The sequence below is a fragment of the Mycobacterium kyogaense genome, from assembly GCF_003254575.1.
In the GTDB taxonomy this organism is placed as follows: Bacteria; Actinomycetota; Actinomycetes; order Mycobacteriales; family Mycobacteriaceae; genus Mycobacterium; species Mycobacterium kyogaense.
In genome coordinates, this window is record NZ_QJUA01000018.1 from 1 (window position 1) to 57,671 (window position 57,671).

The 57,671-nt window shown below is 65.7% G+C and carries 51 protein-coding genes (1 of these 51 running past the window's edge); 21 read left to right on the forward strand and 30 right to left on the reverse strand.

Annotated features, from left to right (window positions below):
- Positions 1–36: 36 nt before the first annotated feature.
- The 5 genes from DMB80_RS14060 to DMB80_RS14080 form a co-directional block, all read right to left on the reverse strand.
- Positions 37–2,904, reverse strand: coding sequence for a cadherin-like domain-containing protein (locus DMB80_RS14060; protein ID WP_162938526.1), 2,868 nt, complete (start codon positions 2,902–2,904; stop codon positions 37–39).
- Positions 2,905–3,823: 919 nt separating this feature from the next.
- A complete protein-coding gene (locus DMB80_RS28130) occupies positions 3,824–5,158 on the reverse strand; it encodes an oligosaccharide repeat unit polymerase (RefSeq protein WP_162938527.1) in 1,335 nt (444 codons plus the stop codon).
- 224 nt (positions 5,159–5,382) lie between these two features.
- Complete coding sequence (locus DMB80_RS14070) at positions 5,383–6,855, reverse strand: tyrosine-protein kinase domain-containing protein (protein WP_111510417.1); 1,473 nt, start codon at positions 6,853–6,855, stop codon at positions 5,383–5,385.
- A gap of 195 nt (positions 6,856–7,050) precedes the next feature.
- The gene (locus DMB80_RS14075; protein WP_420812181.1) at positions 7,051–8,862 is read right to left on the reverse strand and encodes a DUF4012 domain-containing protein; all 1,812 of its coding nucleotides are present in this window, start codon (positions 8,860–8,862) and stop codon (positions 7,051–7,053) included.
- A 119-nt stretch (positions 8,863–8,981) separates the two neighbouring features.
- Positions 8,982–9,401: a hypothetical protein gene (locus DMB80_RS14080; RefSeq protein ID WP_111510419.1), complete on the reverse strand. Its 420-nt coding sequence runs from the start codon at positions 9,399–9,401 to the stop codon at positions 8,982–8,984.
- Between the two features lie 421 nt (positions 9,402–9,822).
- On the opposite strand from DMB80_RS14080, the gene DMB80_RS14085 reads away from it, so the two are divergent.
- From DMB80_RS14085 to DMB80_RS14100, 4 genes are all read left to right on the forward strand, one after another.
- Entirely contained in the window at positions 9,823–11,448 is a 1,626-nt protein-coding gene (locus DMB80_RS14085; protein WP_111510420.1) for an acyl-CoA carboxylase subunit beta, read from the forward strand.
- Between the two features lie 32 nt (positions 11,449–11,480).
- Positions 11,481–11,762 carry an acyl-CoA carboxylase subunit epsilon gene (locus tag DMB80_RS14090; RefSeq protein ID WP_111510421.1) on the forward strand — a complete coding sequence of 94 codons (282 nt, stop codon included), beginning with the start codon at positions 11,481–11,483 and terminating at the stop codon, positions 11,760–11,762.
- Between the two features lie 28 nt (positions 11,763–11,790).
- Complete coding sequence (locus DMB80_RS14095; protein WP_111510422.1) at positions 11,791–12,414, forward strand: Maf family protein; 624 nt, start codon at positions 11,791–11,793, stop codon at positions 12,412–12,414.
- Positions 12,415–12,615: 201 nt separating this feature from the next.
- A complete protein-coding gene (locus tag DMB80_RS14100; protein WP_205538683.1) occupies positions 12,616–13,944 on the forward strand; it encodes a UDP-glucose dehydrogenase family protein in 1,329 nt (442 codons plus the stop codon).
- Between the two features lie 335 nt (positions 13,945–14,279).
- Here DMB80_RS14100 and DMB80_RS14105 read toward each other — a convergent pair whose 3' ends face one another.
- Positions 14,280–14,606, reverse strand: a complete 327-nt coding sequence (locus DMB80_RS14105) for a hypothetical protein (protein ID WP_111510424.1) — start codon at positions 14,604–14,606, stop codon at positions 14,280–14,282.
- A gap of 323 nt (positions 14,607–14,929) precedes the next feature.
- Between DMB80_RS14105 and DMB80_RS14110 the strand changes: the two genes are divergently transcribed.
- Positions 14,930–16,132, forward strand: a complete 1,203-nt coding sequence (locus tag DMB80_RS14110; protein WP_240431190.1) for an acyltransferase family protein — start codon at positions 14,930–14,932, stop codon at positions 16,130–16,132.
- Here the strand turns inward: DMB80_RS14110 and DMB80_RS14115 are convergent.
- The 3 genes from DMB80_RS14115 to DMB80_RS14125 are packed head-to-tail and all read right to left on the reverse strand — an operon-like array spanning position 16,129 to position 19,294.
- Entirely contained in the window at positions 16,129–17,241 is a 1,113-nt protein-coding gene (locus tag DMB80_RS14115; RefSeq protein WP_111510426.1) for a glycosyltransferase family 4 protein, read from the reverse strand. The two genes, DMB80_RS14110 and DMB80_RS14115, sit on opposite strands and share 4 nt — an antisense overlap.
- The gene (locus DMB80_RS14120; RefSeq protein WP_046362537.1) at positions 17,238–18,191 is read right to left on the reverse strand and encodes an NAD-dependent epimerase/dehydratase family protein; all 954 of its coding nucleotides are present in this window, start codon (positions 18,189–18,191) and stop codon (positions 17,238–17,240) included. Before DMB80_RS14120 ends, DMB80_RS14115 begins: the two co-directional genes overlap by 4 nt.
- Positions 18,192–18,196: 5 nt before the next feature.
- On the reverse strand, positions 18,197–19,294 hold the full coding sequence (locus DMB80_RS14125; RefSeq protein ID WP_111510427.1) for a glycosyltransferase family 4 protein: 1,098 nt from the start codon (positions 19,292–19,294) through the stop codon (positions 18,197–18,199).
- A gap of 168 nt (positions 19,295–19,462) precedes the next feature.
- Between DMB80_RS14125 and DMB80_RS14130 the strand changes: the two genes are divergently transcribed.
- Together DMB80_RS14130 and DMB80_RS14135 are read left to right on the forward strand one after the other, a co-directional pair.
- Positions 19,463–20,350: a glycosyltransferase family 2 protein gene (locus DMB80_RS14130; protein ID WP_111510428.1), complete on the forward strand. Its 888-nt coding sequence runs from the start codon at positions 19,463–19,465 to the stop codon at positions 20,348–20,350.
- A gap of 25 nt (positions 20,351–20,375) precedes the next feature.
- On the forward strand, positions 20,376–21,374 hold the full coding sequence (locus DMB80_RS14135) for a cellulase family glycosylhydrolase (protein ID WP_111510478.1): 999 nt from the start codon (positions 20,376–20,378) through the stop codon (positions 21,372–21,374).
- Here DMB80_RS14135 and DMB80_RS14140 read toward each other — a convergent pair.
- Genes DMB80_RS14140 through DMB80_RS14155 form a run of 4 tightly spaced genes read right to left on the reverse strand, consistent with a single transcriptional unit; the run spans position 21,371 to position 26,376 of the window.
- Positions 21,371–22,885, reverse strand: a complete 1,515-nt coding sequence (locus DMB80_RS14140) for a flippase (RefSeq protein WP_111510429.1) — start codon at positions 22,883–22,885, stop codon at positions 21,371–21,373. The genes DMB80_RS14135 and DMB80_RS14140 overlap by 4 nt on opposite strands.
- Positions 22,885–23,787, reverse strand: a complete 903-nt coding sequence (locus DMB80_RS14145; RefSeq protein ID WP_111510430.1) for a glycosyltransferase family 2 protein — start codon at positions 23,785–23,787, stop codon at positions 22,885–22,887. Before DMB80_RS14145 ends, DMB80_RS14140 begins: the two co-directional genes overlap by 1 nt.
- Positions 23,784–25,058, reverse strand: coding sequence for an O-antigen ligase family protein (locus tag DMB80_RS14150; protein WP_240431191.1), 1,275 nt, complete (start codon positions 25,056–25,058; stop codon positions 23,784–23,786). The genes DMB80_RS14145 and DMB80_RS14150 overlap by 4 nt, the downstream gene beginning before the upstream one ends.
- A gap of 13 nt (positions 25,059–25,071) precedes the next feature.
- The gene (locus tag DMB80_RS14155) at positions 25,072–26,376 is read right to left on the reverse strand and encodes a tyrosine-protein kinase domain-containing protein (protein ID WP_111510431.1); all 1,305 of its coding nucleotides are present in this window, start codon (positions 26,374–26,376) and stop codon (positions 25,072–25,074) included.
- Between the two features lie 347 nt (positions 26,377–26,723).
- Between DMB80_RS14155 and DMB80_RS14160 the strand changes: the two genes are divergently transcribed.
- Together DMB80_RS14160 and DMB80_RS14165 are read left to right on the forward strand one after the other, a co-directional pair.
- Positions 26,724–28,697 (forward strand): hypothetical protein, encoded by a 1,974-nt coding sequence (locus DMB80_RS14160; protein WP_111510432.1) that lies wholly within the window; start codon positions 26,724–26,726, stop codon positions 28,695–28,697.
- A gap of 70 nt (positions 28,698–28,767) precedes the next feature.
- Positions 28,768–29,988, forward strand: a complete 1,221-nt coding sequence (locus DMB80_RS14165; RefSeq protein ID WP_111510433.1) for an EAL domain-containing protein — start codon at positions 28,768–28,770, stop codon at positions 29,986–29,988.
- Between the two features lie 24 nt (positions 29,989–30,012).
- On the opposite strand, the gene DMB80_RS14170 is transcribed toward DMB80_RS14165, so the two are convergent.
- Positions 30,013–31,635 (reverse strand): sensor domain-containing protein, encoded by a 1,623-nt coding sequence (locus tag DMB80_RS14170; protein WP_240431192.1) that lies wholly within the window; start codon positions 31,633–31,635, stop codon positions 30,013–30,015.
- 181 nt (positions 31,636–31,816) lie between these two features.
- Here DMB80_RS14170 and DMB80_RS14175 point away from each other — a divergent pair, with 181 nt between their 5' ends.
- The 4 genes from DMB80_RS14175 (at position 31,817) to DMB80_RS14190 (ending at position 35,874) form a co-directional block, all read left to right on the forward strand.
- On the forward strand, positions 31,817–32,977 hold the full coding sequence (locus DMB80_RS14175) for a beta-ketoacyl synthase N-terminal-like domain-containing protein (protein WP_111510435.1): 1,161 nt from the start codon (positions 31,817–31,819) through the stop codon (positions 32,975–32,977).
- 35 nt (positions 32,978–33,012) lie between these two features.
- Positions 33,013–33,909 carry a sulfurtransferase gene (locus DMB80_RS14180; RefSeq protein ID WP_111510480.1) on the forward strand — a complete coding sequence of 299 codons (897 nt, stop codon included), beginning with the start codon at positions 33,013–33,015 and terminating at the stop codon, positions 33,907–33,909.
- Positions 33,906–34,319, forward strand: a complete 414-nt coding sequence (locus tag DMB80_RS14185; protein WP_111510436.1) for a SufE family protein — start codon at positions 33,906–33,908, stop codon at positions 34,317–34,319. The genes DMB80_RS14180 and DMB80_RS14185 overlap by 4 nt, the downstream gene beginning before the upstream one ends.
- A 70-nt stretch (positions 34,320–34,389) precedes the next feature.
- A complete protein-coding gene (locus DMB80_RS14190; RefSeq protein WP_240431193.1) occupies positions 34,390–35,874 on the forward strand; it encodes a sensor domain-containing diguanylate cyclase in 1,485 nt (494 codons plus the stop codon).
- Here DMB80_RS14190 and DMB80_RS28135 read toward each other — a convergent pair.
- Positions 35,859–36,338, reverse strand: a complete 480-nt coding sequence (locus DMB80_RS28135) for a nitroreductase family deazaflavin-dependent oxidoreductase (RefSeq protein ID WP_162938529.1) — start codon at positions 36,336–36,338, stop codon at positions 35,859–35,861. The genes DMB80_RS14190 and DMB80_RS28135 overlap by 16 nt on opposite strands.
- Positions 36,339–36,533: 195 nt before the next feature.
- On the opposite strand from DMB80_RS28135, the gene DMB80_RS14200 reads away from it, so the two are divergent.
- Positions 36,534–36,830, forward strand: coding sequence for a hypothetical protein (locus DMB80_RS14200; RefSeq protein ID WP_162938530.1), 297 nt, complete (start codon positions 36,534–36,536; stop codon positions 36,828–36,830).
- A 6-nt stretch (positions 36,831–36,836) separates the two neighbouring features.
- Here DMB80_RS14200 and DMB80_RS14205 read toward each other — a convergent pair whose 3' ends face one another.
- Genes DMB80_RS14205 through DMB80_RS14250 form a run of 10 tightly spaced genes read right to left on the reverse strand, consistent with a single transcriptional unit; the run spans position 36,837 to position 47,610 of the window.
- Positions 36,837–37,901, reverse strand: a complete 1,065-nt coding sequence (locus DMB80_RS14205) for an ABC transporter ATP-binding protein (protein ID WP_111510439.1) — start codon at positions 37,899–37,901, stop codon at positions 36,837–36,839.
- Positions 37,902–37,905: 4 nt separating this feature from the next.
- Complete coding sequence (locus tag DMB80_RS14210) at positions 37,906–38,772, reverse strand: carbohydrate ABC transporter permease (RefSeq protein ID WP_111510440.1); 867 nt, start codon at positions 38,770–38,772, stop codon at positions 37,906–37,908.
- Positions 38,769–39,725 carry a carbohydrate ABC transporter permease gene (locus DMB80_RS14215; protein WP_111510441.1) on the reverse strand — a complete coding sequence of 319 codons (957 nt, stop codon included), beginning with the start codon at positions 39,723–39,725 and terminating at the stop codon, positions 38,769–38,771. The genes DMB80_RS14210 and DMB80_RS14215 overlap by 4 nt, the downstream gene beginning before the upstream one ends.
- A 6-nt stretch (positions 39,726–39,731) precedes the next feature.
- Complete coding sequence (locus DMB80_RS14220) at positions 39,732–41,012, reverse strand: ABC transporter substrate-binding protein (protein ID WP_111510482.1); 1,281 nt, start codon at positions 41,010–41,012, stop codon at positions 39,732–39,734.
- A gap of 12 nt (positions 41,013–41,024) precedes the next feature.
- The gene (gene melA, locus DMB80_RS14225; protein WP_111510442.1) at positions 41,025–42,329 is read right to left on the reverse strand and encodes an alpha-glucosidase/alpha-galactosidase; all 1,305 of its coding nucleotides are present in this window, start codon (positions 42,327–42,329) and stop codon (positions 41,025–41,027) included.
- Positions 42,326–43,270, reverse strand: coding sequence for a DMT family transporter (locus tag DMB80_RS14230; protein WP_111510443.1), 945 nt, complete (start codon positions 43,268–43,270; stop codon positions 42,326–42,328). Before DMB80_RS14230 ends, melA begins: the two co-directional genes overlap by 4 nt.
- The gene (locus DMB80_RS14235; RefSeq protein ID WP_111510444.1) at positions 43,267–44,292 is read right to left on the reverse strand and encodes an N-acetylglucosamine kinase; all 1,026 of its coding nucleotides are present in this window, start codon (positions 44,290–44,292) and stop codon (positions 43,267–43,269) included. The genes DMB80_RS14230 and DMB80_RS14235 overlap by 4 nt, the downstream gene beginning before the upstream one ends.
- Positions 44,292–45,425, reverse strand: coding sequence for an SIS domain-containing protein (locus DMB80_RS14240; protein WP_111510445.1), 1,134 nt, complete (start codon positions 45,423–45,425; stop codon positions 44,292–44,294). Before DMB80_RS14240 ends, DMB80_RS14235 begins: the two co-directional genes overlap by 1 nt.
- Positions 45,422–46,741 carry a D-tagatose-bisphosphate aldolase, class II, non-catalytic subunit gene (locus DMB80_RS14245; protein WP_240431194.1) on the reverse strand — a complete coding sequence of 440 codons (1,320 nt, stop codon included), beginning with the start codon at positions 46,739–46,741 and terminating at the stop codon, positions 45,422–45,424. The genes DMB80_RS14240 and DMB80_RS14245 overlap by 4 nt, the downstream gene beginning before the upstream one ends.
- Positions 46,741–47,610, reverse strand: a complete 870-nt coding sequence (locus DMB80_RS14250; RefSeq protein WP_111510446.1) for a class II fructose-bisphosphate aldolase — start codon at positions 47,608–47,610, stop codon at positions 46,741–46,743. Before DMB80_RS14250 ends, DMB80_RS14245 begins: the two co-directional genes overlap by 1 nt.
- A gap of 130 nt (positions 47,611–47,740) precedes the next feature.
- On the opposite strand from DMB80_RS14250, the gene DMB80_RS14255 reads away from it, so the two are divergent.
- The 5 genes from DMB80_RS14255 to DMB80_RS14275 all read left to right on the forward strand — a co-directional run bounded on the left by DMB80_RS14255 (position 47,741) and on the right by DMB80_RS14275 (position 52,565).
- Positions 47,741–48,520 (forward strand): DeoR/GlpR family DNA-binding transcription regulator, encoded by a 780-nt coding sequence (locus DMB80_RS14255; protein ID WP_111510447.1) that lies wholly within the window; start codon positions 47,741–47,743, stop codon positions 48,518–48,520.
- Between the two features lie 13 nt (positions 48,521–48,533).
- Positions 48,534–49,613 (forward strand): GGDEF domain-containing protein, encoded by a 1,080-nt coding sequence (locus DMB80_RS14260; RefSeq protein WP_111510448.1) that lies wholly within the window; start codon positions 48,534–48,536, stop codon positions 49,611–49,613.
- A 56-nt stretch (positions 49,614–49,669) separates the two neighbouring features.
- A complete protein-coding gene (locus DMB80_RS14265; protein WP_111510449.1) occupies positions 49,670–50,257 on the forward strand; it encodes a TetR/AcrR family transcriptional regulator in 588 nt (195 codons plus the stop codon).
- A 114-nt stretch (positions 50,258–50,371) separates the two neighbouring features.
- A complete protein-coding gene (locus DMB80_RS14270) occupies positions 50,372–52,171 on the forward strand; it encodes an acetyl/propionyl/methylcrotonyl-CoA carboxylase subunit alpha (RefSeq protein ID WP_046364308.1) in 1,800 nt (599 codons plus the stop codon).
- A gap of 76 nt (positions 52,172–52,247) precedes the next feature.
- Positions 52,248–52,565 carry a hypothetical protein gene (locus tag DMB80_RS14275; protein ID WP_111510450.1) on the forward strand — a complete coding sequence of 106 codons (318 nt, stop codon included), beginning with the start codon at positions 52,248–52,250 and terminating at the stop codon, positions 52,563–52,565.
- Here DMB80_RS14275 and DMB80_RS14280 read toward each other — a convergent pair.
- The 3 genes from DMB80_RS14280 to DMB80_RS14290 all read right to left on the reverse strand — a co-directional run bounded on the left by DMB80_RS14280 (position 52,558) and on the right by DMB80_RS14290 (position 55,311).
- Positions 52,558–54,042 carry an Ig-like domain-containing protein gene (locus tag DMB80_RS14280; RefSeq protein ID WP_162938531.1) on the reverse strand — a complete coding sequence of 495 codons (1,485 nt, stop codon included), beginning with the start codon at positions 54,040–54,042 and terminating at the stop codon, positions 52,558–52,560. The two genes, DMB80_RS14275 and DMB80_RS14280, sit on opposite strands and share 8 nt — an antisense overlap.
- 303 nt (positions 54,043–54,345) lie before the next feature.
- Positions 54,346–54,591 carry a hypothetical protein gene (locus tag DMB80_RS14285; protein ID WP_111510452.1) on the reverse strand — a complete coding sequence of 82 codons (246 nt, stop codon included), beginning with the start codon at positions 54,589–54,591 and terminating at the stop codon, positions 54,346–54,348.
- 114 nt (positions 54,592–54,705) lie between these two features.
- Positions 54,706–55,311, reverse strand: coding sequence for a nucleotidyltransferase family protein (locus DMB80_RS14290; RefSeq protein WP_111510453.1), 606 nt, complete (start codon positions 55,309–55,311; stop codon positions 54,706–54,708).
- A 209-nt stretch (positions 55,312–55,520) separates the two neighbouring features.
- Here DMB80_RS14290 and DMB80_RS14295 point away from each other — a divergent pair, with 209 nt between their 5' ends.
- Positions 55,521–55,955 carry an STAS domain-containing protein gene (locus DMB80_RS14295; RefSeq protein WP_111510454.1) on the forward strand — a complete coding sequence of 145 codons (435 nt, stop codon included), beginning with the start codon at positions 55,521–55,523 and terminating at the stop codon, positions 55,953–55,955.
- Here DMB80_RS14295 and DMB80_RS14300 read toward each other — a convergent pair.
- Both DMB80_RS14300 and DMB80_RS14305 read right to left on the reverse strand, forming a co-directional pair.
- Complete coding sequence (locus DMB80_RS14300) at positions 55,926–56,651, reverse strand: RNA polymerase sigma factor SigF (protein ID WP_420812182.1); 726 nt, start codon at positions 56,649–56,651, stop codon at positions 55,926–55,928. The genes DMB80_RS14295 and DMB80_RS14300 overlap by 30 nt on opposite strands.
- 62 nt (positions 56,652–56,713) lie before the next feature.
- A complete protein-coding gene (locus DMB80_RS14305) occupies positions 56,714–57,145 on the reverse strand; it encodes an ATP-binding protein (RefSeq protein ID WP_046364316.1) in 432 nt (143 codons plus the stop codon).
- 314 nt (positions 57,146–57,459) lie between these two features.
- Between DMB80_RS14305 and mbp1 the strand changes: the two genes are divergently transcribed.
- On the forward strand, positions 57,460–57,671 hold the 5' portion of the coding sequence (gene mbp1 / locus DMB80_RS14310; RefSeq protein WP_046364325.1) for a microaggregate-binding protein 1. 25 nt of this gene lie beyond the right edge of the window; only the first 212 of its 237 coding nucleotides appear in the window; its start codon is at positions 57,460–57,462; the stop codon falls past the right edge of the window.

Consider the following 57,671-nt stretch of genomic DNA (forward strand, 5'->3'; position numbering starts at 1 on the left):
CGATGGTGATATGCACACGGCATATGGTCGGCAGGGTCAGATGTGGATAAGATACAGGCCTACGAGTGCGGCGTCGCCGCCCCTACCACCGCGGAATCCCTTCCCACCATGGCCGATCAACGCAGCGTCGCCACCTGCGCAGCCCGTGCTGGTGATGCATGTGGTGGCGTCGTAACTGAAGCCGTTACCGAAGAGCAACCCAGCGCTGGCGTGGGCGGCGGTGCCGTTGGCGATCAGCAGGCCCGTGTGCCCGGTCGCGCTACCGATGCCGTCGAAGTCATCGATTCGTGTGCCAAGGCTGTCTGCCGATGATGCGGCATCGAGGGGCAGGACGGTAGCACTGCTGGTGTCGATCGCAGTCACGACTCCACGGGCCGAGCCGTCGGCATAGGCGATCCCACTGACGTAGAGGCGGGTCCCGTCGCGGCTGACATCAATGTTGGACACCGGACCTGGCGCCACCAACGCATCGAAGCGGATCGTGGCGGAGACCGTGTCGGTCGCAGTGTCGATCATGTGGACCGCGCCAAGCGGCGCATCGGAATTCTCGATGGCGTCGATGAGGTGAAAAGCCTCGTCGCCCGGAAGGTTTATCGCAGCGGTGTAGGCGCGCGCACCATCGCGGCTGACGGTGACACCGGTAGGCAGTTCCGGCAGCAAGACCGTGGCGGTCACGGTGCTGGTGGCGGTGTTGACAACGTAGACCACACCCTGGATTTGCGCCCCGGCCGTGGCCGTATCGGCCAGCAGGTATCCAGTGGCATAGAGCTTGTTTCCATTGGGAGTCAACGCAATTGCGGTGATGACCTCTTGCGTGGCGGGCATATCAACCGAAATGGCGGCCGCCACGGTATTGGTGGCGGTGTCAACGGCGTAGATGAGACCACGCACGGCGGTCTTGCCGGCGCTGTCGTAGGTCGCTTCGTAGGTGGCAGCGTAGACGCGGTCGCCGGCGGCGTTGATGGTCAGCGCTGTGATCACCTCCTGATCACTGTTGCCGACCGGGATAGTCGATACCACAGTGCCCGCGGTGGTATCGATGACGTGAATTGCAGTTTCGGTGCGGTAGCCGGCCGCGCTAGTGGTGTCAGGGGTGTCGACGGTGGTGCTCACATAGAGCCGCTCTCCGTCCGGGCTGACCACCAGAGAGGACAGCCCGAGCGGGGTGCTCCCCATCCCGGTCGCCGGCTGGTAGGCGGCGCCGATTGGAATGGTCCGAATAACGCTGTTGGTGGCCGTGCTGATAACGTGTACTGTGGGCCGCGTCTGCACCCCATCGTATTGGCTTGTTGCGTAGACGTATTGGCCGTCTGGGCTGACAGCGACACCGACGAAGCCGTTGTACGCCGCTTCGGGGCCAAGATTGATTCTGGAGATCACCGCGCTGGTGGCGGCGTCAATCACCACCACAGACGGACTGTCCAGGAGCCCGCTGCCTGCATAGATGCGAGTCCCGTCAGGGCTCACCCTGGTTACGGCTGTGGTTGTACCGCCTAGGTCAATGCTGTGCGAACCTGAGCCGGCATTCTCAAGGACGGTTACAGAGACTGTCGAGAGGTTTGCGCTGGTAGTTCCGCTGGAATCCTTCACACGGTAGACAAACGACGCAGACCCGACGTAGTCAGCGATCGGCGTAAAGGTGACGGTCTTGGCTGCGACGTTGTTGACGACAGTGCCCTTGGACGAGGACACCGAATTCACCGCCAGCACATCACCATTGGCCTTATCAGGGTCGATGTCGTTCCCCAGCAGCTGCGCCCACGTCAAAGTGATCGAGCCGTTTTTGGTGACCGTGAAGGGACCGTCATTGACAGCCGTCGGTGCCGTGTTCGGACTCGTCACCTGCACAGCGACGGTGGCGAGATTGCCGCTTGTGGCTCCGCTGGAATCCTTCACACGGTAGACAAACGACGCAGACCCGACGTAGTCAGCGATCGGCGTAAAGGTGACGGTCTTGGCTGCGACGTTGTTGACGACAGTGCCCTTGGACGAGGACACCGAATTCACCGCCAGCACATCACCATTGGCCTTATCAGGGTCGATGTCGTTCCCCAGCAGCTGCGCCCACGTCAAAGTGATCGAGCCGTTTTTGGTGACCGTGAAGGGACCGTCATTGACAGCCGTCGGTGCCGAATTCACCGTAGCGAGGCTCATTGCCGCCATCTGAGCGGACGGCTCAATGCCACCGACCAAGGACCGCTGCGACTCGCGGCGTCCCCACGCCAACATCGCTAACAAAAACGGCGACTCCGGCGGTAAGCCCGAGCCCGACAACGCCGACGACGACGCTTTCAGTACCGCCATCAAACGAGATGACAGCCCAACCACGGAACTGGGCGCTTTGAGTGGAGGTTCCCAGGTGAAGTCCCTTGCTCCCACCTCGGATGGAATCGAGGCACTCGTATTTGACGGTTCTTGAAGAGTCGGCGTCGGCGAAAGCTCCGATGCAACGACCATCGGCTCTTCTGTCGCGACCGCGTCTTTGAAGTCCCGTGACGTCGATATCCGCGAATGCACGGCAATTAGCGACGTGTCGTCAAGGCGGTGTCTATGTTTCCGGGGAAGTTCGGCATCGTTCGCAGCCTCGTCGTTCGTGATGTCGAATGCCGGGTCCGTCTCGGGCGACGCGCCGTCAGGCTCGTTGATCGTCTCATCGGACTCCTCCGTGTGGGTTTCGGCAGCCACTCCACCGAAGTAGTCGTCGGTTTCGGAGGTTGCCTCATCGGATTCATCGTCGCCGCCGCCGATAGATTCGCCGCCATTCACCTCCCCCGCCGGTGGCGCCGTGTTCTCGGCGGGACGATCCGTACGCTGCGAAGTCCCCGGCGCCGCAGACTCTGTGTTCTCAGACTCGTCGGCGAGCGAGATACCTGCGCCGAACGTTGTTGCCGCCGCAAATCCCACCCCTAGCGCGACAGCCAAAGCGCCGACTCGGCCAACGTATTGGGCGTGTCGCGCGCTGGGTGTGGAGTGGGCCGAAGCCCACGAGCGATTTAAGACGCGTTCAGTCACTGCCCTGGCCCCCCGATGGCAAGAGATTGGAATCTGAAAATGCAGCGTAGCGCAATACTGGCAAACAGCGGACGCATTGGGCAGATATGCTTATCAGCGGCTTTTGTAGCTATTGAAAACGCAAGGAAAGCCGGCGTGCTGGTTTAGCGAAACCAGCTTCATGTGTTTGACCGCGGCCGCGGATGCCGCTAGCGAGCAAGCATTGTGGCGCGATTGGCGCTCGATGACGGACATTCGGAAAGGGCCGCGATCTACGTTTCGTCACGAAAAGGGCGACGCCGATCCAAATAGTCGTTACTGAGACAGCTCTCAGTCCAAGCGTGGTCGATACCGTTGAATGCAAAGCCGATTCAACACCGGACGCTGTTGCTAGCCACGGCCGCCATCACCTACACACCGACCGCAACGCCCTACGAGAGGTGATCGCAGATTCGACCCGTGCAACCACTCTCATCGCCGAGGTTGTAGATCGGTTCAGAAGTCGGAATACAGACCGACTGTGCTGCAATGCCACGGGCCGGCCCGCTCCTCGGTCCCCCGGTGGGGTGTCAGCACGTCAGGCCCCGACATTGTCCGTTCGCGATTCTCGCACGGAGATTCAAGGCGCAGAGGCAGTCGATTCGTGTCGAAGCAGAACATGGAACCGGTGACCGGACCGCCATCGGGCTTCACCGATTCGCATTCGTTACCGCCGAAGTAGTTGGAACGCTGAAGGACTGCTGCCAAGACTTGGTCACCTGGATGCATCGCTCGCCTACTGCTGCAGGCCCGGTACGTGATGGAGGGCACGCTGAGAGTCCTCGAATAGGCATCAGCCCGTGGTAGTGATTGCCCTGCTCGGCCTGACCCCAGTATCGCCGCGGTGGCCCACAAGACGCCCGCCGCCAACCGCGGGCCTTTGCCTGCGACGAGCTAGCCACACCGAGCTTAAGAGCGCAACCAAGATCAGCACCTGCGCGAGAACCCGATTGCCATAACTAAATTGCCATGCGTTGACCGACCAGATGATCATGGCAACGACACCAGTGTATGTAGCTACCGCCCAGGTTCTCCCAGATCTTGCATTGGCGTAGACGATCTGGCTGAGCGCACCCAACAGAATGACAATCAAGAACGCTCCAAGAGTTCCGCCCGTCAGCACGACAGCGCGCATCATAGTCGCGGCGTTGGACGTCAAACCATTTCCGATGTACGTAAAAGTCTCACCATCGGCGGTCACACCATCCTCGACATCTAGACCGATGAAAGAAAGCACACCTGAGAACAGACGCAAGGGGTAAATGACGCTTCCGCCCCCATCGCTGTGCCACTGGGCAAAAGTCGGGATGTAGCAAGCAGCCCAGTGCTTGCCCTGGGCAATTACCGACATGTCGAACGCGGAATTGGCTCCAGCTACACGAATCGCACGCGCGAAGACGACGAATGCCACCACGACACCCGCAGTCAGCACGGCCCAACCAATCGCTTTGCCCGAGATTCGTTCATTACCTGTTGCGACGGCTGCGGCCACATAACCTGCGACGAACCAAAGTAGGGGAACCAGAAAGTACGAACGTTGTGTCGTAACGACCGACCACGACATCGCTGAAATGGCGTTCACAGCCAGAAGCAGCCAACTCCAGCGGTCGGTTTGTATTCGGATACGGGCGCCTACCGCCGCCGCACCGAACTGCACAGTGGCATAAGAAAGCGTTTGACCAGCAGACCGCGTCACCGTTCCCTGGTACAGCTCTGCCGCATTCTCCTTGCCCGCATCAAAAATCTCGGCGATCGAATCCAGGGAAAAAATTGAATGCCCAAGCTCCGCACTGAGGTCAAAAGCGCCTGCTAGTCCCACGACCGCCGTGGCCAGGAGAAGCCAACCTGGGCTTCGAACCGCTCGTTGCATCAGCTGAGCCCGCTCGCTACCCGCACCTAGCGGAACGCTGGAAGTGGTCGCGAGAAGTGGGAACAAGTTGAATGAAGCCGCGAGTAGGAACAGAAAGACAGTGCTTGATGTGTCGATGAAATAGCCGCCACCGAGGACCGCTCCAACTGCAAAAAGCATGCACCAGCAAAAATTCCACAAGGGCGCAGGCGCGAGAATGGATCGTGACCTCGCATAGGAGATCACGAACATCACGCCGAACAGGAGACCGAACGGCAACAGAAACGTAGCGTCGATTTCGAAGCTCTTTCACGGTCTAGGTCAAGGCTCAAGGGCCTTGATCCGAGTTTCTGGAGGCCTCTTCTCTCGCGAAGCCTAGTTCAGACGACTGGCGCTTGCCGGATGTTTTGACATTGGGCGGTGAGACTGGTTCAAAGCGCCGACGCAGTGTGGATAGTTCGAACTCCGCAGGGTGGTCTTGGCGATGCGAGCCACCGCTCAGATCAGTCTCCCGGGCCCGATTTTCGGCTTTTCACCGACGGTTGGAACATCGTTTGCGACGACTCCGTGATTTCTCGAGTCTGATTCCGCGTGATTTCCAGCCTGCGTGAGGGTTCGGTCCGCGCGGAATACTCTCCGTAGTAGCCGTAGCTGTAGGAACCGCCGCCACGAGCGGGCGTCATTGTGAAGACCGCGCCAAGCAAGGGCGCGCCGACACTCTCCAGAGTGCCCACGGCGTGAGAAAGCTGTTCCTTCTTCGTGTTACCAAACCGAGCGATTACGAGCACTCCATCCGCACCAGCTGCGAGAATCGCGGTGTCGGTGATGGCGAGCAGGGGCGCGGAATCGACAATTACGTAGTCGAACCTCGATCGCAGTTCGGTCAGCAATTTTCGCGCCGACTGAGATCCCAACAATTCACTCGGGTTCGGCGGAATTGTCCCGGACGTTAAGACCGTCAGTCCGGGGTAGCGAGTTTCCTGGAGCGCTTCGTCGAGCGACACCGCACCGCTCAAGACAGTACTGAACCCAACAGTGCCGATAAGGTCGAGATATTTGTTGAGCGAGGGACGTCGAAGGTCTCCGTCCACGAGCACAACTGATTTTTCATTCTCGGCCAAGGCCAACGCGACATTGATTGCAGTAGTGGATTTTCCCTCACTGGGCACGGAACTCGTCACTACGATCACGCGCGGCGGGTTATCTACAGCAAGAAATTGCAAATTCGTTCGCAATTTCCGGAATGCCTCTGCAATACCACTTGTCTCTTTGTCGAAAGAGATTGACGCCTGCCTACGACGCTCCTTATCCAAAGGTATGCTCCCGACGAGGCCCGTACCTGTTATCTCCTCGAGCTGCTCTCTGCTCTTTATTGTATTGTCTAACAAGTCTCTCAGCATTGCCAACGCCACGCCAACGACAACGCCTAGCGCCAACCCGACTCCAATATTCTGCGCAGGTTTTGGAACGACTGGACCATCTGGAATAGACGCTCGCTGCTCTACGACAACGCGCGAATCTGGAGCTGATCCGTTTTCCGGAGTCTCCAAATCACGGACCATGACCACAAACTCGTCAGATAGCGTATTCGCAATATCCCGAGCACGGATCGCAGAGCTGTCGAGCACGTTGACGCTGATCAGGACTGTATCGGGTTTTGCATCGGCTTTGATATGACCTTGAAGTTCGGCCGCCGTCATGTCCAGCTGCAGCTTGTCAATGGTGCGCTGCGCAAGAGTCTGACCTGTCAGCAACTCCGCATACGACGCCACGCGCTCTTGAGAGAACCGGTTGCCCTGGTAGGTTTCCGACAACGACGAGCCGCTTGTCGTTGAAACGAATAGCCGGGTCGATGCCTCATATAGAGGTGTCGTCAGAAGTGTGAAGGCGACGCCTCCCAGCACACCGACTACAGTCGTCACAGCTATGGTCAGCCACCGCGACCGCAGAACTTTCACAAAATCTTGCAGACTCATTGCGCAACCTCACTCCCGTGCAGTCCCAAGCGCGGTGCCAGGACCAATTTCAATCAGGGCGGCTAACTCAAACCGAGCCCCGTGAGCTCCTCGATTCAATCGCAAGTCGTCCCCGAACACGGCTAAGCCGGCATCAGTGGCTGACATTTGTTACGCCCAATAGCAAAGGCATTTTGCCTGAGATAAATTGGAAATTTACTTTGAGCATGCGGGCACCGCGACCTTCGGCACGACGGTATTCACCAGAGGCTGGCTTGGCGCCCTGGGTACGCCCGGCACGGAGGGCTCTGACAGCTGAAAGCTGATGTTGGCGGGTTGACCGGGCGGGATTATGACCTGAACCTCAAATACCGGATGTCCGCGTTCGGTGCTCACGATTGCGGGGACTCGCTCACCGTTGAGGATCGCGGCCGACAATTTCGCATCCTTGGTCGCGAAGAGTCGCACTGAGGTGATGTTGGTCCCGCGGGGAATCTCGATTGGAACCTCTGGCGATAAACCTACAGCACCGGCCACATAATCAGGCAGCGGATCGTTCGGCACAGTGTTGTCGAGTTTCACCGTCACGGTCGACGCACGTGTCTCGCCCTTGCATTCGTCTGCGGCATACTCGATTTCGGGTCGCAGGTAGTAATCAAGCTTGTTGCCTCCCAGATTGTTCAAGACAATTGCCGCATACGGAGCTGCGTCATCGGGGATGGCATGGGCGAGCGACGTCTGTTCGAGAAGCTTTTGCTCCCCTGGAACGTCACTCCAGACTGCAATGCGGCGCTCGCTGACGGCCTTCCCGAGCGCCTCAAGCAATTGCCGCGGCGACTTCACCCGCCCTGTGATCTTTGTGACCACCGCGTTGGCGATGTCCTGCAAGTACTGCTTACGCGCCGTCTGATCCGTAGGGAACCGGATGTACGCGGTCGACTCAGTCAGTTCGACCACGTTGTCTTTCGAGACCGTTTCACCGTCCGGCATTTTGATTGGCCCCACCGCACCGAGAATGTAGCTCAACGCAACGGGATCAATCGCGATCACGCCGTCGACGTTCGTCCCAGTTTCTACCGCCCACATGGACTTCCAGATCTGAGCTGTATAGGGAAAATGCGGGCTCAGATTGCTGTTGCGATAATCAGTGAACGGGTTCGCAAATCCGTACTGCTGGTCATACTCCAACCCGAGATCTACGGGGGCGACGGCATCGGCAAGGTCGGTGTTCGGGGCTAGGTTGTCCACGCTTGGGGCGCCATTGTCGAACCGAAGGACTCCGAATCCGCCCAGCAAGCCACCCGTTCCCCGCGCTTCGGCGTTCGTTTGGAAGCCCATGAAGTAAGTGCGCGGGCCGTCGGCACCCATCATCGGCGGCACCAAGCGCGCCGCCATGGCTGTGTTCTCGAGAATTGAAGTGAGATCGGCGATTTGGCTCTGCAATTGCGTGCGCGCGTCACCGATCGACGACACAAAGCGCGGGTCTTGGATGGCGCCGGCCTCAGCGTTGAGCTTCGTCGCCTTCTCGGCCAACGACGACAGTTTCGCCTCTTGGCTGCGGAGCAGGTCGACGTCCACCCGGCCGTCGTTGTACAACCGGTCGGGAGAAATCGTCACACCGACATCAGCCGCAGGCTGCAGCACGTTCGATGCGAGACCGGAAACGACGTCGGTGATCTGCTGTCCGGTCTTGAACGGGCTGCCCACCCAAGGAACGTTGGCGACAATGTTCCACGCCAAGGAGTGCGTGGCGTCACGTGCTGCCTGCGCATGGTCGGCAGCATCGCGAGCAGATGCGGCCGCACCTGCCGTATCTGCCTCCAGCAGAGAATCTTTGGCCTTCTGAGCGCTGGCCCGCGCCTGCTCAAGGTTCGACTTTGCCTCGACGGCACCGAAGGCGACCCAGCACCCCAGTCCGACCAAGACCAGGGCCAATGCGGCGGCCGTGACAACAAACCCGCGACTCCGCACCAACCGCGATGCACCACGACGATCGTCGTCCTCGCCGGTTCCTTCCTCGGGGTCCAACTCTCGATCGGAACCGCCTCGCGAAAAGAATCCCACTCAGATCTTCCTGTGAATAGAAGAGGCCTGCACGTCTCTCGACGTGCAGGCCTCAGCACGACAGATGCGAAGCAGCTTCCGGTCTAGCAGGAGCCGCTGGTGACCGTTCCGTACGGCCCGATGCCGACGGAGTTGCCGCCGACGCAGAAGTCGAACGTGATGCTGTTCGTGACTGCTTGATTAGTACGCAGCTGCGCAGCCCGTGAAGCAGCGAGCTGTCCGAAGAAGGAGTCCGGATGGGCAGCAGCGTAAGCCTCGAGTCGGTCGGCACGCCGATCCTGTGAAGCAGCGCTCTGCTTGAGGAACACCGACAGCAACTGAACCGAGGTTGCGGTGATGATGTACACCGGCCCCTTCGGCTGCAGCGGCAGGTCCGCGAAGCTCGGCGCTGCCGGCAGCTGAATCTGCGGTGCCGCGTTCGCAGCCGCCGGCACGAAGGCCGCAGCTGCTGCCACGGCGGCAGCCGCGACCGTCACCTGGAATTTGGTAGCAATGGTGGTCATTTCCCCCCACTTTCTCGAGTCCCCATCTCGGAACAAGTTGCTGGAAGCATCGCAGACGCCGGGGGTGCTGTCAAACGATCCGGCAATGTTTCGTCACCTTTCTCTGCAATTGCCGAAATACGTCATAACCAGCACGTCGGCAGTCGGCGGCTACGCCGCCTCGCAACCCCATCCGGACCGGTTCGGCCCGGGGAATAAGCCCCTCCGTAACACCGCAGAAACGTTTGCTGAGAGTGTTACGCCTGGATGTTTATGGTGGTCCAACCTTTGATCACGAATTACTGGCAGATGGCTGTCAGCGACCATTTGCGGGCGGAAGGGGTTGGGGGCTCACAGTGAGCGGGCGATTCCCAGGCGTTCTTAAGGGACTAGTAAGACCCCCGCGCGACTCGCGTGAGTCCCGCCGTTAGCATCAAGAACCATGACGAGCGTGACTGAGCCCTCCGCCGAGCACGAGATCGATATCCACACCACCGCCGGAAAGCTGGCCGATCTGCGCAAGCGCGCCGAGGAAGCCCTGCACCCGGTCGGCGAAGAGGCCGTCGAGAAGGTTCACGCGAAGGGCAAGCTCACCGCGCGCGAGCGCATCCTCGCCCTGCTCGACGAAGATTCCTTTGTCGAACTCGACGCGCTCGCCAAGCACCGCAGCAAGAACTTCGGCCTCGACAAGATCCGCCCCACCGGCGATGGCGTCGTCACGGGCTACGGCACCATCGACGGCCGCGACGTCTGCATCTTCAGCCAGGACGCCACCGTGTTCGGCGGCAGCCTCGGCGAGGTCTACGGCGAAAAGATCGTCAAGGTCCAGGAACTCGCGATCAAGACCGGTCGCCCGCTCATCGGCATCAACGACGGGGCCGGGGCCCGTATTCAAGAAGGGGTGGTCTCCCTTGGCCTCTACAGCCGGATTTTCCACAACAACATCAAGGCCTCGGGCGTCATCCCGCAGATCTCGCTGATCATGGGCGCAGCCGCCGGCGGCCACGTCTACTCCCCCGCCCTCACCGACTTCGTCATCATGGTCGACCAGACCAGCCAGATGTTCATCACCGGACCCGACGTCATCAAGACCGTCACCGGTGAGGACGTCACCATGGAGGAGCTCGGCGGCGCCCAGACCCACATGTCCAAATCGGGCACCGTGCATTACGTCGCCTCCGGCGAGCAGGACGCTCTCGACTACGTTCGCGACCTGCTGTCCTACCTGCCGCCCAACAACTACGCCGAGCCGCCGCGCTACCCCGCGCCACACCCCGGCCCCATCGAGGAGAGCCTCACCGATGAGGACCTCGAGCTCGACACCTTGATTCCGGACTCCCCGAATCAGCCGTACGACATGCACGAGGTCATCACCCGCATCCTCGACGACGACGAATTCCTCGAAGTCCAAGCGGGTTACGCGCAGAACATCATCGTCGGCTTCGGCCGCATCGACGGCCGGCCGGTCGGCATCGTCGCCAACCAACCCACCCAGTTCGCGGGCTGCCTGGACATCAACGCCTCGGAGAAGGCAGCCAGGTTCGTACGGACTTGCGACTGCTTCAACATTCCGATCGTCATGCTTGTCGACGTGCCGGGCTTCCTGCCCGGCACCGGTCAGGAATACAACGGCATCATCCGCCGCGGAGCCAAGCTGCTCTACGCCTACGGCGAGGCCACCGTCGCCAAGGTCACCGTCATCACCCGAAAGGCCTACGGCGGCGCGTACTGCGTGATGGGTTCCAAGGACATGGGCTGCGATGTCAACGTGGCCTGGCCGACCGCCCAGATCGCGGTGATGGGCGCCTCCGGCGCCGTCGGCTTCGTGAACCGCAAGGAACTCAAGGACGCCGCGCAGAACGGTGAGGACGTCGACGCGTTGCGCCTGGAACTGCAACAGCAGTACGAGGACACCCTCGTCAACCCGTACGTCGCCGCTGAACGCGGTTACGTGGACGCGGTCATTCCGCCCTCGCACACCCGCGGCTACATCGGCACCGCACTGCGACTGCTGGAGCGAAAGATCACCCAGACGCCACCGAAAAAGCACGGCAACATCCCGCTGTAGATAGAACCGGTTGCCAGACAAGGAGTTCAGCAGTGGACCATGATGCCGACATCGTCGAGGTGTCCGACCCGCGGGACATGACAATCGACAACCCGCCCGCACCCGACCCGCACTTCCAGGTCGTCAAGGGCAACCCCAGCGCCCAGGAGATCGCGGCGCTAGTCACCGTGCTGGCCGGCGCAGGCGGCGCAGGACATGCCGAGCCAGGCCCGCAAGAGCTCAACCCGTGGGGTCACCCGATCGATAAACTGCGCTACGACGTCACCAGCTGGCAACGAGTCACGCTGCTGGAGCGGATGCACATGCGGCGATGACGAGCCGCCTGCGTCAAGAAACAAGAGCGTGACGCGCTTCGTCCTCGGTTCCGCATCTGGTGGACGTTTGCGCGTCCTACGAAAGGCCGGGATCGAACCGCTTGTCGTCGTCTCCGACGTCGACGAGGATGCGCTCATCGCCTCGCTGGACTCCGAGACACCGCCCGAAGCGGTGGTCCTGAAACTGGCCAATGCCAAGGCGCTCAGCGTGGCCGCGAAGCTGCCAGCGAATATCGCTGCTGACTGCGTTGTCATTGGCTGTGATTCGATGCTGTACCTGAACGGGTCGCTGCGGGGAAAGCCCGGCAACGTCGAGGCGGCGCGCGACCAGTGGTCAGAGATGTCTGGCTCAGTCGGGCATCTCTTGACCGGGCACACACTGCTCCGCCTCTCTCGCGGCGTCATCACCCACACACAGGGCGAAACCGGTAGCACCGCAGTGCATTTCGGCGTGCCAACACCGGACGAAATCGCCACCTACCTGGCCACCGACGAACCGGTGCACGTCGCCGGCGCCTTCACGCTCGATGGATTCGGCGGGTGGTTCATCGACCGCATCGAGGGCGACCCCTCAAATGTGATCGGCGTGAGTCTCCCCCTGCTTCGGGCCATGCTGCTCCGTGTCGGTTTGTCGATCACCACGTTGTGGTGACGCCAGCGGCCAGCTCACCTCCGCACAATCTCCATAGAGGCCAGAAGAGCGCAGGCCTGGAAAGCGGTCTAGCGGTGTCGAACTAGACGAATAAGCAGATGTCAGCCGGAAATTCCTTGAGGCCGAGCAAGGAATTGCGTTTCGTCGCGAAGTGTTCCAGGCATACCCACTAGGATGCCGATAGGGAAGAGGGAGGACTTCGTGAGCTGCCGAATTGCAGTCTTTGGCACCGGTTATCTCGGTGCTACCCACGCCGCATGCATGGCCGAGATCGGCCACGAAGTTCTCGGCGTCGACATCGACGAAAGAAAGCTTGCGAAGCTCGCCGCCGGCGAACTGCCTTTCTACGAGCCCGGCCTCCCAGAGGTGCTCCGCAAGAACATCGAGAACGGCCGTTTGCGCTTCACGGCGTCCTACCAGGATGCCGCAGACTTCGCGGACATTCATTTCCTCGCTGTTGGTACGCCGCAGAAGCATGGTGAACTAGCCGCAGACCTTCGCTATGTAGACGCGGTCATAGAAACACTGGCACCGCTGCTCGTGAATCCGGCGGTCATCTTCGGCAAGTCCACAGTGCCTGCCGGCACGGCTGCGCGCCTTGGAGCACTAGCCCGTGAGCTCTCCCCGGCAGGCGATGCTATCGAAGTTGCTTGGAACCCAGAGTTTTTGCGAGAAGGATTCGCGGTCAAAGACACTTTGCATCCTGACCGCATTGTGCTGGGCGTAGATCGCGATCGTCCTGGCCGCGCCGAGGAGGTCGCGCGCGACGTCTACGCGCCGATGCTCGAAGAGCAAACACCGTTTTTGATCGCAGACCTGGCCACAGCTGAACTGGTCAAGACTTCGGCCAACGCTTTTCTGGCAACAAAGATTTCGTTCATCAACGCAATAGCCGAAGTATGTGAAACAACAGGCGCGGACGTGTCAATACTGGCCGACGCGATCGGACTCGATGCCCGTATTGGGCGGCGTTTTCTTAACGCAGGTATCGGGTTTGGTGGGGGGTGCCTACCCAAAGACATTCGAGCCTTTATAGCCATGGCCGGAGAGCTCGGCGCGGGACAGGCATTTGCTCTTCTGCGTGAGGTCGACAGCATCAACATGCGGCGACGGAATCAGATGGTTGAAGTTGCGCGCGAAGCGGCGGGGGGATCGTTCGTCGGCGTGCGGATAGCAGTGCTGGGCGCGGCATTCAAACCGGATTCGGACGACGTACGCGACTCACCGGCTCTCAACATCGCGGGCCAGATGCAGCTACAGGGTGCTGCAGTCAGTGTCTACGATCCCGAGGCCATACCAAATGCGCGTCAAATGTTTCCGACGTTGCAATACGCAGCGGACGTACCCTCGGCCTGCGCCGGGGCCGATATCGTCATGATCCTCACCGAGTGGAAACAATTCGCAGCATTGGATCCGAGCACGCTTTCGGGCGTGGTACGGAACCGCAGAATTATCGACGGGCGGAACTGCCTTGATCCGCTCATATGGCGCAAGGCCGGGTGGACCTATCGGGGCATCGGCCGGCCCTGAGACGTCCTCGACAACGGAGTCGAGAGCCGTGCAACAATTTTGAGTGACCAATTCCTCTTGCGAATACAGATTCTTACGCGCGCCCATAATGGCGCGATTCGTCTGAGGTCGCAAACCTCGACAGCGTCAATGGGATTCGAGACAGCGGTCTCGGCTGCCCGCGGTTGCCTAGCGCATCACCGAACCTGAAGCCGGACGGCGTAAATCTGCGCCCACAGCGCAAGTGCTCTGGCGGCAGGGCGCTCAAAAGCCCTGTACCGAGCCGCGACAAGACCACGAGTCAGAGGGCGCAACCACTACACAGGCCGAGCTATCAATAGCTCAGCGCAAAGCTACTAGCACTTCTCGTTGAGGCGGCGTAGCGAAAAAACAACTCGCTTGGTCTTCTTCGAGATGTTCTTGCCGACCCCTGGGTTTGTCGCGCAAACCGCCCAGTTCGAGTAGTTGTACACCTCTTGGTTGACGTGCCTAGGAACGAATCTGAGGTCGAGCTCAGCGCCACCGGCGGCGGCGCGCACATCGTTGATGGCTGTTTGCAGGACTTCGCCCCTCGTGGTGGGCATGACCCAGTCCTCAGCCGCTGCGGCCGGCACCGCGAACCCCGTCATCGCGACAACCACCGCAGCCGTCGTCGCTCCCGCCGCAATGATGCTCTTGCGCATCGTCCACCCCTTTGGTCTCGTCGAAGGCTCCTAGGACATTAGCCCATCGAGCGCGTCAGCGGTGGGCATCGCCTGTGTGGCGGTCGATTTGACTGATAGGTCCTGCCTGGACGATTTGCGGCCACCTCCGCTTTCCCCTCCGGGACACAGGTCACTCTTCCTCACGCCGTGCGCCAGAATCCAATATCAGCGATCATTGACCGTAACCGTCAAAAGTGCGCCGGGGGGCAATCATGGTTACTGCGCTGGACCGTTACCGAGAGTCGTCACTGCGTCGGCGTCGCCGTGCAGAACGAGCAAACTATCGTCTTGACGTTCAAGGTTTGCGAGCACTTGCAATCATCTCGGTGTTCGCAGGCCATCTCGTCGACTGGCCACGCGGCGGCACCGTCGGCATCGACGTCTTCTTCGTCATCTCCGGCTTCTTCGCCACCGACCTGCTCCTGCGCAGCGCCGAGCCCACCGGTTCGGTGTCTCTGGGCCGCTTCTGGCTCGACCGGGCTCGCCGCATCCTGCCCAGCGCAATCCTCGTCGTCGTCGCCACCTTCGTTGCGGCGATCATGCTGCTCCCCGACACCGCTCACCAGACCGGCGCCGACGCCCTCTTCTCCCTCGCCTTCCTTGCCAACTGGCACTTCGCTTCTCAAGGCGCCGACGCATCCGCGGCAACGGACGCCGCCTCGCCGCTCCTGCACTACTGGCCGCTCGCCATCGAGGAGCAGTTCTACCTCGTCTGGCCGCTGCTCATCCTCGCGATCACCACTATCGCCGCGCGCCGCGCCTGGAGTCGCGAACGCTGGCTCGGCACCATCGCCGCCGCCACCGGCCTCGTCACCGCCGCATCCCTCGCGTGGGCCACGTACGAGAGCGCCGCAGCACCGCACTGGGCGTTCTTCAACACGTTCGCCCGCGTCTGGGAACTCGGCGCCGGCGCCCTGCTCGCCACCGCCGTTGGCACCCTCGCCCTGATCCCGATGTGGGTGAAGCCGATCCTCTCGTGGCTCGGCGTCGCGCTCATCGTCGCCGCCATGGTCGTCATTGATCCCGAGGCCGGCGGCTTCCCCGTGCCGTGGGTGCTGCTCCCCGTCGCCGGTACCGTCCTCGTGATCGCCGCCGGCGTCGGCACCGAGCCACTGTTCCAGCCGTTACTGCGCAACCGCGTCGCCACCTACCTCGGCGACCTTTCCTACGCGCTCTACCTCGTGCACTGGCCCGTCATCGTCCTGCTCGCGACCGCGATGCACACCGACGTCTACTACTACGTGGCCGTACTGGCGCTGTCGTTCGGACTGGCCATCGCCTGCCACCACTTCATCGAAGAACCGCTGCGCCAATTCAACTGGGACGCCGTGCGCCAGGCCCGACAGGACATGAAGCACGGGCTCTTCCACGTCGAGCGCGCCACCAAGGTGGCCGGCGTCGCCGCGCTCGTACTGATCACGCTGGCCGTGATCGCCTTCGCCGCGCGCCCCGACCGTTTCGAACCGGCACAGCACGCCCTGCCGTGCTGCGGCCACGTCGGCTAAGCCAGCGCGTCCGCCACCGCCTCGGCGGCCGGCGTCAGCGACAGACCCTTCTGCCGCGCCGTCACGTGCACCCAGCCCCGCTCCGCCAACTCCGCTCGAGCCTCGCTATCACGGCACAGCGTGCGCAGCAGCTCCGCGAGCCCGGACCGATTCAACGGATCGAAGTAGTCCGCCCCGTCGCCGCACGTCTCCCGCAGCGCAGGGATATCGGCAGCGATCACCGCAGTGCGCGACGCCATCGCCTCGATCGGCGGCAACCCCGCCCCCTCGTGCAGCGAGGGCATCACCAGCAGGTCCGCACTGGCCACCAGGGCGCGCAGCACATCGAAGTCCAGCCGGCCCATCACCTCGACCCGGTCGCCCAGAGCCGCAGCCAGCGCCGGCACCCGCTCGTCTCCCCCACGCAACGCCTCACCGCTGCCCGCGATCACCAGCCGGTGCGGGATGTCGCCGACGACGTCCCCGAATGCCATCAACAGCAGCGGTAAGTTCTTGTGCCACTTGGCGTTCCCCACATAGAGCAGATACGGCTCGGCCACGGGCGAGAGCGTCCGATCCACCGGCTCGAACCACTGCTCGTCCACCGGAATCGGCGTCGCCGTCGTGCGTGCCCGCGGCGCAATCGCCGCGAACGTCGCCGACGTCGCCTCCGACGGCGTCAGCACCAGCGTCGCGAACCGGCCGTCCAGCATGAACATCGCCCGCGCATACGCCCGCCGCGCCGCACTCTGACCGCTGATCTCCTGCTCGCGCACATGCATGGTGTCGTGCACCGTGACGAACAACTTGGTGCGCCGATGGCGCGGAGACAGCGTCGCGAATGGAAACGGATAGTGCGGCACCCAGAAGCCGCGCGGCCGCACCTCGTCGAGCGCGCGGCCCCACACCCGCTGCTCCCCCACCGTGTACATCGCAGCCGGCCCCGCCGGGACGATGCGCGCGTGCCGCACCTCCGGGACCGCATGCTCGTTCACCAAGACCGCCAACGACAGCCCGCGCTCGGTGAACGTCGCCTCCAGGCTCGGCAACAACGTCGCGATGTACGTGCCGATCCCGCTCTGCCGGATGTGCCGTGCGTCGAACAGCAAGTCGACCCGGCGGTCGGTCAAGTCAACCGGCCTTCCAGTTCCGGCAGCAGATCAGGATTGGCCCACATCCGCTTCAGCGTCTCGTCGAGCTCCCACTTCGGCGACCAGCCGAACAGCTCCTCGATCCGCGAGATGTCGGCACCCAGATAAGGCCGGTCGACTGCGCGCATCCGGCTCGGATCCTGGCGCACCTCGAAGTCCAAGCCGAGCACCGAGCGCATCCTGTCGACGATGTCGTCCACCGAATACTGCTGTCCGCTGCCGAGATTGACGATCTCGACGCCACCGGGGCCGGGTGTGCTGCCCAGTGCGGCCGCCGCGAAGCCCCCCGCAGCGTCCTGGACGTCGATGTAGTCGCGCTTGGGCCAGGTGTTGCCGAGGCTGATCGCGTCCGGATTGTCGCGCAACTGCACGACGATCGCGGGTAGCAGGTGCGGATTCGTCTCGCCGGGTCCGATCACGTTGAACAGCCGCACGATCACGCCCGCGATGTCGCGGTTCGCCGCGAACATGTGGACGTAGTCCTCGCCCTGGTCCTTGGTGATGCCATAGATGTCCACCGGCTTCACCACCGACTCGAGTTCCCGATGCGGTGCCTCGTCCGGCTCGTACACCGCGCCGCTGCTGGCGAACACGAACCGCGTACCCGGGGCGAGCGCCGAGAGCACGTTCACCATGCCGGTCACATTGGTCGCGACCGCATTGGCCGGATCCGCGTCGCACTCCGGGATGTAGTGGATGGCCGCCAGATGCACGACGACCTCGGGGGCGAAGCGCTCGACGACCGCGGCGACCGCGGCCGCGTCGCGGATGTCGACCCGCTCGAACGCGAAACCGTCGGGCTCGCCGGAGAGCCAGTCCGGCGTGCCATACCGCAGCAGGTCGGCGACGAGCACCTCGTTGCCGTCCTTGAGCGTCTGTACCAGCTCCTTGCCGACGAAACCGGCTCCACCGGTGACCATGATGCGCATGCCAATTACCCCCCGAGTTGTGTCTGCTGAGCGTGCTTTTCGAGCTTTTCCGCGATGTGCGTCCAGTCCAGATCCACCGCACCGGCGCGGCCGGCCTGCGCGTAGCCCTCCCAGCCGGCCTGCGCGTCGAGCAACGCGTCGGCGAACGCGACGGGCGTCTGGCCGCACACGATTCCCGCGCCGTACTGCTTGACGACGTCCTTGCCGCCGTTCTCCGTGAAGTCTGCCGTCACCACGGGCAGCCCGCTGGCCATGGCCTCGGCGATCACCCGGGGAAAGCCCTCGCGCTTGCTCGGCATGCCCAACACCGAAGACGTCGCGAGCAGGTCCAGCTTGCGCGCCTCGTCGACCGACCCCAGCACCTGCACCCGATCGGCCACGGGACTCTGTCTGACGGTTGCCTTCACATCGTCCAGCGACGGACCTGCCCCGGCGATCACGAGGTCGCCGACGAAGCCGCGCTCAGCCGCCAGCCCGAAAGCATCGATGAGTAGCGGCAGGTTCTTGTGCGGAGCCAGCCGACCGACGTACAGCACGCCCGAGCGTTCGGCACCCGCAGCCGCGCGGTACCGGGTGGCCTCGATGCCGCTGGGCAGCACCCCACACTCCCGCCCGGACTGCTCGGTGATGGCGGCCGCAACAGCCTCGCCGACCGCGAAGTTCGAGCCGACCAGCTTGGGGAACTGCGCCTGCAATGTACGCAGCAGTAGATCTTCGCGAATCTCGCACCAATGCAACGCACTTCGCGGGCGCGCCGAGCCCGGCAGCGCCAGCACGTGCATCAACGGCCACTCGTTGAGCAGATAGAAATCGTGCTCACCGCGCGCCGCGACGCGCCGAACACCTGCGCTGTACTTCGCGATGTCGGACCAGTTGCGGCGCAGCGCCTTGATCCTCGGGGTCTTGTAGCGGCCCGAGTTCGCTTCCCGGTGCACGGTGACGCCATTGATCACCTCGACGTCGGGGAGGTCGGGCACATGGCCGATGCAGTACACGTCGACGGTGTGACCCCGGCGCACCAGCGCCTCGCCGAGTTCCTGGAAGAACACCTCCTGGCCACCGACGCTCGGAAAATAGAGCTCGGTCAGGAATGCAAACCGCATCTCCAGCGCCCCCCATGCTCGATCCGTGGCTGGGCAATCCAGGATGCCATGGCCAAATGCCGCCTGCACATCCATGACGTGCGACGAAGGCCATCGTATCGGCTCCAGCCAGTTCACGATGTTCGTTTGCCTGCCGAATACCGGCGTCGCTCCATTACGCTCACGGCCATGGGAGGGGAGCCACCGCGGATCGGCGTCGCGGTCACCACGGTGGGACGCTGGGATGCGCTGCGCGAACTGCTGGCCGACCTGGCCGGCCAGACCCGGCCCGTCGCCGCGGTGGCGATCGCCCATCACGACCCGGCCGGCGCAGCGGCACTCGACGCCGTCATCGCCGACTTCACCGACACCCTCACCATCCGCACCACCCTCAGCGCCCGCGGAATCTCCAACGGCCGCAACGCCGCCGCGGCGCTGCTGCCCGACGATGTCGAGTGGCTCTGGTTTCCCAACGACACCAGCCGCGTCGCACCCGATTTCGTCGAGCACCTCAGCCGGCACTGCACACCGTCGGCAACCGTGTGCGCGGGCCGGCTCCTCGACAGCGAGGGCCCGCGCAATCCCCTGCCCGCGCCCGGAACGGCACTGACGAAACGCAGCGCGTGGTTCGCCATCGAACCGGCCACCGTCTTCCGCCGGGATGCCTTCGTCGCCGCCGGCGAATTCGATCCGGGCCGCGGCTCGGGTGCCGAGACGCCGTGGCAGTCAGCCGAGGGACCCGACCTGCTGCTGCGCATGGCCGAACTCGACGGGTTCGGCATCGTCTGGGCAGACGACGTCATCGTGCAGGCGCAGACCGAGTTCGCCCACCTGCCGCCGCAGGAACGTCGCCGTAAACTGCGCAACTACGGTCGCGGCGCCGGAAACCTGTTGCGCACCTGGCACTATCCGCTGTGGTACAAGGCGGCACACCTCGTCGCCGCAGCGCTGATGCCCGTCCGCAACCCGGCTAAGTTCAGCCCGCGCGACGGGGTGGCACTGCTGGTCGGGCGGGCCGAGGGCCTCGCTGGTCGGCCGTTCACCCGCGAGACCGACACCCGTGCCGTCCTGCGCTAGCCGGCTGCTGCTGAGCCTCCTTCTGATGGCCGGACTGGTCACGTCGTGCCAATCGCAGGCCACGCACGTCCCGATCGGGATGACCGTGCACTATCGCGGCGCCGACGCGCAGTCACTGCAGAAGCAGTTCGACGCGATGGCCGCCATGAACGTTCGGTGGGTCCGCGTCGACGTCGACTGGTCGGTCATCGAACCCGTTCAGAGTCAACTGGATTGGACATCGGCCGACATCATCGTCGACCGCGCGCTCAAGCGGGGAATGCAGGTGCTGCTCGTGCTCGCCTTCGCCCCGCCGTGGACCAAGGGCGAAACAACCTCCAATCGTGATCGCCCCGCCGATCCTGCGGCCTTCGCCAACTTCGCCCGCGTCGCGGCACAGCGCTACGCCGCCCGCGGCGTGCACAACTGGGAGGTCTGGAACGAACCGAACACCGGGAAGTTCTGGCCACCCAACCCTGACCCCGCCGAATACGGGCGGGTGTTCCGCGCGGCCGCGGCGGCGGTGCGCGAGGTGGACCCGCGCGCCACCCTGCTGATCGGTGGACTGTCCCCCACCTACGGAAGCCCGGGGCCCGACGTCGATCCCACCACCTACCTCGCTCATCTGTACGACGACGGCGCGGCACAACTGGCCGACGGTATCGCCGTGCACCCCTACACGTTTCCGTCACAGCCGATGGACCGCACCCAACGCACGACGGGCGGCTTCCGCGATCTCCCCGCGCTTCACGCGCTGATGACCCAGCGCGGTGACGGCGCCAAGAAAGTGTGGATCACCGAGTACGGCGCCCCCACCGGAACCGGCCCCAGCGCAGTGTCCGAGCAGGATCAGGCCGCGACCCTGCTGCTGGCCCGCCAACAGGTCGCCGCCTGGGACTGGGTGGGACCGCTCATCTACTACGAACTGGTCGACGGCGGAACCGACGCGAGCGAGCTCGAAGACAACTTCGGGGTGCTCCGCGCCGACGACAGCCGCAAGCTCGCCGCCATCGCGTTGACCGACACCGCCGACGGGTCCGACTAAGACGGCGTGTTCGACGTCGGCAGCTTCAACAGTTTGCGCACCATCGGCCGCCGATGTTCGGGCATGCGCTCGACGAGGCGGTTGACCAGTCCCTGATCGACCATCGAGGCCACGGACAGCGTCCGCAGGACCGCGACGTAGACGATGATCGCCGCGGGGATGGAGACGACCAGCGACAGGGCCGCCCCCCACTGCGCGCTGATCACATCGGCGACCGCGGCCGCCGCCACCGCCGCAGCCATGATCGCGCCGAGCACCCGGTACGGCGGACGGAAGTTCAACTTGACTGTCACATACCAGGTTTCGAGCAGAACGACCAGCACCTGGGCTATTGCGCGTGACCACGCCGCGCCCATCAGCCCGTACCGCGGGATCAGCACGAAGCCGAGCGCAATGGTGACCACCAGGCCCAGGCCGTTGGAGATCACGAGAAAGGCTGTCTTGCCGGTGCTGTACAGCAGATAGAGCGTGGTGACGCCCAGGGCGGAAATGGCGGCGGCGATCAGCAGCACCACGGCCGCTGGTACCGCGCCCCCGTACTCGGCGCCGAAGAGAGCCGGAACCAACACCGGCGCCACCGCGGCGAGCCCGAGACACAACGGCACGATCACCATCGCGATCAATGCGGTGGTGGTGCGATACAACCGCACCATGTGGTCGTGGGCACCCATGCCGTGCTGCTCGCTGAACCGCGGCAGCAGCGCCGAGAGCAGCATCGGCGGCAGCTGTACCGCCATCTCGGCGATCGTGACTGCGGCGGCGAACAATCCGACAGCAGTCAACCCGCTGTAGTGCTCGAGGAACACCACCTGCGTGCGGCCGAACACCAGCGTGCCGATGACACCGACCGCCCAACTGCCCAGCGCGAACTTCACGACCTCGCGACGCAGGGTCGGCTCCACCCTGGGCTTCTTGCGCAGCAACCGGTACACCCTGCCGGCTGGCATCAGGCTGCCGGCGATGTAACCCGCCAGCGCACCGGGGATTCCGAACAGCCACGCACCCACTGCGAACGTCGACACCTTGAGCAGCGCCGACACCGCCGACAACTTCGCGACCTCGCCGAACCTCTGCTCACCACGCAGATAGAACAGATAGAGATCGCCCAGTTTCCAGCTCACGAACCACACGGCCGCGACCCCGATCACCAGACCGGTCGACGCGCCTTCGAGCGCACCCCTGCCCGGCCAGAGCAGGTAGCCGACGAGCACGATCCCGACCACCGTCATCGCCGAGATCGACACGCGGGTGGTCGCCCCGATCAGGCCCTCGGCCTCCTCCCCACGACCCTCGGCGCGCAGATTCGGGATGAAACGTTGCTGCACGACGTCGATCCCGAGCGAGGCGATCGTCGCCGCGACCGTCACACACCACACGACGTAGGCGAAGACACCGAGCCGCTCCGGGCCCAGCAGCCGCGCCACCACCGCATTGCCGACGAAACCGGCCAACGCCACCGCCGCCCCGGACGCGAAGCCCAGCAGCGTGTTCTTGGCGAAGCTCGGCGACATCAGCGCTGCCCGCGGGTCAGCCGCTGCGTGCCCAGCCTCGCGAGTGACTTCGCCGCACTGGCCCACGCCAGCGAACCGGGACGGCCGTACCGGACCCCCGCCGCGATCGACCTCGTCACGCCGCGCACCGAACCTGCGCCCAGCGCCGATCCCACCGCCGAGGTCAGCATGTAGTCCCCCCGCACGCGCGGCGACTCACCGCCGAGTTCGCGCACGCCCCAGTCGATGTACTCCGCGCTGCGATCGATTCCCGCCCGCGACACCGAGACCGCCGTCCACACGATGTCGACCAGCGGGTCGGGTAACTGGATGATCGGCAGGCGTGGGTACGCGCGCCGCACCTCCATCAGCCATTTGGGGTCGTCGTGAATCGAGCCTGCCGCCACCGACAGCGGGACCTTCTGCGTCAACGCCCGCGGGAACACCAGGGTGGACGTCTGCACCATGTTGAACGCCTGCCGTTCCCGCATCTCGAACAGATACGGCGCGACCGGTTCGAGCGGATCGAGAAGGGTGCGCGGGCCGATGACCGGTTCACCGCCGTCGAGCAGACGCCGGAAACGACACGACAGAACCCACTCCGCATCGGCCGGGGCGGCCGCCAATTGCCGCTCGAGCTTCTCCGGCCGCCACACATCGTCGTCGTCGAGCAGCGCGATCACATCGCCGCGTGCCGCCTCGACGCCCAGATGCTTGGCCCGGCTCGGACCCTGGGCGCCCGCCGTCTTGATCACCCGCACCGCGTCCGTGTCCGGCACGTCGGGCACACAGTCGCGGTCCAGCACGACGACGATCTCGGCCGGCGGAACCGTCTGCCGCAGCGCCGATTCCACCGCCTGCCGAAGGCTCGGCCGCCCGATCGTCGGAATCACGACACTGACCGCGTCGCCTTGGCGGGTCATGCCGGCTTCCCGAACCGGTTCAGCACCAACACCGCGAAGATCATGCCGCTGATCGGGAACAGCTGCAGATTCGGTAGCAGCGCCCACACCGCCTCGGTCGAGGCGGCCACGAAAAAGGCACCGAGATAACCGAACAACGCGATCTGCCGACTCAGCTGCAGCGTCCGCGCGCCCAGGATCGCGACCACCAGCACCGGCGCCAGCACCGCCAGGCCGATCACCCCCGACTTCACCAGGGTGTCGACCACGAGGTTGTGCCCCGTGCCCACATACGCCCACGCGGCCACGTTGGCGTTGTGCTGCGCATCGATGAGGAACCAGTTGACCCCGAGCCCCACCAGCGGGGACTGCTGCCACTGAGCCAGACTGGCCGCCCACACCGCCGCGCGATCTGTGAAAGCATGCGGATCCCACGGCAGGAACGGCAGAATCAGCATTCCCACCGCGGCACCGCTGACGAACACCGTCCCCGCGAAGCGAACGTTGATCACCGACCGCACGCGACAGATGCCCCACCACAGCAGCACCATGACCGCTGCGATCACCGCGGTCCGCGACGCCGAGGCCACGATCGTCGCCAGCAGCACCGCGCCGCAGAACAGCTGCCAGCGGCGGCCAGGGACCAGGGGGACCAGCGAAAAAGCCACTGCGCAATACATTCCGAGGACGTTGCCGTGACCGAACGGGCCGGCCAACTCCCAGCCGGCGACGATCGCCTTCACCGAGACGATGTTGTACATCATGTAGGCCGGGGCGAGCAGTCCCCCGATCAACGAGTAGACCCCGATCCCGGTGGCCAGGATCGGCAGCCACTTCAGCGCCTCGATGGACGCACCGGTCTTCCACAGCGCGATCACGAAGAGGTTGGCCAACAGGATCTTCGGCCAGTCGGCGGTAGGAGGCAAAGCCGGGCTGATGACGTACGGCACGTTGACCGCCAACAGCAGAACCAGGACACCCCCGACCGTGCGGTCCGGGCGTCCGCGGGTCAGCAGCACCACCGCCGACGTGTACATCAGCAGCACCGCCGAGCCACCCAGCCGCGCCAGGTGTGCCAGCTGAACCTCTGCCGTGCCGCCGGATTCCTCCAACGGCGGCAGATCAGGTGAGTGTTTGATGAACACGTGGTTGATCGCCTCGGGAACCACGACAAGGGCGATCGCCAGGATGATCAACCCGGCCAGCGCGTGCCGCTCGAACCGGGGGTACCTGACGGCGTCTCCCGCGACGCCCACCCCGGTAGGGGCGGGCACGAACACGGTGGGGCGCATCGACGGTGTCTGCTTACTTCTGGTGCGTCATGACGACAGCACCCGTCAGCGGTGCACCCGCCCGCGTCAGCGCTGCGACGGTAGCGGCCAACTGCTTACGCGTACTGGAGCCGTACCGCACGACCAGCAGCACGCCCTCCACGTACGCGCCGACCATTGCCGCGTCCTTCGCCGTCCCCGGCGGAGAATCGACTACGACGTAGTCGAAGCGCTCCCCCAGCTCGGCGAAAACCGTTCTCGCCCGTTGCGTTCCGAGGATCTCGGTCGGGTTGACCGTCACATCCCCGGCCGGCAGCGCGGTCACTCCGGAGTACTGCGTCTCCTGTAGGGCATCCGACAGCTCCGCTGCACCGGTCAGAACCGTGCTCAGCCCCACCGAACCGGTGATGTCCAGGCTCGCCGCAACCTTGGGCTGACGCAGATCGGCGTCGACGACGACCACCGAATGGTCGGCTTCACCCAGGGCGACGGCGAGGTTGACCGCCACGGAGGTCCGGCCCTCGCCGGCGACCGAGCTGGCCACGAGCAGCATCCGCGGGCCGGGCGCCACCTCGAGTGACTGCAGATTGGTGCGCAGTTCGCGGAACGCGTCGGCCGCCGTCGGATCATCTTGCTCGAAGGCGACGCCCGACGGCGCGCCCCGGCCGCCCCTGAGGGGGATCTCACCGATCACGCCGACACCGGTGATGTCCTCCACCGATTCCGGCCGCCGGATCGCAGGGTCGAGGCGGTCGCGGATCAAGGCGGCCAACAACCCGAGCAGCAGGCCGACGACTGCCGCGACGGCGAGGATGCGCGACTTCTTCGGCGACACGGGGTCCTCCGGCACACCCGCGCGTTGCTGCACGACGACCTGAGCGTTCGGCCGCGCACCGAGATCCGGTGTCTCCAATGCCGCCGCCATCACGACGAACTCGTCGCACAGAGTGTTCGCGATGTCGCGGGCCCGCGTCGGTGACGGGTCCTGCACCGTGACGTCGATCAGCACCGTGTCCGTCGGCGCGACCGCCGTCACCTCCTTCTGCAACTGCTCCGAGGTCATGTCCAGGCCCAGCTTGTCGATGGTCCGCTGAGCGAGCAACCCGCCCTGCAGCAGCTGGGTGTAGGACAGCACGCGGCGCTGGGCGAACAACCCGCCATCGTTGGTCTGCGTATTGGTGCCATCGGATGTCGTCGAGACGAACAACCGCGTGTAGGCGACATACTGCGGAGTCGCGAGCAACAGGTATGCCACGGCGCCGGCAATCGCGACGACCAGAATGCCGCAAATGATTTTCCAACGGGTCCGCAGAATCCGAGTGAAGTCGTGGACCGTCAATGGTGACCTTTCAACGCAGCGACCTTTCCTGTGTCCCTCGTTTGCGCATCACCTGGCACACCGGTGGGCTCACGCTATCTCAGTTCCGAAGTTGCCGACGGTGTTACGGCCCCTCTTCGACGACGAATTCACGTCACGAAACGGTGACCTGGCAGCGAATCGATAAACCGTCCGCCCCGCTGATGCGCCGGTATAGTCCACCACTGCTGCCATTCCGTCTCTCGAACTGCGGGAAAGAAGAAACGCGTGCGACGACGATCGCCTTCCCTTGACACCGCACCATTTGTCCTGTGCCGCGGCACAATTGCTCGGACCTCAAATGGTGTCGGCACAGACGGGGTTCGGGAATGAGGAGTGCGCCGCTGCGGCGGATTCTCCTGGCGGCTGTCCTGTGTGTGGCACCAGCAACGACGTTCGCCATCGTCGCGCCGCACGCGGTCGCTCAACCCAGCAATACCGCAGACCAAGCGTCGGTGACACTGCCCTGGCGCACGCTCGGAGTCAGCGACGGCCTCTACCTCGGTCCCGACAGCCCCACGACCGTCACGGTGCCGGTTCCCCCGGGACTGCAGGCGGTGCGACTGCAGGGCACCATGCAGGCGCCGATGAACGTCGACTCGGGCTTCCTCGAGATCAGCGATGCCAATGGCGTGCTCCTGGCCGACATTCCGCTGCCGCCTGCAGCCACTGCCCCGCCACAGACTCCGCTCGACATCGACATCGCGGCCGTACGTGCGCGCTCCTCGTCGATCTCGCTGACCTTCACCCTGCGCGCCACCGACAACCGCGACGGATTCTGCGGCCCGCTGCAGCAGCTCGCCCTCAGCGGCCTCACCACGGTCTTCACCGGCGCCGAAGCTCCCGCCACGACCGTCGCCACCTTCTTCCCGCCGGTTCTGGAACGGGTGAGCATCTACACCCCGACCGACGCCAACACCGCCGAACAACAGTCGGTACTCACCATGGTGTCGACGCTGACGCGGCTCTATCACTCCCAACCGCTGGCCGTCGACGTCGTCAGCCAGCCCCGCGGCACCCGGCCACCACCGGCCGGGCAGTTCGGCCGCACCGTCGTCGTGGAATCCGGCGGGCGCGCCGGCCTGGCCATCGAAGACCCCGGCACCGACACCGCGAGGTTGCGGGTGAGCGGCAATGGCGACGAATTGACCACGCAGGTAGGCCTACTCGTCAATCAGCTGCAGTCGCTGGTGCAGACGCCGTCCGCACGCATCGACCAGGCCGGCGCCACCCCCACCCCCACCGCCGGCAGTGACACGCTGACCTTCGAACAGTTGAAGATCACCGGCAAGACCGACGTGCTGCGCACCGGAACCGTCACCGTCGGCGTCGACCGCTCGGCACTCGGCATCGGACGCGTGGACGCGGCAACCGTGCACCTGCTCGCCGACTACACCCCGGTACCCACCGATGACGCGGCCAGCATCATCATCCGGTCCAACGACCGGGTGCTGTACCGGGCCGCCCTCAACGACAGTGGCCGCCTGGACGCGACATTCGACATCCAGGGCAAAGCCCTCACCCAGTACCTCGGGCTGGACATGGCGCTCACCTACACCCCGCACCAGACGTGCGGCCCCCTGATCGCGCCCATCACCTTCCAGGTCGACCCGCGTTCGACGCTGACACTGAAGCGCGGAGGCGTTCCGGCCGGCGGATTCACCTCTCTGCCTTCCGAATTCAGCCCCAGCTTCATGGTCGCCATGGACGGCAGTAGCCCCGGGCAGCTGGTCTACGCGGCGCGCACCATCAACGCCATCGCGCGCCTGACCAGTCAACAGCTGACGCCGCAAGTCGTCGACGTCAAGACCGCCGCAGACTCCCGCTCCGGCGCGCTGATCGTCGCGAAGTCGGCGGCCATCGCCGACACGACGCTCGACCCGCCGGTCGGCGGTGACGCCAACACCGTCGACATCGGACTCCCCACCGAGCTGCGGGCCGACGTGGCCGACGGGCTCGGCTCGATCCAGGTGTTCGCCGATCAGCCCCGCGATCGCACAGTGGTACTGATCAGCACCACCAACGACTGGCGGTTGGTGGACCCACTGTTCGACTACATAGACGGCCAGCAGGGCGGCTGGTCGGCACTCTCCGGCGATGTTCTGGCCGCGGGTGCCGCAGGTGTGCCCACCAACGTCACCGTCCGTGCCGTCGGCGACGACGGTTCCGCGCAAACCCCGACTACCAGCGAGCAGCCGAAGTGGCTGCACCTGGCGGCCATCGCCGGAGCCCTCGTGGTCATCGCTGCTCTGGTCGCCGTGCTCGTGGCGCGCCGTCGCCGCCACACCGGACATTCGAGCTGAGACGTATCCTCGAGAGGGCGATCACCGGCGCTACCGAACGGGCAGGCGCCACCACCGGACTAGGGGACCGATGACGGATCAGCTCACCGCTGCGGCCGCAGGTGTCGGCCTGGTCCCCAGCTTCCAACAGGTGGTGTCCCTGCCCGACGGAGCCGTGGTCGGATACGAGGCACTCGCGCGTTGGCCAGCCCTCGACGGCCTGGGCCCGCTCGAGGTGTTCGCCCACGCCAAGCGGACGAGCCGGCTCGACGTCCTCGATCGCCACTGCATCCACTCCGCGGCCCGCGAAGCCCTCGACGGCGCCTGGCGCCCCGGCATGCTGCTGCTGATCAACTGCGAACCGACCACCGCGCACATCGACGTGGACGTGACCAGCGCCCTGGCCGCGGCAGCGTCCGCCTTCGACGTCGTGTTCGAGTTCACCGAGCGTGGGTTGCTGACCAATCCGCAGGCGCTCCTCAGTAAGGTCGCCGCACTGCGCAGCCAAGGCTTCAAGATCGCCATGGACGACCTTGGCGCGCACACAGATTCGCTGGCCCTGCTCGACATCATTCAGCCGGAATTCCTGAAGCTCGACCTCAATCTGGTGCAGCGTCAACCGGACCGCGTGCAGGCGCGCACCATCGCCGGCGTCATCGCCCATCACGAACGCACCGGAGCCGTCATCGTCGCCGAAGGCATCGAAAGCGACGACCACCTCGAGCAGGCGCTCGCCTACGGCGCGACGCTCGGTCAGGGCTACCGCTTCGGCCGCCCCGGCGCGCTGACAGAGATCCCCGAAGCCTTCTTCGGGCCCCCGCACGCCTCGATCACCCCGCTGCCCGAGACTCCATCGACGTTCGCCATGGTCCAAGACCGCCTGCGGCCCCGCACGGTTCGGTTCGACACCCTGCACGAGTTGTCCCGGCACATCGAGCGATTGGCCACCACCGCCGAGAGCCCGCCGATGGTGCTGGCCACCGTGCAGGATCAGTCGAGGCTCAGTGACGCGACGATGCGCACCTACACCAAGCTCGCGCAGCGGGCACCGCTGGTCGCGATGTTCGGCGCGAACGTGCCCAGCGACCTGGGCAACAGCATCCGCGGTGTCCACCTCCACACCGACGATCCGCTGGTGCAGGAGTGGACCATCGTCGTCCTCGGCCCGGACATCGCCGCCGGCCTCATCGCGCGCGAAGTATCACCCCCGGGCACTCCGCAGGCCGACCGCCGCTTCGACATGGTGATCACCTTCGACCGCGGCCTCGTCACGCTGGGCGCCCGCTGCCTCCTGAGCCGCCTCGCCGCCTAGACACACACGTCAACCAGGGCCTCGTCACCCGAAAGACGTTCCCGCGCGGAGGATCTTGGCCCGATACATAGCCGCGTCCGCGTCACGCAGAATGTCCTCGACGGTACGCTCGTCCTCCGCCGACAGCTCCGTTACTCCCATGCTGACGCTGACCTTCCGAAGCCTGCCACCGAATTCAATCGGCTTGTCGAACTCGCCGTGCATGCGCGCGGTCAGCGCTTCCAACGCCGGACGGTCCAGAGATCCGTAGAGCAACACCACGAATTCGTCGCCACTGAGGCGGCCGACGAAATCGTCGTCCCGCACACTGTTCCGCAGTCGCCGCGCGGTTTCGCGCAGAGCCTCGTCGCCGGCGTGATGGCCCAGATCGTCGTTGATGGCTTTGAGGTTGTCGAGATCGACGAACAGCACCGCCGCCGGTGACCGGGCGTCCGTCGTTGCGGCCTGCACGAGCCTGACTTCGATCTGGGCCCGGTTGGGCAGCCCCGTCAGCGGGTCGTGGTGGGCCTGGTAGGTGAGGTGGGCTTTGACATTGTGCTCTTCGGTGATGTCGGCGAACGACACGAGCAGCGCTGAATTCTCCGCATCGTCCGGGTCGAGCAGACAGCAGTTGACCGACAGCCACGCACGTGAGCCGTCCGCCCGTCCGATTCCCACGACCATGTTCTCCAGCGGCGCGTTGGCGAACATCAGCTTGACGGAGCCCAGTTCGTTGTCGCCGATCTTGACGCCTCGGCGATTGAAGACCGGAAACGTGAGAGCGCCGCTGGTGTAGTCGGCAACCAATCCGTCACTGCCCAACCGCAGGATCCGCCGCGCTGCCGGGTTGATCGACTGGGGTTTTCCACGTCGATCGAGAACGACGACTCCGTCATGCAGGGACCGCACGACCGACTCGAAGTGAACTTCTGCTCGCCGCTGCGCGGTGTAGTCCGAACACAGCACCACGTGACCCTCGCCCATGGGAGTGACCGACAGCCTCACGTTGACCGGGGAGCCGTCTGCGGAGCGGTGCGTGGCGTGCACGACCCCGCCGCCGGCGACGATGCCGGCCAGATCGACATCGGCATCGACAGCTTCATTGAGCGGCAGGCCCAGAGCGCGCTCGACCGGACGCCGGTAGATCGCCGCTGCGGCCGCATTCCAGCTGACGACGACGCCGTCTGCCGTCGTGGCGATGATGGCGTCACTGACATGATTCACCAACGCCGCCTGGTAGCGCAGCGTCGCCTCCGCGGCCTTCTGCGCGGTCAGATCGCGGAAGATGACCTGGTAGGCGGGCTCGCCATCCCAGCTCGTCAACACCGATACCGCTTCCACCTCCAGCGGGCTGCCGTCGAGACGCCGAAGAACGGCTTCTGAGGCCGGTGAGCTGTCGCCTTCTTCGGACAGCGCGAGAATCCGCGTCAGCATCGGGCCGATCGAGTCGAGTTGCACGAAATCAGTGATCGGCCGCCCCACCATTTGCTCGGCGCTGTGGGCCCCGAATCCACGCACCCCAGCCGGGTTGACGTAGACCACGCGACCAGCGGAATGCACACACATCGGGTCGGGGCTGACATCGACCAGCCGCCGGTAACGCTCTTCCGCCGTATCGACGTGGCGTTCCGAGTTGCCCGCGGCGCTCGATTCCGACGCTGTACTCACACTCCCCACCACAGTCCGTTTGCTGCGCAGACACATTCAGCAACTACGGCAGAAGCTGTCACGAAGTGCGCTGCTCCTGAGTATGGCTGCGACCTGGCGGTTGGGCTAGTGCTCCGCCGCTAATTGGGGGCTAATCAAACCAAGGCCCCGCCGGGGCACGACGACCACAGAGGGGAATCACATGAGCACTGCACACATGGGCATCGCGGGAATCGGGGCTGTCACCGGATACGGATGGGGCAGGAACACGCTGTGGAACGGGCTGGCCAGCGGGAAGCCGGCCGCCACGCTGTACCCAGGTTTCGGGCCCGGCGAGAACGACGACGCCTGGTTGGCCCGGGTCCCCGACGAAGGCGATCCCCGCGACGGTTTGAGCCGCTTCGCCCAGGCGATGCGCGCGGCAGCGCGCGAAGCCATCACCGACGCCCGACAGCGCGGCTGGACACCCGGGCCGAGAGTGGGCCTGTTGCACGCGGTCGTGATCGCCGAGGTCGAGGGCTGGCGCACGTTCTATGTGGAGGATCACGCCAACCGACGTATCCGCGACTACCTGGCGTTGATGCCGTCGACCCCGGTGTCAATGCTGATGCAGGAGTACGGCTTTCACGGTCCTGCGATGAACGTGTCGGCGATGTGCGCGTCGGGGAATGCCGCGCTCATCACCGCGAAGATGTGGTTGGACACGGGCATGGTCGACGACGTCGTGTTCGTCTCGACCGACCTGTCGCTGACGCCGGAGAATGTCGAGCATTTCGTCCGACTCGGCGTGGGTGTCGTCGACACCGACCCGCTCGACGCCTGCCGTCCGTTCCAGCACGGCAGCCGGGGATTCCCGGCCGGCGAGGCCGCCGTGGCCTTCGTGCTGTCCCGTCGAACTGACGCGCCTTACGTACACGTGCTGGGCGGCGCGATGACGCACGACGCCTTCCACCTCACTTCGGTGGACCCGTCCCGGACCGAGGTGGACCGCTGCGTCCTCGAGGCGTTGGCGTCCTCCGGGGTCGACGCAACCGATATTTCTTACCTGAACGCGCACGGCCCCGGCACTCAGCAGTGCGACACGGTCGAGGCAGCAGTTCTCGATGAGGTTCTCGGCGGCGCCGCCCAGATCTATTCGGTCAAGCCACTGACGGGACACTGCCAAGGCGCGGCGGCCGCCGTCGAGGTCGCCGCCGCGGCGCTGGGTTACGCCGAGGAACAGGTGCCCGCCCCGCCGACCGTCGCACCCGGCCATCCCCGACTGCTGGACGGCCTCACCCCGATGCTGCCCGGGCTGACCCTGAAGACCTCGCTGGGCATGGGGGGCCACAACGCGGCCGTCGTCCTCGCCCCTGCTGTGTGAGGATGCCTGCAGCGCCCAGCGGTAGGCTGACTGACGTGCCGCTACCGCCTGATCCCAGCCCCGCGCTGCAGTCCTACGCCCACCCCGAACGGCTCGTGACCGCCGACTGGCTGTCGAGCAATCTCGGCCGGCCCGGCCTGGCCATCGTCGAGTCCGACGAGGACGTGCTGCTCTACGACACCGGCCACATCCCCGGTGCGGTGAAGATCGACTGGCACACCGACCTCAACGATCCGAATGTGCGTGACTACATCACCGGCGAGCAGTTCGCCGCGCTGATGGATCGCAAGGGCATCTCGCGCGACGACACCGTGGTGATCTACGGCGACAAGAGCAACTGGTGGGCCGCCTACGCGCTGTGGGTGTTCACGCTGTTCGGCCACCCCGACGTCCGCCTGCTCGACGGCGGCTGCTCGCTGTGGATCAACGACCACCGCGACACCACCCTCGACGTGCCGGAGAAGCAGACCACCGGCTATCCCGTCGTCGACCGCAACGACGCCCCCATCCGCGCCTACAAGGACGATGTCCTCGCCGCGCTGGGGAAGGAACCGTTGATCGACGTCCGCTCCCCGCAGGAGTACACCGGCGAGCGCACCCACATGCCCGACTACCCCGAAGAGGGCGCACTGCGCGGCGGCCACATCCCGACCGCGGTGTCCGTGCCGTGGGCCAAGGCCGCCCAGGACAACGGAAAGTTCCGCAGCAGAGCCGAACTCGACGAGCTCTACGCCTTCCTCCCGGCCGACGGCAACACGATCGCCTACTGCCGCATCGGTGAGCGCTCCAGCCACACCTGGTTCGTGCTGACCCATCTGCTCGGCCGTGAAGGCGTGCGCAACTACGACGGCTCGTGGACCGAGTGGGGCAATGCCGTGCGGGTGCCCGTCGCCGTCGGGGAAGAACCGGGTGACGCGCCCGCGACGTCATGAGTATGCCTCCGGCGCTCGCCGAGGTGGTCTCCGATTTCCAAGAGGTCGAGGGCCAAGACAAGCTCGCGATGCTGTTGGAGTTCGCGAACGAACTTCCCGAGCTGCCTTCGTCTTTGGAAGAGGCGGCGATGGAACCGGTCCCGGAGTGCCAGTCCCCGCTGTTCCTCCATGTCGACGCCGACGACCGCGATCACGTGCGGCTCTACTTCAGTGCGCCGGCCGAGGCACCCACCACGCGGGGGTTCGCCGCGATCCTCGCCGCGGGGTTGGACGGCCAGTCCGCTGACGACATCCTGGCGGTGCCCGACGACTTCTACACCGACCTCGGCCTCGGCGCTCTCATCAGCCCGCTGCGGCTGCGCGGAATGTCGGCCATGCTCACGCGCATCAAGCGTCGTCTGCGTATCTGACGAACCCGGCAAATGGGCACTGCGCGACAGCTCGGGCACTAAACTTCGTGTGGGGGAAGTAGGTGACGCGGTGAGCGAGTGCGAGACGTTGTCCGGAACGCCGTCGGGCGACGACCGGCCCTCCCACGACGCGCCCACCTTCACCGAAGCGGACTATCTACGGGGCATGACCCGCCTCATCGACGCCATCGAACTGCTGTCGCTGGCCCGTACGGTCGACGATGTCCGGCGCATCATCGGGGCCGCAGCACGCGACGTGATCGGCTGCGACGGTGCGACATTGATCGTTCGCGACCACGACATGTGCCTGTACGTCGAAGAGGATGCGATCGCGCCGCTGTGGAAGGGCAGGCGCTTCCCGATGGATGCGTGCATCAGCGGATGGTCCATGCTCAACAAGCAAGCAGTAGCGGTCCCCGACATCTACGCCGACGACCGCATTCCCCACGACGTCTACCGGCCGACCTTCGTCAAGAGCTTGGTCATGGTGCCCATCCGCAGGCGGGACCCGATCGGCGCCATCGGCGCGTACTGGTCGCAGCAGCGTAACCCCACGCAGCAGGAAGTCGCCCTGGTGCAGGCGCTGGCCGACGCGACCTCCGTGGCGATGGAGAACGTCCAGATGCATGCCGTGCTCGAGCAGCAGATCCATGACCGGTTCGGCGGGCCTGGCACGCACCAGCCGGCTGAGAGCGATCCCTTCGCCGCCGCCTTCGTCAACGCACCCATCGGGATGGCCGTCGTCGGGCTCGACGGCACCTTCCGACGCGTCAACCCCGAATTCTGTCGGCTCCTCGGCTACAGCCCGGAAGAGTTGCGGCACCTGACTTTTCAGGACATCACCCATCCGGACGACCTGGACATCGACGTGGCCGAGGCGTCGCGACTGATAGCCGGCGACATCGCCAGCTACCAGATGGACAAGCGCTACTACTCCAGAGACGGACACGTCGTGTGGGTTCGGCTCTCCGTGTTCCTCATCCACGACGACGCCGGAGAACCCCTCGCCTTCATCTCCCACATCGAGGATATCTCCGCGCGCCGCCGTGACGAGGAACTGCTGCGAAGGCAGGCGACGCTCGATGCCCTCACCGGCGTCTACAACCGCAGCAGATTCGAAGAAGAGCTCCGCAAATTCGCCGCACTGGCCGACCCTCATTCGAGCTCTGACGCAGCGGCGGTGTTCATGGTCGACCTCGACGGACTGAAGCAGATCAACGACGAGCACGGCCACACCGCAGGAGACGCGTACCTGCGGACGGTGGCGCAAACCATCAGTCGTCGGTTGCGGCTGTCGGACACCGTCGGCCGTATCGGCGGCGACGAGTTCGCCGTTCTGATGCCCCATGCGACGGCCGCGCAGGCTCAGCAGCTGGCCCAGACGCTGGTCGACCAGGTCGGTGCGCTGTCCCCCGGCGGCATCTGCATCGGCATCGCGATGGTCACGCCGGACACCGTCGACGACGCCCTCGAGCGCGCTGACCAAGCCATGTACCGCGCGAAACGGTCGGGCGGAAGTGACTGGTGCGGGCCCGAGCCCTACTCGACGGACTGATCCGGCGTCAGCACGATCACCGGGATCTGCCGCGTCGTGCGCTTCTGGTATTCGGTGAAGTAGGGGTACATCGCGACGAGGCGGCGCCACAGCTCGGGCCGCTCCTGCTCGCCGGCGAGCGCTGCGGTGACGCCGATCTTCTCTCCGTTGACCTCGAGCGTCGCCGACGGGTGGGCCTTTAGGTTGCGCCACCAGACCGGGTCGGTGTCGCTACCCGAATACGCCGCCGCGATGACGAATCGGCCGGCGTCGCGGATGTAGATGACGGGCACCGTGCGGGGCTTGCCTGTCTTGGCGCCGGTGACGGTCAGCAGCATCGTCGGATACTTCGCGTTCTGGGCGCGACCGCCGGTGAGTCGATACGCCGTCGCGTGCAGCGAGCTGAACGTCCGGGTCACCGGGCGCATCGCCGGACGACGCAGTACGTCGCTGACCGCGTTGAAGACGTGCGCCGCGATGCTCATGAGCGCAGCATGCCAGGTCTGCTCGCCGGCGTTACGGCCGAGATTGCGTTCAGGGTTACCGGCGCAACCCTCAGCGCAATCTGGCCTACAGGCACCGGAACATCTATCCCTCGGGTAACGTCTGCCACTCGGGGGACGACGTGTGAAGCAACACCTAACTTGGGGGGACCCTTGGCAGTTCTGACGATCAAGACCATGTCTGTGACGAAGCGTTCGGCGCTGACGCTGGCCGCGCTGGCCGCCGCGATGACGGCGGGCGCCATGAGCTTCGGCGCCGCCATGGCCCATGCCGACGACATGCGGCCCAGCCCCTGGGTGAAGAGCGGCGGTGCGGACGAGGTCCGCAGGGACGCCACGCAGGGCGAGGTGCGCGACGGCTACATCCTGGCCCCCGCCGGCGGCGCGATCCGCCAGTCCCCGATCGCCACCCCCAGCACCAAGGCCGGCGGCTTCAGCGGCGTACGCGTCGGCCCCGGCATCGGCGGCTGGTAACCGCCCCTACGGCAACGCTTTTCCGGTCTCGGCGTCGAACAGATACGTCTTCTCCCGGGAAACGATCACTCCGATCGGCGCGCCCGCGTCGTATGACGCACCCGCCGGCGCCTGCGCGATCACCCGCGTCGGCTCCGGGGTGTCCACCACCGCTGTCACCAGGGCGTGACTGCCCAGCGGTTCGACGAAATCGACCCGCGCCGGAACAGCGCCCTCGGCATCGGCATAGCCCAACTGCAGATGCTCCGGCCGCACCCCGACGGTCACCGGGCCCTCTGCGCACTGCACCGGGTGCAGCTCTGCGCCCCCCAATTGCAGCCTGCCCGCCCTGACGCTCCCGGGCAGCAGATTCATCGGCGGGCTGCCCATGAACGCAGCCACGAACGTGTTCGCCGGACGGTGGTACACGTCGTCGGTGCTGCCGATCTGCTGCACCTCACCGGCGGCCATCACGCACAACCGATCCCCCAGCGTCATCGCCTCCACCTGATCGTGGGTGACGTAGACCGACGTGACCGGCACCTCGCGATGCAACCGCTTCAGATCACCGCGGACCTGGTTGCGCAGCTTGGCATCCAGATTCGACAGCGGCTCGTCGAGCAGGAACGCCTGCGGCTCCCGCACCAGCGCCCGGCCCATCGCCACCCGCTGGCGCTGCCCACCGGAGAGCTGACCAGGCTTGCGGTTCAACAACTCCCCGATCTGCAACAGCTCCGCGGTCTCACGGACCCGCCGCTCGATCTCCGCCCGCGGCGTCTTGCGCTGCTTGAGCCCGTACGCCAAGTTCTTGTACACCGTCATGTGCGGGTACAGCGCATAGTTCTGGAACACCATCGCGATGTCCCGCTGCCCCGGGCCGAGCCCGTTGACCACCTGCCCGCCGATGCGGATCTCCCCGTCACTGGGCTTGTCCAGACCCGCCAGCAGCCGCAGCGCCGTGCTCTTGCCACACCCCGACGGGCCCACCAGGATCAGGAACTCGCCGTCGGCCACCGTCAGGCTCAAGTCCTTGAGCGCGGCGACGCCACCGGCGTAGCGGCGGGACACATTGCGAAACTCGACCTCTGCCAACGCTCTACCCCTTGATTCCGGTACTGGCGACCGACTGCACGAAATACCGCTGCGCGACGACGAACACCAGCAGCATCGGCAACAGGCTCATCACATTGGCGGCCATCAGCAACGGCCACTGCACGTGATGCGCCCCCTGGAAATAACTGAGTCCCAACGGGATCGTCATCTGATCCTGGGACGTGATGACGATCAGTGGCCACAGGAAATCGTTCCACGACGTCAACACCGTCAGCGCCGCCAGCGTCGACATCGCCGGCATCGACAACGGCAGCACGATCTTGAACAGCACCCCCAACCGCGACGTGCCGTCGACCCGCGCGGCCTCCTCGAGTTCGACCGGCACGGTCTGGAAGAACTGTCGCAGGAAGAAGATCCCGAACGCGGTCGCAAGATTCGGCAGCATCAACGCACCGATGTGGTCGATACCCAAGCCCTCCCACACGTTGTCGCCGAACCACTTGACGATCAGGAACACCGGGATCATCGTCACCTGGAACGGCACCATCAGCGTGGCCATCAGCGTCACGAACAGCGCTCCGCGGCCGAGGAATCGGATACGCGCGAACGCATAGCCCGCGAGGCTGCACACCACGAGGTTGCTGATCAACACCACCGCGGTGACCGTCAGGCTGTTGAGGAAGAAATGTCCGAACGGCGCCTGCGCCCACGCCTCGGTGTAATTCGCGAACCGCGGTGACGCCGGAAACAGCACCGGCGGGAAGTGATTGGCCTCCCCCTCGGTCTCCAGCGACGTGATGAGCATCCACAGCAGCGGCACGATCAACAGGAAGCTCAGCGGGATCAGCACCAGGTGCCACGGACTGAACGGCAGCCGCCAGCGGGTCGTCGTTGTCAGCGTGGCCGTCATGGGTGGTGCGCGAATCTGCGAGCCAGCCGGAACTGCACGGCCGTGACGATCAGGATGACGACGAACAGCGCGTAGGCCATCGCCGCCGCGTAGCCGGCGTCGAAGTGCACGAACGCCTGGTCCCACAGGTAGTAGACGATCACGGTGGTGGCGCGCAGCGGGCCGCCGCGGGTGGTGGCATACACCTCGTCGAACAGCTGCAGCGCGTTGATCGTGAGCCATACCAGCAGAAACAGATTCGCCGGACCCAGCAGCGGCACCGTGATGGTGCGGAACCGGGTGAACGCACTGGCCCCGTCGATGGCCGCCGCCTCGTGCAGCTCCGGCGGAACACCTTGCAGCGCAGCCAGATACACGATCACCGAGAAGCCCGTCCAGCCCCAGATCGTCATCGCGACGATCACGTAGATCGCCTGCGACGGCGAGGCCAGGAACGGCTGCGACGGCACCCCGACCGCGTTCAGCGCGGCGTTGACCAGCCCGTAGTCACGGTCGGTGAGCCACAGGAAGATGATGCCCTGGCTGATCGTCGACACCGCCATCGTGATGTAGGCCGCCGTCCGGTACACCGAGATGAAGCGCACCGAGCGGTTCATCGCCGCCGCGACCAGCAGCCCGACGATCATCGTGCCCGGCACGAACAGCGCCGTGTAGATGATCGTGTGCTTGATCGCATCCAGGAACACCGGATCGTCGGCCATCTTGCGGTAGTTGTCGAACCCCACCCACGGCGTCTCCGGCGTCAGCAGATCCGACCGCTGAAAAGACAGCTGCAGCGACATCAACACCGGCAGCAGACCGAAGATCCCGATCAGCACCATCGCCGGAGTGACCAGCGCCCACCCGGTCAGCCCGTCGGTGCCCCGCGGTCGCCACCGGCGCCGCGGCCGGGCGGGTGGCGGCGCGGGCGGTGCCGCCACCACCACACCGGAACTGGGGTCAGTGGTCACCATCTCCAGCTACTTCTCGGCCAGCTTCGCGTCCGCGGCCTGCGCAGCATCATTGAGTGCGTCCGCGGGCTGCTGCTTACCGAGCATGACCGCGACGATCGCCTGCCCCAGCGCGTCGGAGACGTCGGGGTACTGCTCGACGGTGGGGCGGACCTTCTTCACGTTGTTCAGATTCTCCACGAACGCCGCTGTGCCCGGGACATTTTGGTTCAGCTTGTCGAGCACCCCCTGGTCCTTGCCGACCGACTGCCGGATCGGCAGATCGCCGGTACCCAACGAGAACGCCTTGACCTGCTCAGGAGCCGAGAGCCACTTCACGAAGTCGACGGCCGCCTGCTTCTTCTTGTCCCCGTTGTTGAACACCACCCAGTTGTCCGGGCCGGCGATGGTCTGATGACCACCGGGTGACCCGGCGAAGGTGGGCATGACCTGAACGTCGTAGTCGATGTCGGTGAGCTGGGACAGATCCCACGGACCGGTGACGAGCATCGCGACCTTGCCGCTGTTCATCAACTTCGGGCCGTTCTCGTTGGTGGTGTCCAGGTACAGCGACTTGTCGGTGACGGCCATCTGCTGCAGCACGGTGAGCGCCTTGACGCCCGCCTCGGAATTGAACACGGCCTTCTCGTTGTCCGGCGACAGGATGTCCCCACCGGCCTCCCACAGCATCGGGAGGTAGTGCCAGACCGTGTCCTCGCTGCCGTCAGCCGGGATCAGCCAGCCGTACTGCCCCTTGCTGGGATCGGCGAGTTTGGCTGCGGCGGCGCGGAAGTCGTCCCACGTCCAGTCCGGGCTGGGCGGCGCGACACCCGCGTCGGCGAACAGCTTCTTGTTGTAGACGATCGCGAGGTTGTCCACCAGCGCCGGCACCCCGACGATCTTCTCGCCGACCGTGGCCGCTTCGCGCTCGGCGGGATAGAAGTCATCCCACTGCCAGTCCGGCTTCTTCACCTCATCGGCCATGTCGACCACCTGAGGGATCTGCGCGATGTTGGGTGACCACGAGCCGAACATGTACGCCACATCGGGCGCACTGCCGCCGCGCACGGCGGTCAGCACCTTCTGCAGCACCAGGTCGTTGCTGGAGTACAGCTCGTTGACCTTCACATCGGGATGGTCCTTGTTGTATTGCGCGATCAGGCCTTTGAACACCTCACCCTCGGTGTCCTGGTAGCCGTGCCACACCGCGATCTCGGTGGGACCGGACGACGACGATCCCCCGCCCCCGCACCCGGCGAGGACGAGCGCGATGACGGCGAGCAGTGCAATGCAGAGGCGGCGTCTGATCACGGTGGACACTCCTTAGTGGTGGATACGCAACGATTCGGGCAGCAGATCTCCGTGCGCGGCGCTCAGTTCGTCACACAGATCGGCGATCTGATCGACGCTCAGCGACGCGGCGGTGTTCGGGTCGACCATCGCGGCCGCGCGCACCAGTCGAGGGTCGCCCTCGACGGCGGCGCGCACGGTCAGATCGACAGGGCCGAGGAAGTTCCGGTTCAGCGCGGCGCACTGCGGCGGCAGATCGCCCACCGCCATCGGATGCGCGCCGAGCGAATCGAGCAGCGTCGGCACCTCGACGGCCAGCCCGTCGGGCAGGTTGGAGATCAGGCCGGCGTTCGCCACGTTGGCCGAGATCACCCGCGGCGTGCCGGTTTCCAGCGAATGGATGACCTGCGGGGCGTACTCGGTGGACTCCGTGTCGATCGGCAGGGTGTCGGTGCCGGCCAATTCGGTTCGCAGGCGGCGGTATTCGGCGATGTTCGCCTCGCTGATACCGACGTACTCACCGATGTTGAGCCGCAGCCGGGCCACCTCATCGGGGTTGTGCAGGTACCACGGCACGTATTCGCTGCTGTGTTCGCTGGTCTCGGTCGGGTAGTAGCCGAGCCGGCGGTACATGTCGACCCGCACGCGGCGCTGCAGTTCCGGATCGGCGGCGATGCGCTCGTCGAGCAGTGGGTAGAGATTCTGCCCACCGCGCTCCCAGCGCAGCACCCACGCCTGGTGGTTCACGCCCGCCGACCAGTAGGACACCTCGTCGTAGGGCACGTCGATCAGCTCGCACAGGCCGACCATCGTCCAGTACACCGAATGGCAGAGCCCCAGCACCTTCAGGTTGGGCGCGACCCGGTGCAGGTAGGTCACGTTCATCGCCATCGGGTTGGTGTAGTTGAGCAGCCATGCGTCCGGGCACATCTCGGCCATGTCGGCGGCGATGCCGGCGAGCACCGGGAAGGTCCGCAACCCGCGGAAGATGCCGCCGACCCCGATGGTGTCGGCGATGGTCTGGTTCAGCCCGTACTTCGCGGGGAGGTCGAAGTCCCGCACCGTGGCCTCGTGCCCGCCGACGGCGATCGTGTTGATGACGTAGTCGGCGCCGTCGAGCGCGCGGCGGCGATCCCTGGTGGACACCACCTCGGGCTGCGCACCGGCCGCCCGGGCGGTGGCCCGGGCGATGCTCTCGGCGGTCTCGAGCCGTTCGTCGTCGATGTCGTGCAACACCACGCGCACCGCGCCGAGTTCAGGGAACGACAGGATGTCGCCGAGGAGCTCGCGGGTGAACTCGACGCTGCCCGCGCCGATGATCGCGATCGTCGGTTTCACTGACGGGTGCCTTTCGTGGTGGGCTCCAGCACGGCCGCAGTCGGCTCCTCGCCGCGCTTCTCGTCGGCGTAGACCATCAGCGTCGAGCCGACCAGAGCCAGCACGATGCCGATGGCGCCGTAGGGGCTGGGCAGCGTCTGATAGGCGATCAGCGACACCACGATGGTCAGCGCCGGGGCGAGCGCGTTGGTGGTCGGCGCAACGATCGAGGCCTTGCCGCGGGCCAGCGCCATCACCAGGAACAGCGCGCCGACCGCGTTGAGCAGCTGAGTGCCGGCCGTCAACAACGGCGCTTTCCACCCGAAGTCGAGCGGCAGGCCGCCCATCGAGAAGATCGCGACGGGGATCAGCGCGAGCCCGCTGATCGCCATCCAGCCGAACGTGGTGGCCTCGTTGACGCCCAGGGTCGCGGTCTTGCGCATGAAGTAGGCCTGTACGCCCCACGCCACGCAGATCACGACGGCCAGCAGCAGCCACGGACCCGTCGAGGCGTCGGAATCGCTGCTGGTGATGCTGAACAGCACGATGGCGGCCAGGGCGCAGATCAGCCCGACGATCGCCAGGCCGCGAATGCGTTCGCGCAGCAGCACCATCGCCATCAGCACGGTGATCGCCGGGGAGATCGACACGATCGGGAAGATCAGGTAGGCCGGGCCGATCGTCAACGCCTGGAACAGCAGCAGCTGGCCGCCCGCGCCGGTGAGACCGATCAGCAGACCGTAGATCGTCGCTTCCTTGCGGGTGTCGAACTTCTGCCCCTTGAGTGCGAACGCGGCCGGGATGATCATCGTCAACGCCCAGATGCAATAGATCATCTCGTCGGGGTAGCCATACCAGTTCGCGGGCAGCGCGGAGAACGCGCCCCACACACCCCAGAACAGGATCAGCAGGGTGGCGTAAAAGATCCAGCTGCGGGCCGGCTTGGCGGTGGTATCGGTCATGGTGTGCTCACCTTCTCGGATGTGGTTGCAGTCGTCGACAATTCGGCGATCGCGGCAGTGCTCAACGAGTGGCCGCTGTGTTTGGCCGCGTACAGCGCGGCACCGACCGCCGGGTCGAGCAGCGGCTGCCGCAGGTCGTAGTGCGCGGGGAGGGCGCTCAGCGCGGTGGTGAACCCCTGCAGGAGCAGCGGGTCGGAGAACATGCCGCCGGAGTACGACACCGGCACTGTCTCGCCGTCGGTGAAACCCACCAGCGTGCGGGTGGTTTCGATCAGTGCGACGAGTTCGGCGACGGCGTCGTCGAGGATCTGCGACGCGGCGGTGTCGCCTTTCTGCGCAGCCTGGCAGACGGTGGTCGCCAGCGCGGCGATGGAGCCGCGGCTCCCCTTCCACGTGTCGATGACCAGGCTGACGACGTCGAGGTCGCCCCCGACCTCCAGACGCGCCTTGAGCAGATCGTAGAGCGGGCCGCGCGGCATGCGGCCGTCGCTCATCCGGCTGAACGCGTTCAGGCCGCGGGTAGCGACCCAGTAGGCCGACCCCTCGTCCCCGAAGAGCTCACCCCAGCCCCCGACACGGTGCCCGACACCCTGGCGCTCGCCGTAGGTCATCGATCCGGTGCCGCTGATGACATTGATGCCGTCCTCGCCGCCGAGCGATCCGGCCCAGCCGCACACCATGTCGTTGTCGCAGCTGTACCGGTCGTGGCCAAGGACGCCGGCGGGTACGGCGTCCAGCGCCGCGATGTCGGCGCTGGCCTCGCCGTAGCCGGGCAGGCCGAAGAACGCGGCGTCGATCGCGGCGGTGTCGACACCGGCCAGGGTGCAGACATCGGTGATGCCCTGTTGGAGAACGCGTTCGACGACGTCGAAGCCGTCGCGGGTTGGGGAATCTGGGTGGGAGGAGGCACCGTAGTAGTAGGAGGTGGGCGCGGTGGCGCGGGCCAGCACCTGGCCGGTGTCGTCGATCAACACGAACGCCGTCTTCGACCCGCCGCCGTCCACACCGAGGTAGCGCGCCATCAGTGGGCTCCGGCCATCGGGTAGATCGTGACGCCGCGCACGACCCGGCTCACTTCGCCCGACGGGAACGGATTGTCGGGTGTCTTGCCGTAGTCCAGCGATGTGAACAGCGCCAGATACTGGCCGAACACCAGATACGGCAGCGCGACCAGTGCGTCGGGCAGATCGTCGAGGCCGGGTAGCACCAGCGCCGCGCCGTACTCCTCGGGAATCGGGACCGCGGAGATCACGCGGACCGCGTCGGCGCCGAGTTGGCTGCGCAACTCGGCGATGATGTCGAGGTCGTAGCGGCGGGTGTAGGGGTCGGTGGACACGTACACGACCGCAAGGGTGTCCGCGTCGAGCACCGATTTCGGTCCGTGCCGGAAGCCGAGCGGCGAATCGAAGTAGGTGACCACCTCACCGGCCGTCAATTCCAGGAGCTTGAGCGCTGATTCGCGCGCCAGCCCCTCCAGCGGCCCACTGCCCAGATAGACGAATCGCTGCTTCTTGCTCTGCGCGAGCGCACGGATGTCGTCCTGCAGGCCGGCGACGTGTTCGGCGGCGCGGGCCAGCGCCTCGACCTGAGTCGACTGCGCGGGACCGAGCATCAGCAGGCACGTGAGCAGCATCGAGGTCAGGCTCGAGGTCATCGCGAAGCCTGAATCGTTGGTGCGGTCGGGCATGTAGACCACCAGCGAGTCCGGGCGGTCGGCGTGCGCGCGGCCCAGCTTGCCCGCGCGATCGCACGTGAGCACCAGATGCCACACCTGATCGACGAGCTGATCAGCCAGGGCTGTGGTTGCCAGGCTCTCCGGGCTGTTGCCGCTGCGCGCGAACGACACCAGCAGCGTGGGGGTTTCGGGCTCGAGGTGATCGAGCGGGCTGGCCACAATGCTGGTGGTGGCGATCGGCTCGACGCGCCTGTGCAGGTGCCGGCGCAGCAGCGGGGCGGCGATCTCGCCGGCGAACGCCGAGCTGCCCGCCCCCGTGAGGATGATGCGCAGATCGGGGCGAGCCAGCAGGTCCCGAACGAAGGTCTCGGCGTTCTCGTCGGAGCGGCCTGCCACCTCCCGCCACGCGTCGGGCTGCTGGCCGATCTCGAGAATAGTTGCGCCGCCGTCTTTCTGGTCGGGCACAGACGTCTGGGTCATCGTGGGTCACCTCCGGGGTTGTCGGCGCGGCACGCGGCGGCGTAGGGCCGCAGCGCGTCGCGGACGCGGTCGACCACGAGGGCCTGGGCGTCGTGGTCGAGCAGGCCGGCGCGGATGCGCTCGTATTGCATGGGCAGGAATTGACTGATCAGCGGTAGCGGGATTCCGACGCGGTCGAGGTTGGCCAGCAGTGTGCGCCGTGCGGCATCGACCTCCTCGTCGGACCAGTAGTAGCGCAGCCGATCGCTGTAGCTGTAGCGCCGGGCGGTGCGCTGCGCGACGGGATCGCCCTCGTAGTAGTCCTGCCAGTACCTGGGCTCGGCGAGCATTCGCCGCTCGATCACCTCGATGAGGTTCGAGCGCGAGGGGCGCGGCACCAGCTCGGTCTCGATCATCGCCAATGCGAACAGCGCCTCGCGCATCGCAAAGGTCAATCCCGGTCCGACTTTGAGGACTGCCCAATGGTCGTCGACGAGCTCGCGAACCTGTTGGGGACGTTGGTAATCGGTCGAATGTGCCTCGAAGACAAGGTGTCCCTCGTCGTCGAGCACCCTGCGAAGGTCCGCGGTGGCTGCGTGCTCGTAGTCGATGACCTGGAGGTGGTCGAATTCGACGCCGGGCTGCACGACGAGTGCCATCACCCGCGGCCACACGTCGTCGTGGCCGACGGCGGCGAACGCGCTGCGGTGGGCGGCCAGCGTGGCGCGCGCCGCGTCGGCGGGTGTCGGGGTGAGCCGGTCCAGCGTCTCGTGGGCGCCACCGGGGACGGGCACCTCGGTGCCGATCACGTAGACCGGCGCGTCGACACCGGCCTGCCGCGCGGTCTTCTCCGCGACCGCCAGCAGCCGCGCGCTGCGCTCGGCGACGACCTCGTCGGAGAGCACGGCAGGATCGTCGGCGCAGCGCATGCTGCAATCCAGGTGGATCTTGTGGTAGCCCGCCGCCACATACGCGGCGATCAGCGTCTCCGCGTGCGCCATGGCGACCTCGGCGCTCTCCCGCTGCCACCGATTCGGACCGAGGTGGTCACCGCCCAGGACGACGCGGTCGCGGGCGAAACCCTGCGCGTCGGCGATGCCGACCACCAGGTCACGGAAGTCGTTAGGCCGCATACCCGTATAGCCGCCGAACTGATCGACCTGATTCGACGTCGCCTCGATCAGCACGAACCCGCCGTCGGCGGCCGCCTGCACGATCGCGGCCTCCAACACCGTGGGGTGCGCCGAGCACACCGAGTAGACCCCGACGGGCTCGCCGGCCTTGTGCCGCTCGACCATGTCGGCGAGCCAGTCGACCCGCAGCATCTGAGCGCCCATCACACCTGCACCTCCGCGACCACGCGGCACAGGTGGGCAACGGTCTCGGCCACCGCCTCACGGGCCGGCACCAGATACTTGCGCGGATCGGTCAGTGCGGCATCGGACTCCAGCACGCCGCGCACTGCTCCCGTGTAGGCGATGTTGAGCGCGGTACCGACGTTGACCTTGCGAATACCGGCGGTCACCGCGGCGCGCAGGTTGTCATCCGACACCCCCGACGAACCGTGCAGCACAAGCGGAATCGATACCTCGGCGGCGATGTCGCGGATCAAAGCCATGTCGAGTTCGGCGTCACGGGTGGTCATCGCGTGCGAGCTGCCGACGGCAACCGCCAGTGCGTCCACCCCCGTCTGCGTCGCGAACGCCGCCGCCTCGCCGGGATCGGTGCGGGCGCCGGGCTCGTGGGCGCCGAGCACACGGCCGTCCTTGCCGCCGACCTGACCGAGCTCCGCCTCCACGAACAATCCGGCCGCGTGGGCTCGCTCGACGAAAGCTGCTGTCTGACCGACATTCTCGTCGGCGTCGAGGTGCGCCGCGTCGATCATCACCGACGTGACGCCGAGAGCAGGTGCTGAGCCGATCACCTCGTCGAGCAGAGCGGCATCCTGGATGTGATCGAGATGCACGGCCAGAGGCGCCGCCGACCTGCCGGCGATCTGCGCGCACGCGGCGGCGATCGGGGCGAGCGCTCCGCCGTGGAAGCGCACGGTGTTCTCGCTGATCTGGATCAGCGCGGCCGCCCCCGCACGCTCGACGCCCGCGGCGATCCCCTCGGCATGCTCGACAGTGATGGCGTTGAAAGCCAAGACAGCGCAGCGTTTTTCGATCGCCGCGGCGACGAGGTCGGAGGTCGACGCCAGGGTCACGCGGTGGCCCCCTTCGTCAGATGTGTGCGGTGCATCACTCGACTATGAGAAGCTCCCTGGCGAACGCGCAATACCAATCGGTCAAACGATCAGGAAAACTGATCGCTCGCTCATTCCGAGGAGTTTCCCGATGTCGATCAAGCGCACCGACCGGATGCGGGAGGTGTTGTCCGTACTGCGGGACCGCGGCGAGGTCGCATCGACCGTGCTGTGCACCGAACTGCGCATCTCCCCTGCCACACTGCGCCGCGATCTGGCCGAACTCGAGGAGCAGGGCCTGCTGGTCCGCACGCACGGCGGCGCGAAGGCTCTCGACCCCAGCGGCAGCGAGATCCCCGTGCGCTTGCGCGACCACCGCATGGTCGCGATCAAGCGCCGCATCGCCCAGCACGCCGCCGCGCTGATCCCGCCCGGTCCGCAGGCCGTCGCGCTCACCGGCGGCGTCACCACCGGTGAAGTGGCCCGCGCACTCAAGGGGCGACGCCACATCACCGTCGTCACCAACTCGTTGACGATCGCCGCCGACTGCGCCGTCGACGCCCACATGAAGGTGATCGCGACCGGCGGGCTCGTCCGCGCGAATTCACTGGAGGCCGTCGGCCCGATGTCCGAGCACGCGTTCCAGGTGATCACCGTCGGCACCGCAGTCCTGGGCGCCGACGGAATGTCGGCCGAGATCGGCGCCACCACCTACGACGAGGCCGAGGCCCGCACCGCGATCGCGATGGCATCCAACGCCCAGCGCGTCGTCGTCGCCGTCGACGGGTCCAAGATCGGCAACGTGACACTGGCCAAGATGATCGCACCGGCCCAGATCGACCACCTCGTCACCGATTCCACGGCCGACCGCGACCAACTCGAACGCATCTCGGCCGCCGGCGTGCAGGTGCACGTCATCGACGTGGAGTGACGGAGGGGTTTCGGTGAAAGCGGCGCAGCAGTGGTGGGCACTGCCCGACCAGTACGACTGGCTGTCGGGCTACCTGCACGCCCGCCGTTTCGACCGTCCGGTCCGCATCGGAATGGCGATGATCTCCGGCGCGGCAGTCCTGTTCCCGCTCAACGCCCTTTACGACCCGGGCCAAGTGCACGGCCGCGTCTTCCTCGTCGTCAGCGTGGTCGTTGCGGCCGTGCATCTCGGCTGGCTGGTGCTGTGGCTGGCGCGCTGGCCCACCCGCGGCCAGTCGATCGCCTACGGCCTGTGCTTCTCGGCCAGCGTCGCCGCGTCGACCTGGATTGCCGGCGTACCGAGCATCGGCCTCGTCGGATGCACCGCGCTGGCGCTGCCGGGCATCTACTTCGCGTTCTTCCATTCCAGTCGGCTGGTCGCCGTCAACGTCGCGATCGCGCTGGCCGTCGCGGGCTACCATTCCGTCCACCTGATCCGCGACGGGCAGGCGATCCTGGCCGCCTCGATGATCGTCCTCGTTCTGCAACTCAATGCCGTTGTGCCGCTGGTCTTCCAGATCGCCGTCCACGCACTCGGAATCGACCTCATCCAATCCGACCGTGACCCGCTGACCGGACTACTCAACCGCCGCTCGTTCGAGCGTGAAGTCGTCAGAGCGGTCCTCGACGGTCAGCACAGCGGCTCCCACCTCGTCCTGGTGATGATCGACCTCGATCGCTTCAAGGCGCTCAACGACGCCAAAGGGCACAGCACCGGTGATGACGCGCTCGTCTCGATCGGCCACGCGCTCACCGCCGAGATGCCCGCATCGTCGGCCATCGGCCGGGTCGGCGGTGAAGAGTTTCTCGTCGCCGACATCGTCGCCGCCACGCAGATCCCCGCACTCGCCGAGCGCGCCCGACACGCCATCACGTTGGGGAGACACTCGTTGACGGCCAGCGTGGGTACGGCCGCCATCGACACCGCCGGCATCGACAGCACCAACATCGTCGACACCCTGCAGCGGCTCACCGCGCAGGCCGACGTCGCGATGTACCAGGCCAAGCGTGCCGGCGGAAACCGCGTCCACCACTACGCCTCCGACGCAAAGTGACCGATCCGTCACGGCGACCGCCAGACACAGGCGATTCAGAGAGTCACACTGGTCAGATGTCGATCTCGGAGCCGCCGCGGGGTCTGCGGCACCGCAAGAAGATCGCCACCCGGCGCGCCATCCGGCGGGCCGCAATCCACCTGTTCGAACAGCAGGGCTTCGCCAACACCACCATCGAGCAGATCGCCGCGGCGTCCGACGTCTCGGCCCGCACCTTCTACCGCTACTACGCCACCAAAGAAGCCGTACTGATCTGCGACCAGGCCGAACCGATCGTCGCCGCGTTCCGCGATGCCCCCGCCCACCTGTCCCCCGTCGCGGCGTACCGGCACGCCGTCAACGCCTACTTCGCCGGCCTGAGCGAAGACGACCGGCACGACACCATCGTCGCCCAGCACATGCTGTATTCGCTGCACGAGACGCGCGGCGTGCTCTACGCCGAATACACCGAGCTGATGGCTCTGATGACCGACGCGCTCCAGTACCGCCCGGGACCGTCACTGAGCCTGGCGGAGCGGCGCGTCATCGCCGGCGCGATCATCGGCGTGCTGATGGCCGTCTCCGACGGAGAACCGCTGCCCGAAGAGTCGCTCGCCAACGCGCTGGACATCCTCGAGTCCACGCTCGCGCCGCCGGTCCGCTGAGAGTTACTGGCGGGTAAGGGACCGGCTCGCCGAGACTCGGATTGCGGCGCTTAAACTCCCTCGGGATACATTCTTTAAGACGCTCTTAGAATCGACATGCCATCAGGAGGCGCAGTGGCCACTCACGCCAGCTCAAGGATCTCCAAGGTGCTCGTCGCCAACCGCGGGGAGATCGCCGTCCGGGTGATCCGAGCATGCAAGGACGCCGGACTCGAGAGCGTGGCGGTGTACGCCGAGCCCGACTCCGACGCCCCGCACGTCCGGTTGGCCGACGAAGCGTTCGCTCTCGGCGGGCAGACCTCTGCGGAGTCCTACCTGGTGTTCGAGAAGCTGCTCGATGCCGCCGCCAAGTCCGGCGCCAACGCCGTGCACCCCGGCTACGGCTTCCTCTCCGAGAACGCCGACTTCGCTCAGGCCGTCCTCGACGCCGGGCTGATCTGGATCGGGCCCAGCCCGCAGTCGATCCGCGACCTCGGTGACAAGGTCACCGCCCGCCACATCGCCGCCCGCGCGGAAGCGCCGCTGGTGCCGGGCACCGCGGAGCCCGTCAAGGACGCCGACGAGATCCTCGCCTTCGCAGATGAGCACGGCCTGCCGATCGCGATCAAGGCCGCGTTCGGTGGTGGTGGGCGTGGCATGAAGGTGGCGCGCACCCGCGAAGAGATCCCCGAACTGTTCGACTCGGCCACCCGTGAGGCCATCGCAGCGTTCGGCCGCGGCGAATGCTTCGTCGAGCGCTACCTCGACAAGCCGCGCCACGTCGAAGCCCAGGTGATCGCCGACCAGCACGGCAACGTCGTCGTCGCCGGCACCCGCGACTGCTCGCTGCAGCGCCGCTTCCAGAAGCTCGTCGAGGAGGCGCCCGCGCCGTTCCTGACCGACGCGCAGCGCAAAGAGATCCACGAGTCCGCCAAGCGCATCTGCAAGGAAGCCGGCTACTACGGCGCAGGCACCGTCGAATACCTCGTCGGCCAGGACGGCCTGATCTCCTTCCTCGAGGTCAACACCCGCCTGCAGGTGGAACACCCCGTCACCGAGGAGACCTCGGGCCTGGACCTCGTGCGTCAGCAGTTCAAGATCGCCAACGGCGAGCCGCTCGACATCACCGAGGACCCGACCCCGCGCGGACACTCGTTCGAATTCCGGATCAACGGCGAGGACGCCGGCCGCGGCTTCCTGCCCGCCCCCGGCCCCGTCACCCGCTACGACATCCCCACCGGCCCGGGCGTGCGCCTGGACTCCGGCGTCGAGGCGGGCTCGGTGATCGGCGGCCAGTTCGACTCCATGCTGTCGAAGCTGATCGTCACCGGCGCCACCCGCGAAGAGGCGCTCGAGCGCTCGCGGCGCGCCCTGGCCGAGTTCCACGTCGAAGGCCTCGCCACCGTGATCCCGTTCCATCGCGCCGTGGTCTCCGACCCCGCGTTCATCGGTGACGGCACCAAGTTCGACGTGCACACCCGGTGGATCGAAACCGAATGGAACAACACCGTCGAGCCGTTCACCGGTGGCGACCCGATCTCCGAAGAGGACACGCTGCCCCGGCAGACCGTCGTCGTCGAGGTCGGCGGCCGTCGCCTCGAGGTGTCACTGCCCGGCGACCTGGCGCTCGGCAACGGCGGCGGATCGCCGTCGGGTGCCATCCGCAAGAAGCCGAAGCCGCGCAAGCGTGGTGGCGGCGGCGGAGCGGCCGCGTCGGGCGACTCGGTGACGGCGCCGATGCAGGGCACCGTGGTCAAGGTCGCGGTCGAGGAAGGCCAGACCGTGGCTGCCGGCGAGCTGATCGCCGTGCTGGAAGCCATGAAGATGGAAAACCCTGTGACCGCCCACAAGGACGGCGTGGTGACCGGCCTGGCCGTCGAGCCCGGCGCCGCGATCACCCAGGGCACCGTGCTCTGCGAGCTCAAGGGCGAGTGACCTTCGCGCCGAACGCACGGTTTTTGATGGATTTCCGCGGAATTCCGTCAGAAACCGTGCAGTCGGCGAGCTGACCGTGGAGCCCGTCGAGATCAACGCCGGCGCGTGGTACCTACGCGCCCTACGGGCCGACGACCGAGTCGACGACCGCCCCGCGCTCGCCGACCTCGGCGAACACCAGGATGACTACGTGTCCCAGGCGAACGCCCAGTGGACCGCGGAGACGCTGTTCACCTGGGCGATCTGCGAGCCGACGACCGGCGAGCTGCTCGCCGAGGTGACCCTCGACCCCGCCACCCACGCCGTCGCCACCCGCGCGCGCCCCGGCCATGAGCAGGCCGCACAGACCGGGGCCGAGGCGGTGGCCCGCTTCGCCGAGGCGATGTTCAGCTGATCGGCATCGGCCGCAGGGTGAAGCCGATGTCCTGCAGCATGGCGTATTCGATCGGGCTGATGAAGCGGACGTTGTGCCACCCCGGCCCGGGGCTCTTGTCGTTCATCAGCTTGAAGTCGTCGCCGGAGAACACGAACCGGTCCAGGTGAGACGGCGACCCCAGCTTCGAAAGCGGGATCGGCTTGCCGTACGCGGCGATCGCGCGCGCGCCGCCGAAGTAGGCGCCACCGTTGAGCCCGTTGAGATAGTCCGTGGCGTCCGGGCGGAGCTTGCCGTCCGGACCGAACAGCGACGTGCCGTCCGCGGTGGTCAGGAAGCTGTCGTAGGTCGACCAGTACCCGAAGTCGGAACTGACCAGCGAGTAGATGCCGAACGAGTGCAGGAGTTCGTGGCGCGCGGTGTTCTGGAAGTCGTACTCGTCGTCCGCGATCACGTCACCCGTCGCCCATTTCCAGGCGAAGTTCCAATTGATGAAGCCTTGGGTCGCACCCTTCATATCGTCGATGCCCGTGATGACTTCCTTCTGGATCACCGACTGCAGGAAACCGGGCGGGTCGGTGAAGAAGACACCCGTGTCCGCGGTGACGTCGTAGCCGGGATCGTCGATTCCGGTGAGCTCGTAGCGGAGCACCATCGGCGTTCTCACCACGAAATAGCCGGCGATGTAGTCGGCCGCGCGTTGGAACGCCGCCTTGCGCTCGGGTGTCCACTCGTCGACCAGACCGGCGTAGGTGAACGCGAACGTGATCGCCCGATGGTTGATCACCGATTCGGCGCGAGTTGCGGCCGGCCGGAACCAGTTGAGCAGGTTGACGTGCAGCCCGAGGTCCCTGGCCGCGACGACGAAGGTGTCCACGCCGGTGAAACCGTCACCCGGTGTGTAGGTGTAGGAACCGTCCTTGCCGATCGTCACCGTGCCCGTCGACGGGCCCTTGACCAGTCGATACCTCAAGCGATCCCCGTCCGGGTCCTCCGCGCCGACCGTGCCACTGATCGGCCCGTCCATGACGCCGGTGACCTGCACCGGATTGACCGTGGGCGCCTGGTTGAAGAAGGTCCGACGGGTGTTCGCGAGTCTTTTCTCCAGCTGCTCTTTGCGCTCGTCGCTGACCGGCCGATCGTCGATGCGTTCGAGTGCTGCGGCGGTCATCTGGTTGATCACCGCCGCGGCCCGCTCCTGCCGAGCCTTCCTCGGATCCTCGGCGGGCTCGTCGGACGCGGTATCGGCCTTCGCGGCGCGGCGCTTCTCGGCCACCCGCTGCCGCCGCGCTTCGGCCTTCTCAACCCGCTCGGCCCTGGTCAGTCGTGCCGGCTTCGACGGGCCCGCTGTCTCACCCGCCGACGCTGACGCCGACGCCTCGCCGGAGTCCGCCGCTGCTGATCCGATCTCAGGCCCCAGCAGCGCGAAACCCAGAAGACCCGCGCCCACCCCCGCCGACGCCAAACCCAGCCGAACACTGGCACTGACAGCACTCACCGACAAACCCCCCTCATTCCGTTGTGCGACGAACTGTACAGCAAACTGTCAGCTGTCATACAGACTTTGCTAAGTCCCGAAATACTGTTCGTAGGCAGCCTAATTGAGTCGAATGACCGTCACGGGTGGCCTGGACAGCAAACCATGCGAATGGCGCGAGAAGCGACGACTGACTTGGCCGTCAATATGAGGCCGGAGCCTACAGCAAATTTGTTTACCATCGCGTTCTTCCGGCGAGCAGACGCGAACTGGAGTGAATCAGGCTGAAAATGCTCGAGGTCGCGTCTGCTCGCCGGGAGAAGGTCAGTGGCTCTGCTGGATCGACCAGCTGGGCGTCGAGAAGTTCTGCTGCGGCCAGTAGTAGTAGCCGTAACCCACCCGCGGCCACCCGACCCACGGCTGCGCGACGGTGTCCGGCGTGGCGACCATGCTGCCGTCGTCGTTGACGGTCATCGCGGCACTCGCGGTGCCGGCCAGACCGAGTGCGGCGCCACCGATGATTCCCGCCGACAGCAGGGGCAGGGCGAGGGTGCGGGCGATGCGATTCATGGTGAGTCTCCTTCGTTGCGGTGATGACTCAACCTTCGCCTGCCGAGAGCCCGAAGTATGTCCGGTGATCAGGCGATATGCCGGTGGATTGTCATGTCCCCCGATCGGTGGACATCACCGGCTGTCGATGTCGGCGCCGGAGCACAGATCGGCGCAGTCGACCATGACGACGTCGTCGCGGGACCGCAGGAACGGGCCCGCCCCTTCGTCCCCGGCCAACGTGTCGAGCAACGCGGCCCAGTGCCGGCGCGCGATGACGACCGGGTGTCCGGGCCTACCCGCGTAGCTCGCCCGCGCCAGGCCGGTACCGCGAGCGGCAGCGAGAACGCGCCGCACCGCCGCGGCGTTGACGTCGGGAGTGTCGACCGGCAGGAAAACCGCGAACTCGACCCCCTCATGATCGGCATCCTCGAGCGCGAGCACGCCCGCGCGGACCGATGCGCTCAATCCGTCGGCCCAGTCGGCGGCGACGACGGCCGACGCCGACTGCGGAATCGTCACCCCGTCGACCACCGCACCGAGGACCACGACCACGTCGGCGCAGCCGCCCTCCCGCAAGGCCGCCACCACCGACCCCAACCACTCACCACTGTCAGCAAGCACCTTGGGCATGCCGAAACGTGTTCCGGCACCCGCTGCCAGAACCACACCAGCGTCCGAATGTTGTTGGATCTCAGACACTTTCGCGACAGCCCCTTGACGGTATGACAATTTTGACATCTACCTGGCCGGCAATTGTGAACAACTGCTGAAAGTCATTGTCCAAGATCACCGCGTGCGCGTATGGTCGGGACCACGGGTTGATGAAGCAGCCCCTTTGAGGAAACGTCATCGTCACGCGGGTCTGCAATTCCCGCGCAGGCTTCTTTGTATCTCTGCCCCCTTGGCGCGACCACAGACCGAATTCCATTTCGACTGATGGAGCCCCAGTGGCTGAAGCGCCCCCTGTACCGCCGGATGCGGAACTCGACACGCACACGTGTCACTCCGCGCAGTTTGAGACCCGGCGACCACAGCCGTCGACCGCGGTCGTCTCCGCGCACGGCGAACTCGACGCCGCGAACGGCAACTCCTTCGTCAAGTACGCCCTGCGGGATGCGAAGCAGACCCAGTGGTTGGTGATCGACCTCAGCGGATTGAGCTTCTTCGCCACCGCCGGCTTCTCCGCACTGCACACCCTCAACGTGCAATGCGCCGGCGAGAACATCCGATGGGCGTTGATCCCGAGCCTTGCCGTCGACCGCTTACTGCGCCTGTGCGACCCGGACTCCACGCTGCCGATCTGCGTCGACGTCGCCACTGCCCTGACCACGGTGCACAGCGATCCCCCGCGGTTACTGAAGCTGATCTCGCAGCCGCGTTAGCGACTTCGCCAGCAGCCGGGACACGTGCATCTGGGAGATGCCCACCCGCTCGGCGATCTGCGTCTGCGTCATCGACTCGAAGAACCGCAGCACCAGCACCATGCGCTCCCGCTCCGGCAGAGCCTCGAGCAGCGGACGCAACGCCTCGCGGTTCTCGATCTGATCGAGAGTCATGTCGAAGTCACCGAGCGTGTCCGCGATCGCCGGGGCGTCCTCGTTGCTCCCGCTGCCGCCGCTGTCGATCGACAACGTGTTGTAGGAACTTCCCGCGACCAGGCCCTCGATGACCTCGTCGCGATCCATTTCCAGTTCGGCGGCGAGCTCGGTGGCCGTCGGCGCGCGGCCGAGGCGCTGTGAGAGATCCGCCGTCGCCGCGCCGAGCCGCAGATGCAATTCCTTGAGCCGGCGGGGCACCTTCACCGACCAGCTGTTGTCCCGGAAGTGGCGGCGAACCTCACCCATGATCGTCGGCACGGCGAAGGACACGAAGTCCGAACCGGCGTTGACATCGAATCGGATCACCGCGTTCACGAGACCGACGCGCGCGACCTGGACGAGGTCATCGCGCGGCTCGCCGCGGCCGTCGAAACGGCGGGCGATGTGGTCAGCCAACGGCAAGCAGCGTTCGACGATGGAGTCACGCTGACGCTGGAAGGCGGGAGACCCTGCCTCGAGGCCTTCCAGTTTGCGGAACATGGCGACCACGTCCGCATATTCAGAGCTCGATCGCGAAGACGAACCCTGGGAGGACGATCGGGTCACTGCAACGAACTCGCTCGCCTTGTCGTCATCGAGATGCCGAAGACCTGGCCTTCCGGTGACTGTCCGTCGGAGAACGTCGTCACCTCATCGGTCAGAGAGCTCAGAACGTGCCAGCTGAAGCTGCCTGGCGCGAGGATGTCGGGGCTGTCGCAGGTGGTCGACGCGTGGACGACGAGCGCCTCCGGCTGCGGGTCCACGATCAGCAGCAGCGTCGACTCGGGCACGGCAGAGCGGATGAGCCGGGTGCAGGCCTCGTCGACAGCGAGGCGCAGATCGGCGACGGCGTCGAAGTCGAGATCTTCGAACGTGCCGATGGCGGCGACGAGGGTGCGCAGCACCGCCAGGTTCTCCAGCGTCGCGGCAACCCGCAGCTCCACGGACTGGGCGCTGTGTTGCTTCCCGTTGACGTGGCTCGCGCCCTGCGCCATCTGACCTCCCGAAAACTTCCCCGAGAGACTACCCCAGGGCGCGTCGCCGCTACTCATGGGTGCTCCGGCCGGTCTCGACGAGCGTGGAATCTGTGTTCGGGCGCCGCCGAAGAACTGTTGCTGACATGGTGCGCAAGCCATACCCCAGGCTCCAAATCCGCAAACTCAGGCTCGAAAAGCGTTGCGTCACCGCAATTCTGTGTGTGGGCGGTGAGACCCGCGTCACCTGTTTAGGTGTGCAACCGAGGGGAAGCCCAGGCCGGTCGGCGCCTGATTCGGGCGCCAGATGCCGATATCCCAGCTGAAAGGTGATCATGAGCGACGAGAACAGCGGTCCCGCAGAGGGCATCAAGGGCGTCGTCGAGGACGTCAAGGGCAAGGCGAAGGAAACCGTCGGCACCGTCGCCGGCCGGGACGACATGGTGCGCGAGGGCAAGGCTCAGCAAGACAAGGCCGAAGCCGAACGCGAGGTCGCGCAGAAGGAAGCCGAGGCCGAATCGGCCCGTGCCGGCGCCAAGGCTGCCGA

Coding starts and splice junctions, on each gene's coding strand:
- DMB80_RS14070 (WP_111510417.1), bottom strand. CDS start 6,855: ATGAGTCTGCAAGATTTTGTGAAAGTTCTGCGGTCGCGGTGGCTGACC.
- DMB80_RS14080 (WP_111510419.1), bottom strand. CDS start 9,401: ATGACCACCATTGCTACCAAATTCCAGGTGACGGTCGCGGCTGCCGCC.
- DMB80_RS14085 (WP_111510420.1), top strand. CDS start 9,823: ATGACGAGCGTGACTGAGCCCTCCGCCGAGCACGAGATCGATATCCAC.
- DMB80_RS14105 (WP_111510424.1), bottom strand. CDS start 14,606: ATGCGCAAGAGCATCATTGCGGCGGGAGCGACGACGGCTGCGGTGGTT.
- DMB80_RS14120 (WP_046362537.1), bottom strand. CDS start 18,191: ATGCGCATCATGGTCACCGGTGGAGCCGGTTTCGTCGGCAAGGAGCTG.
- DMB80_RS14125 (WP_111510427.1), bottom strand. CDS start 19,294: ATGCGGTTTGCATTCCTGACCGAGCTCTATTTTCCGAGCGTCGGTGGC.
- DMB80_RS14130 (WP_111510428.1), top strand. CDS start 19,463: ATGGGAGGGGAGCCACCGCGGATCGGCGTCGCGGTCACCACGGTGGGA.
- DMB80_RS14135 (WP_111510478.1), top strand. CDS start 20,376: ATGGCCGGACTGGTCACGTCGTGCCAATCGCAGGCCACGCACGTCCCG.
- DMB80_RS14140 (WP_111510429.1), bottom strand. CDS start 22,885: ATGTCGCCGAGCTTCGCCAAGAACACGCTGCTGGGCTTCGCGTCCGGG.
- DMB80_RS14145 (WP_111510430.1), bottom strand. CDS start 23,787: ATGACCCGCCAAGGCGACGCGGTCAGTGTCGTGATTCCGACGATCGGG.
- DMB80_RS14150 (WP_240431191.1), bottom strand. CDS start 25,058: ATGCGCCCCACCGTGTTCGTGCCCGCCCCTACCGGGGTGGGCGTCGCG.
- DMB80_RS14160 (WP_111510432.1), top strand. CDS start 26,724: ATGAGGAGTGCGCCGCTGCGGCGGATTCTCCTGGCGGCTGTCCTGTGT.
- DMB80_RS14165 (WP_111510433.1), top strand. CDS start 28,768: ATGACGGATCAGCTCACCGCTGCGGCCGCAGGTGTCGGCCTGGTCCCC.
- DMB80_RS14175 (WP_111510435.1), top strand. CDS start 31,817: ATGAGCACTGCACACATGGGCATCGCGGGAATCGGGGCTGTCACCGGA.
- DMB80_RS14185 (WP_111510436.1), top strand. CDS start 33,906: ATGAGTATGCCTCCGGCGCTCGCCGAGGTGGTCTCCGATTTCCAAGAG.
- DMB80_RS28135 (WP_162938529.1), bottom strand. CDS start 36,338: ATGAGCATCGCGGCGCACGTCTTCAACGCGGTCAGCGACGTACTGCGT.
- DMB80_RS14200 (WP_162938530.1), top strand. CDS start 36,534: ATGTCTGTGACGAAGCGTTCGGCGCTGACGCTGGCCGCGCTGGCCGCC.
- DMB80_RS14210 (WP_111510440.1), bottom strand. CDS start 38,772: ATGACGGCCACGCTGACAACGACGACCCGCTGGCGGCTGCCGTTCAGT.
- DMB80_RS14215 (WP_111510441.1), bottom strand. CDS start 39,725: ATGGTGACCACTGACCCCAGTTCCGGTGTGGTGGTGGCGGCACCGCCC.
- DMB80_RS14230 (WP_111510443.1), bottom strand. CDS start 43,270: ATGACCGATACCACCGCCAAGCCGGCCCGCAGCTGGATCTTTTACGCC.
- DMB80_RS14235 (WP_111510444.1), bottom strand. CDS start 44,292: ATGGCGCGCTACCTCGGTGTGGACGGCGGCGGGTCGAAGACGGCGTTC.
- DMB80_RS14240 (WP_111510445.1), bottom strand. CDS start 45,425: ATGACCCAGACGTCTGTGCCCGACCAGAAAGACGGCGGCGCAACTATT.
- DMB80_RS14245 (WP_240431194.1), bottom strand. CDS start 46,741: ATGGGCGCTCAGATGCTGCGGGTCGACTGGCTCGCCGACATGGTCGAG.
- DMB80_RS14255 (WP_111510447.1), top strand. CDS start 47,741: ATGTCGATCAAGCGCACCGACCGGATGCGGGAGGTGTTGTCCGTACTG.
- DMB80_RS14265 (WP_111510449.1), top strand. CDS start 49,670: ATGTCGATCTCGGAGCCGCCGCGGGGTCTGCGGCACCGCAAGAAGATC.
- DMB80_RS14285 (WP_111510452.1), bottom strand. CDS start 54,591: ATGAATCGCATCGCCCGCACCCTCGCCCTGCCCCTGCTGTCGGCGGGA.
- DMB80_RS14290 (WP_111510453.1), bottom strand. CDS start 55,311: ATGTCAAAATTGTCATACCGTCAAGGGGCTGTCGCGAAAGTGTCTGAG.
- DMB80_RS14300 (WP_420812182.1), bottom strand. CDS start 56,651: ATGTTCCGCAAACTGGAAGGCCTCGAGGCAGGGTCTCCCGCCTTCCAG.
- DMB80_RS14305 (WP_046364316.1), bottom strand. CDS start 57,145: ATGGCGCAGGGCGCGAGCCACGTCAACGGGAAGCAACACAGCGCCCAG.